The sequence below is a fragment of the Haladaptatus sp. HS23 genome (genome assembly GCF_056892285.1).
Genome location: NZ_JBXGLH010000006.1, coordinates 173,014 through 230,684 on the forward strand (window position 1 = coordinate 173,014; position 57,671 = coordinate 230,684).

Here is a 57,671-nt window from a genome sequence, read left to right on the forward strand (position 1 = left end):
GTCCCCCATACCGCAATTTGAATAGTCAAATATCAACAATCGTTAGTATTAGCTACAAAGGCCGGGAAAGAGAAGTATGGGTGACGGAGAACTCGTTCGGGAAGTCCGCCAGCTTCGCGACGAATTCCGTGATCAGACTCGCGCACTCAAGCGCATCGCTGACGCGACCGAGGAACAGTGAAGGATCAAGACCTCATTTCTTTACTAGCTGCTGTTAATAGTCGTAGAATTTGATTCTATAAAAGGTGTATACTACTCACCCTGGTCCTTATGATATATCTTATATTTCCATTATACGGCAAATATTCTACATTCATGTGGTGAAGAGTACAACTCTAGGTTTCGTCATCTTGATCTGATGGAACTCACGTACGAGTACGTGTAGGCAATTCTCGACGAAGGAGACTTGGATTGACCCACTGCCTAAGATATCGTCAAACCGCTCTATATGTCTAGTACCTTTTCTAGGTTTGGGGAAAATTTTTCTTCTAGTTACTAATTTCAGCTTGCGATTCGTTAGGATTCATTGAGGCGATTCTCAGTTGCATTTCATCTATTTGCTCATCAAGATTCTCGATAAACGAGGACGTCAGATCTGTGTGCATGGCTCCATTTTCTGTTGGGCTGATGAGATTTGCTTCCTCAAGTACGCGGAGAGAATAACGGACTTCATGATGTTCGAGATCTAGTTCGTTTGATACTCTTACAATCCCAATTGGTTCATTGCTAACGACCATCTGTAGTACGTGTAAATGACGGTCAACTATGTCGACCTCTTCTTCAATACTATCGATCATTGGGTGATCTTTCTAGTGTAGAGTGAATTATTCCTTCTTCTCCCGGCAGTGTTTGCATCTTATGATTGACCGAATTTCGCTCCACAAGGATTAGAGTGACCATTACTGGATCATTTTTGGAACTATTTAATCAACAATGGGCAAATTTCATTTAAGACCTGTAATCCGGCATGGGTGTCCGGAGATGATTGTCGTTTATCGCCGATTAGATAATATTATGAACTTTTCAGATTCTGTTTGTTGAGGAGGTGTAAATTAGACATTACTCTTTGAATCGTGTTTTGCTGTACTGATATGTGGAGCTTAAGGCCAACAAGAAAGACTGAATTCAATTCATTTTCCAATTTTAGCCCTTGTATCTTATTTCTTGATCGCTAGCGATAATACGACGAGGTAGGAGCACCGATCAAAATCAATGAAGAGTATTTTTTTAGTTTCTGGTGCTCGCTCACTCAATAGTTGGTAACACGTTATTGTCGAGAGGCGATGCATAGCCCTCAATATATTCGCTTTCGTAGAAGGAAGTAGTGACACAAATCTTCGGTGGGTTACTGCTCGTTGACCCATTTAGCATAATGAACACAATCGGACTAGTCGCATTTGCACTTGTCGGATCATCGAAAGCAATCCGTGAGGAGTTCGATTTGTTCGGAATTACTGTCGTCGGCCTCGCAATGGCCTTTGCCGGTGGGACGACCAGGGATATCCTTGTGAATCGTATTCCGTTGGTACTCCGATCACCGATTGAGATCAGCCTCGGACTTCTTGGTGTAGGTTTGGCAGTCGGATTGAGCACCATCCTTGATTCCCCAGATGACCATCCTGTCGTGCTTCTCTCTGATGCTGTCGGACTCGCTGCGTTTGCGACGACCGGGGCTATTGTCGCAACGGGCACCGGCGTTTCTGCGTTCGGTGTTGTCGCCGTCGCGACGATCAACGCGGCCGGTGGCGGCGCATTTGCGGACGTTCTGCTGGACCGGTCCCCGTTTATTCTCTTCGAGGACTTTTATGCGAGCTGTGCCGCGCTGGGCGGGGGCACATACTGGATCGTGACCACCCTTGACGGGACTGGAGGTACCGCGTCAGCAATGTGTGCAGCAGTGACCGTTGGGATACGACTAGCTGCACTCCACTACAGCTGGGGCCTCCCTAAAGCACGGGTACTAGGACTGGCGCGCGAAAAAGACGACGACAAATAGCCTGACTCACCGACACACCAATTTAGCTACTCGATCTGCTGTTGTGTTTTAACGCGGTAGAGATGTCTGCAAAGTCTTATCGATTTATTACTCCACATATTCAAAATAAGAAACTCGCCTTTAAGCAAGTAGAACCCGAGTAATTCGACGGAGTGTACGAATTGATGACTGATGAGATTCAAAAATCGGCAGAAGAAACGCTCGACGCTCTCGATGGCGTTCTTCCGGAGCTTGAATCATTATACAAGGATGTTCATGCACATCCAGAGCTATCCATGCAGGAGACGAGAACGGCGGAGGTTGCGGCAAATTGGCTGCGCGAAGCTGGTTTCGATGTGACAACAGACATCGGGGAAACTGGTGTCGTCGGAGAACTTTACAACGGCGACGGTCCAGTCGTCATGCTCCGCGCGGACATGGATGCACTGCCAATGGCCGAGACAACTGACTTGCCGTACGCGAGCAAAGAAACCGCCACTGATGCTGAAGGAAATGAAACTCCGGTAGCACACACCTGTGGTCACGATATGCACGTTACCTGGCTGGCAGGAGCAGCCTCTCTACTCGCTGACGCGCGTGATCAGTGGAGCGGTACATTGATGACTGTCTTCCAGCCGGGCGAAGAGATCGCAGCAGGCGCCCAGGCGATGATCGATGACAATCTCTTCGATCGGTTCCCGAAACCCGACGTCGTGTTGGGTCAGCACGTCATGAAAATGCCGGCTGGAACGGTCGCCGGACGCTCGGGCGTCGTCACATCAGCAGCAGACAGCTTGCAGATTCAGCTGTTTGGGCGTGGCGCACATGGTTCGATGCCGGAAGCGAGCATCGATCCGGTCGTAATGGCCGCATCAACCGTTATGCGTCTGCAAACGATTGTTTCTCGCGAAGTCGGCCTGTCCGAATCAGCGGTTCTCACAGTAGGTTCAATCCAGGCGGGCACAAAAGAGAACGTTATTCCCGACAAAGCAACGATTAAGCTAAATGTGCGTACATTCAGTTCCGATGTGCGCAAACGCGTTCTCGACTCCATCGAGCGAGTTGTCAATTCCGAAGCCAAAGCGTCGAATGCGCCAAAACCGCCAGAAATTACGACACTGGACAGCTACGATCGCGTGGAAAATGACTCCGACGCAACCAAAATTGTCGCGAATGCCTTTCGCACACAATTCTCTGACTCACGGGTTCAGAAAACAAGACCAGCCCCCGCAAGTGAAGATTTTGGATGCTTCGGCAGTCAGTGGGGCGTTCCATCCGTGTTCTGGTTTGTAGGCGGAACGGATCAAGAGCAGTATTCTAATGCGGAAGCGAACGGTCGGCTCCAGGAACTCCCGACAAACCACAGTCCCGATTTCGCACCAGTAATCCATCCGACCCTCGAAACAGGCGTCGAAACCCTCGTGACTGGCACGCTGGCGTGGCTTTCGAACTGAGAGCGTATTGCTTGATCCTGTCACACCGTGTGTTCTCCTTGCATTCGATTACCAACAAGACGCATGTCACTTTGTCCCAAGGATTTACATCGGTAGTCAGTGTCTGTGAGTATACCGATGATTTCGAATCGGCAATCACCACTCACACCACTTGCGCAGGACGTACTCGAGACACTCGCAAATGAACTTCCGAGTGAAGGAGAGCTCACCTACGAGCAAGCGTATACGATTCTCAAAGATTGCGAGGAGCTTGAGCAACCCGCTGCCGAAGATATCATCGAACGACTCTATATGCGAGGTCACGTCTACGAGGTTGAAGGAAAGCTTCGGCTGACTGATCACCGACCTGAATAGCGAGGAACGTTCATCCTCGAGATGAGCGCGCTTGTCGTACAGTGCTTCCGTCCCGGACAAGATCATCGCAATAGGGGCACACACGGGGAATGTCGGTTTCTTCTGGGGTAAACACACGAACGTACTGTTGCGTCACAAACGAACCACAGTTACCACATTCAGGCATATCAACTCCTGTTGGACGATATTTATTGAACTTTTTGCTCATCGACACGCTTCGAAAATTGTGCTCTTGCTCTGATCCGACAGTAGGTGGCAGCACACGGCTCAATATCAGCTTTCATAATTTCCTTTGTGGATCATGACTCGATTCAAGCGGAGAATCGTATCCACGCTCTCCCATGTTGTTGTTGTTGAGTATGGTCAGAGTGTGTTGTCGAAACTTTCGAGAACTGAGCCCCTCTCTGTCGCCCGGTCGCCGAATATCTCCAGTATATTGTGTGTCCGCACGCACCCCGTCACATCTGTCTCGATCTCGGCATCCTCAATCGGGTGAACATCGTATCATAATTTAGAAGGCGGTGGGTAGTTGGACCACTCTAGATGGGATTTTAATCCTTTTGCCAAAATCGTTTAGCCACCCTAAGTTCTCGCTACTACACGAGTGCTCGATAGCTTGTCTTTGACCAGTGCAATGGCTGATATCACATCGTAGGACATCAAGCTACTATGCACTCTGGGAAAGAGAAGTGGCGAACTGATAACTCTCCACATTTCTCTCTTTCGCTCCTTTGTTAGCTAGCTCTGCGTTCATTCTCATCACCGGAAATGGGTTTCCGGAGACACCGATCAATTTCGTTCCGACAGCGGGGCGCAGAACCAGGCCCAACGCTTCGACTATCTGGGTGCAAGAGTATCAAGATATCTCTCCCGATCTGTCCTTAGTGAGCTGGATATCTGCTGTACAATGATTTTCGCTGTCTGCTGAACAGTGCCTAATGAGATGTATCACTTGATTAATACTCTCCATGGCAACAAGAACTAAGCCTATGTGTGTTGTAGGTTAGCAATCACCATGATCGATCGAGTCGAGAACGAAGTTGAGATGATGACGCGACACCTCCGAATTATGCAGGTGGTCATTGAAGACGAGCCGATTGGCATCGTAAAAGTCACCCATGAAACTGAGTATCCTCGTCATAAAGTGCGCTATTCATTCCAAACACTTAAAGAAGCTAATTTAATTGAGCCAACTAAACAAGGAGCCATCACTACCGACCAGACCTTCGATTTCGTTGACAACCTCGAAGACAGAGTTGACGATATTGAAGATACTTTAGACGGCATAGAGATCAAGGTATAAGATAATATACTGGGTGTTGCACTGTGTTTTAATCACGATGACAACTTCGGATGAAAGTGGCTAGAATTGTGTTCTGGATCTCAATTACATACGTGAGTCAAGAGAAAGGGTGATTTGGACCACTTTCGTTGCGTTTACATATGCCGCTCAATCCGATCGACAGCGCACGGTGTTCCGAGTGCGATTGTACGATAACGACCGATGATGACGTCGGATTACTACAGACAAGTACGAGTGAGAGAGGCTCTTCGGGGCTGGTTGTATGTCCTCATTGCGAACAGTTGATGGATGGCGTTGCGACGGTTCGTACGATAGCATCCTATTCTAAGTCGAGTTCCTGAACGCCTATCTCTCACAGTACGTAGATAGTTCTTCGGTATGATCGATTATATCCGACACAGTGTGCGTCTCTCTTCGAGATAGATAACCTTCTCTTTGGAGTTTTCTAACAATTTCCTAATCTACATGCTTATTACAAGCTCCATCGACATTTTCGACCCCAATGAGTTATACGACTCTAAACCCGACTTTCTATATTAGGAATGGCCTTTGTCACGATCTATCTCGATATCGAGAAAGAAGAAGCACACGAGATTATCACGAACTCGGTCGGTGGTCTCCGTTCTAAGCAAGTGGATAACTCGATCGAGTATCGAAATTCTTCAGGAATGCTTCTCGCGATCCTATCAACTGCTGACCGTGTGAAAGAAGCGAAATCAAAGCTTCGATATCAAACTGCTGTGATCGCACCATTCCTGGCCCATGGACGTGTGAAGGCAGGCGAAATTAGGCATGCCGTTGATTCTCACCGCATTATTCACTAAGCAACTATGATCTAAAATCAATCTCAGTAAAACACCCCTCTATACGCTATTTGAGGTTCAGTTAATTGTCATCGATAAACAGATCGACAGTTGTGTCCGTATGACCGACTGTTATGATGATTTCTTCGAATTCTCTGTTTCTATTGGTTATGTATGAAATATCCTGGATATCTGTCTTCGACCGAGTGTAAGGGGGGTGGCTGAGCGTACGCTTTTTCGAATTCACTCCTGATCTCTTTATTGCTTGAGTCCGGTGATCGATCGCCATACGTCCCTACTGAAGGGGTAATGATTACGCACTACTGAGCTAGCTGCCGTTATTTTCCAGGGACTCTCGCTACCAGCCCAATTATCTTCATACGTGTTGTCATCCACATAGTATAAGTCAAATATTGTCCATTACCTGGTTCTGGCATTGATTTGTTCAACGGCAAGGTCTGCAAGTCGACGAAAGCTCACAGTTTCTGGTTTGATATCAATTGTGAGTTTTTTGTCTACTACAGCACGTTCTGTCGGTGTACCAATCACACCGATGATCGTATTCGCTATTCCAGATCGTAATGCGGTACTGCTATCCGATTCATCCGCAATCGCAAAAAAGTGGGTTACTGTTCGGGGAGACGTGAATAGTATCGCATCGAGTTGACAATCTACCGCTAACGAAACAGAATGGCCAGCAGTCGGCGGTCTTTCTAGGCTATACAAGTGAGTTTCGTGGACGATCGCACCAGCCGTTTTCAGCCCTTCAACTAATACATCACTTCCATGGGCACTACGCGCGATTTCAACCGTTTGGTTATGTACACTATCAAATAATTCTTCAACAAGACCTGAAGACGTATAGATTTCCGGACAAACTTCGACTGAATACCCTTGGTTCTGTAATGCTGACGCAGTCTGTTGGCCAACCGCACAAACTACCGTCCCCTCTGCAGACCATCCTTGTTTGGCAGCTAGTTCTACACCAGTTTTACTCGTAAAGATAGTATAATCTGCGTATCTCGGCGATTGACCCGTAGGGCAAATAGTTAGCATTGGGTCAGCGATTGGAGACACACCGAGAGACTGAAGATACTGAGTCGCCTCGCGAATCCGATCATCGTCAGGGCGAAAAACAGCAACCAATGGCTTTGCCATTTACAGAAATCCCACCAGAGCAAGATATGCTGTGATCGCACCAATAGTCACTCGTACTGTCGCTGCGCCAAATCCAAAGCCAATCAGACTCATTAAGATCACAAATTCTGCATTTGCATCTTTGATATCTGAAAGCAAGGTAAGAAGCAATAGAGATCCAGACATAGTACAGATGACTACTCCTGCACAGCACCCTAAGAGAATAAAGAACGGATCGGATAAAGTTAAGATGGTATATGTAGGTGTATAGACGCCAATTAGGTAGAGACAGTATCCAATAAGAAGATATCCAGCAAAAGAAAGGCAGATGATTACACTCCCGAGGGTAGCAATCCGTAATAATCGAGCGAATCCTCGTTCAAGTGGGGTTAACGGGTTTCGGGGTCGAACAAACGGACGATGGACCATCACTTAGGGCCACAGCCCCCGTGTCTGATGTGCTTCAGCAATCCGTGAAAGAGCAACAATGTACGCTGCATCTCGCCACGTTACAGCACGAGAATCGACTTCACGACGTACTTCGTTCCATGCGGTTTGCATCTCATGCTCAAGTTCTTTATTCACCTTCTCGAGGGACCAGGCTCGACGGTTAATATCTTGAAGCCACTCGAAATAGCTCACTGTCACACCACCAGCGTTTGCAAGAATGTCCGGAACGACGGGTATCTCTCGTTCTGTGAGAATCGCATCAGCACCGGACGTTGTTGGCCCGTTTGCCCCTTCAACGATGATCTCTGCTTGGATATCGTTTGCATTCGCTTCAGTGATGACGTTCCCAATCGCAGCAGGAATCAATACATCGACGTCGAGAGCGAGTAACTCTTCGTTCGAAAGAACTTCATCAACACCACGAGTGACGGCTTCGGGCTCTTCTTCGTGAGATGGAATCGCTGCTACGTCCAATCCATTTGGCTCGTACACTGCACCGTTCACGTCGCTGATCGCGACGATTGACGCGCCCCATTCATCAAGGAGACGAGCAGCACTTGCGCCAACACTGCCGAAGCCTTGAACAGCAACGGTCGTCTCATCAAGCGGACGGTCGTAGTAGTCACAGACTTCACGGGTGATAATAGCCACACTGCGTCCTGGAGCCTCGTCTCGTCCATAGCTCCCACCGACAACAGGAGGTTTCCCTGTAACAACACCAGGAGATGTTTCACCCGTTTGCATACTATATGCGTCCATAATCCACGCCATCGTCTGGGCGTTCGTTCCCATATCGGGAGCAGGAATATCCCGATTTGGACCAATAACATCCCGAATCTCCTGAGTAAACCGACGGGTGAGTCGTTCTTTTTCAGTCTCGCTCAGTGCTTTCGGATTGACGACGATACCACCCTTTGCACCACCAAAGGGGATATCCATTACCGCACACTTCCAGGTCATCCACATTGAGAGTCCAACGCACTCATCGCGGGTGACTCCAGGGTGATATCTGAGACCGCCTTTGAACGGCCCTCGAACACTGTCGTGTTGTGCCCGATAGCCAGTAAATACCTCGACCGTCCCATCATCTCGCTCAATTGGGACCGTGACTTCGTGGATCTTCGCCGGATGTTTGAGCCGCTCGACGATGTTTGAATCGATATCGAGTTGACTAGCTGCATGAGCCAGTTGTCGACGTGCTGTTTCTAACGCTGATTCGAATTCAATTGGGTCAGTTTTCTTTTCTTGGGGGGAATTTGCTGCCATGAGTCATTCAAGGGGGGTTCTGCGATTTCGTATGGGGCCACCACAGTCGGGACATGTCCCTGGATGTGTCTCGGCCATCAAAACAGTTCCACAGCTAAAGCATTCATACGCTGCTTTGCTTTCGTAATCGTAGTTGACGTCTCTCATCGTCACGTGACAGTACGAACCAGTCGAGAATGATCGTAACTGTTGAATAACAAAGTGAAACTATTGCCACTATGTTTGTTATTGAACCCTGTTTCCCCCATCATCTATCCATCTTCATAACGAGTGGGTGTAGTCTATGTGTTCACCGATAATCCAATAGGAGATGTATCCATAGATCACTAATACAACGCCAATACCACCCATTAGTATGCTACCCGGTTAGTAACTCACAAGACCGAGTAGCGGAAGTATCCCAATTAGAAGTATCCACACAGCAGTTCCAATCTGGATAACCCGGCGGGTCATAGCTCAATTGGACATATTGTCGTGATCACCACAACGTACTGTTACACAGCTAAGTGTGTCTTCAATTCTAGACATGTTATTCAACAGCCGGTGATGCAACTGCAGGGATTCCAATCTCATCGAAAAGTGTCGAGAAGAGCTTTCGCTGGATAGTCCGAGCATGTTGATAAAACGCGGGGGGTGAAATTCCCAAGGTATCTGCAACCTCTTCGCCCGTATTTTCGCGCGGCGTCTCGAAAAACCCACTATAATACGCTGTTTGTAGTACTTCGAGCTGTCGGTCAGTTAACTGGTCGAGGAACTCAGAATATAAATCCTGAGTTGTCGATCGGTCAAGTGTTTGCTTCGATCGAAGTTCAACATCTGCAAATGTGTCGGTCATAAGGTGCTTAATATGGCGAACATCGACACTCTCTGGCACGTCAATCACAAGCGTTGCGGCCGTCGCATTAACTGATACGCTTTGAAGGATAGCCCCGTGATCTGCTAACTCAAGTGCAACAAACGGTTGCGAGATCCGAAGTCGAAGCACACCATCGGTATCACCACCACTAATTCGCTGCACTTCGTCAATGGCGGCAATATCTGCGGCAGCCTGTTCCACTACATCTATTGGGCTACCCGTAGCAGAGACAAACACATAACTTCCGTCACCCGTTTGTTGGACTCCTCCTTGATAGGATATCGTACACTCTCCTTTCTCTGATAACCGCGAAAGAATAAATGTCGGGTCATTTATGTCAAACTTGACTCGGTTCATTGATGTGGTGAGCAGCGCATTTTTTCGTTCAATAGCACTTGTTGCGGACGCTATCGTTTCACCGAGCTCTATGAGCACCTCACGAGAGGTTTCATCGAATGCGGTTTGCGTTTTTGCGTAGACAGTCAAGACACCATAGGTGAACTCATCGTATGCGAGTGGGACACTCAACACTGAAAGATAATCACGTGACAATGCTGCCTTCCGCCAGATTTCCTCTCTAAGTTGGTCAGCAACATTTGGAATCATAGTCACCTCTCGAGTTGCTGCAGTCCGACCAGATGGTTCCGTCCCCGTTTCTTCAACTTCAAAGGATACATTGTCTAGATAACCTTGTTCTTTCCCTGCCCACGCTTGCGGCTCGACTGTCCCTGTACTGGAATCCGATACGCCGATCCAAGCAAACGTGAACCTATCATCATCTGTAAGAAGTTCGCAAACAGTGTGGTCGATTTCCGCACGCGTTTCTGCTTGGACGAGTGCCTGGTCGATCTCTCGTATGATTTCATTAACACGGTTCAGAGCTGTGAGCTGGCTGTTTTGATGTTGGAGTTCACGGTCCTGTTCTCGCAGCCGACTTTCTCGTCTCACTCGATCGAATGCTGCTTCAGCCGTGACTGCGAGTAAATCTGTGAGTTCACGAGTTACTTCATCAAATTGCCCGACTTCGGATGAACCTACTATGAAGACTCCATGATCTCCGAGCGGTATGTATGCAGCACTCCGTATGTCTGTTGCTTGGTTTTCGAGTCGGTCACTGTTGTGAACATCGTCGAAAAAGAGTGCTTCGTCTTCGAGAAAACTGTAGCTTGTAATACTTTCACCATCGGTCTGCACGGTCGGGAGTGGCCCATTCAACCGTTCCATCGCGGTCGTCTGCACAGCGGGATACAATTCATTATTATCGGTGTCAAATAGATAGACTGCAGTCGCATCAAACTCAAGGACTCCTGGAACATCATCAACAACATGATGTGCGATCTCTTGGGATGTTTCTGCATAGAGGAAATCACGGGCTGTTCCCTGTAAGGTCGCTAATGCGTCTTCTCGCTGTTTTCGCTTCGTAATATCACGACAACTGTACAGGCGTGTTCCATCCTGAATCGAGACTTCGCGAATGTTGACTAACAATGTATGTTCACGACCAGCTTTATCTGTAGCAGTACATTCAATATTTTTGAGAACGCCATTGGCTTCAAGGTCGGTGCGGTCAAAGAGTTCATCGCCAAGAAGTTCGCCAATCGTTCCCATCTTCCGGATTTCATCGGCTGTATAGCCGAATATGAAGTGAACGTTGGGACAAATATAGGTATATTCTCCTTCTTCGTTTGTTATGAGCACCGTGTCGGTCATGTTGTTGAGTGTGACCCGGTGGAGTTCCTCAGATTGACGAAGATCCCGTTCGAGGGTTACTCGTTCTGTAATATCGACACCTTCGACGATGATAGAAATAATGCTCCCATCCTCTTTACGAACAGGGCGAGCAGACAGATCAATAACTTGTGTGTTGTCTTCGTCAGGGGTTCGTTTGATTACGGCGTTTCCGAAGTTACCAACGAGGGCTTTCTCGATGATTCGCTGTACATCTGATTGGGTGCCATCTACTTGAGACCACCATGGAAGCATCCAGAACGGTTGTCCAACAAGGTCCTCAATATCCGCCTCAATTACATTCCGAGCAGTTTGATTGGCACGAGCTAAAGAACCATCTGGATCGAGTACCCATGTAGCTGTCCGCGTGTCGTGGAAGATTGCATCAAACTGTCTGGCTCGATCCCGCTGGGTGGTTGTCCGCCGCGCAGAGCGAATGCTTTGTTCGATTCGTTTGATGATTTCAGTATACATCTGTTCGGGCGAATCGGTGATCTTAATATAATCAGTGACACCAGCAGCGATTGCTTCACTGGCGATCGATTCGCTCCCAGAAGAAGCACATAGGATTATTGGGAGCGTTGTAGTTTTGTCACGAATTGAGCGTAATAGTTCAACCCCTGTTGATTTCTGAAGGTCAAGTTCAGAGATAATACAATCGGGAGATTGTTCTTGGAAGGCCTCAATAGCGTCGTCAATCTTTGCAACTGATCGTATAGACGCTTGACTTTGTGTTTCCACCAACTCAGCAACTTTTGAAATCCATTCACTTGTTCCTACGAGAAGGATTTGGGTCGAGGGGAGCATGCTGGATGGAATCGGCATCACTTAATAATAGAACCCCCGAGGGTTCAATATTCCGTATTGTCGTAGTTTCGTACTGGGTAGTCGTATATTGTTGTACGTTGGTTTACGTATCTCGGTGTAGTACACTGTGATGATCGTAAAGTAGCAGTATTATTTATTGAATGGAATTTGCAAAGATGGTTGCCACTCGGCAACACGGTTTGTCTTTTAACCACCATGAAGTAACAACCTTTGCTGTTCAACAGGAGATGGTAACGCTCACGGTTCGTTACTTATTGATCATCTCCATACTGAGCTCGTTCCCACGAAGTCGAGCCTAATCCGAAATACAAGTGATGCCACGGTATCGGGGCATGACCGAAATGAAATTCCGTCGGGCAAGATTGCCACGGTCCGACCAAGGGTATTCGGGTGCAATCCTCGAATATCATCAACCTTGACCGTTCTAGCACGTATTCAATCAAATTTTCATACCGAGAAACTCCTCTGTGTCGAGGTGCCTTCGACAACTACAATTGATACGCTTTCGAACTCTCTATATTCGATGCCCTCCAGCAAATTTCCGCGGAATCCGTTCGGTCGATCGTTCGTAATCGCCGTCGTTGGAACGGTTCTGGCAGGTATTTTCACCGATGTAGTCGCTGCAAGCAATGGGGCTGTGGCGCTTTCAGACGCCTCAAATCGAACACTCGCAGTGCCACAGTGGTTATATTTAGCAACCGGCGGTGCGGCAATCGGTGCATCTGCCATCCTCGCAAGCGTTGTCACTAACCGAGCGTTCGTCCGATCGATTCACGACTGGCGAAAGCTGCTCCCGATGCGCGTTTCACTAAAGAGAGATCTATCTTTTCTCGCCCAACTTATCGGAATTCTTGCTCTCGCTATCATCCTTTATACTGGATTTGTCGGACCACAGATTCCGACTGTTAACGTTGCAGTTATTCTTGTATTCGCGGGTGTCCGTGCTGGGCTAACGATGATGGTCTACACGGTCGGAAACATTTGGCCAGCGATGAACCCATGGCGAACGATTTCACGGCGACTCCCCACTCTCGATCGTGAGTATCCCACTACACTTGACCGGTGGCCCGCTGTCGTCGGACTGTTAACGCTCGTATGGCTTGAGACGGTTACCCCCGTCAATAAGGACCCGACACTGCTCGCAATAGCCATCTGTGTTTATTCGGTGATCACAATCACTGGTGCAGTCGTCTACACTCCGAATTCGTGGTTTTCGAACGTTGATCCGTTGTCTGTTACGTTCCATTTCTACGGTCAGGTTGCACCACTTCGATGGTCAGAGGGAGGCGTGACGCTCCGTCCACCCGGATTCGACCTTCCTGATTCCGACTCTGTCGCAAGTAATGCTGATGTTGCATTCGTGATCGCGCTGATCTGGGAACTCACCTTCAGTGGATTCGTCACGACGACGTCCGGTGTTGCCTTCGTCACTGCTATCGTCGACCTCGGGATACCATCTATTCTCGTCTATGGATTGCTCTTCGTTATCGGATACGCGCTCTTCCTCGGAGCATTTTGGTTCGCAGCATACGTTGCCCGAAATACGGGCAGCACTTACCTCACACCTCGAACGATCGCCCTCCGGTTCGCACCGCCGCTGCTTGCCATTGCTGTCGGCTATCATCTTGCTCACTACTTCGGGTTCTTCGTCTCGCTGCTCCCATCGCTCATTCCTGCGATTACCTCGCCCCTCTCCCCGCCAGCAAATCCGATCGTCTTGACTCTTCCCGGTTGGTTCGGCGGGCTGACCATCGCATTCATTCTGGTCGGCCATCTGCTTGCCGTCTGGCTCGCTCATTCACAGGCCTATGCAACATTCCCGAGCCGTCTTCAAGCGATTCGAAGTCAGTACGCGTTCATTTTTGTTATGATCTGTTACACTATCATCAGCTTATGGCTCATCTCGCTCCCGACCGCCAGTCCAGCCTTCGTGTCGTAATCAGACGGTGAATTCCATTGGCCGCATTTTCATGAATGCTGTCTCGTACCCATCGTGCCGGGCGAGCTGTGGTGGCGAATCGACCACGATTCGAAGCGTATCACCGGATTGTACGTCATTTATCGGAGTGCCATAATGTGTATCGAATACCGGGTCAAGGGTCGGGGTGAGTGTCTCTTCTGCAACGGTCTTTCCATTTCGGGCGAGTTCCATAGAGAGCGACATCCGTGGGAGTACGATCTGATTGTACGGGGTTCGCGGTGAAACCGCGAGATACGAACTTCTATCGTCGGTGAATCGGTTTTGCCCATCGACCATTGCAACGACGAATTCCGCGTCCCCGGATGATTTCGTTCCGACAAGTGAACCCGGCATGGACTTCGGGGACGGGGCTCGGCCTATTGGTGCTTTCATCGCCATCGGCTCGAGAGCGTCACGGTTGCCCCCCTTCTCCTCGAACTCACGGTATTCGACGTCGTAAATCTGGTCAGTGTTAAATTCGAAGTCGATGGTCGTGGACGCCTTGTCCGTTAATTGGGATGCAATCGAACCGGTACGACGGACACTGATCGATCCAACCGTAATCGTCGCGCTGTAGGATCCGTTGCCGTCTAGACTCACATTGTCTCCGTAATGGAACCCCATATTCTGAGAGATCATCGGCCACGGTGCTCGAGAATCAACTGTTCTTCCCCCCTTTTTGATCGTGAGCTGGATATCTGCTGGAATGACTATCCCTGTTTTCGCGTCCCATGTGGTGACCATCATGTGAAGCGTGTCATCCGGCTGAACGACCACCTTATTACTCGATCGTCCGCTAACGTTCCAAAATCGATGTGGATACGAGTACATCAATGCAAATCGATAATCCCCATCTTTACCCATTCCATACATTTCCATCCCCTCCATGTAAGCGGGATAGTAGACTGCAGCAGGACGATTCTTAACAATCGGAGGGTCGCGCCAGGCTGACTGTCGTTGGAACCCCAGTGAATCCAAACAGCCAGTCAACAGTGATCCTCCTGCAAGTGCTGTTCCTGCCTGAAGGAATGTTCGCCGATCCATTGAATGGAGAGTTGCGCCAGTAGTTGAATGAGGGTATTGGTTCAGTAGTCGAATTGACCTTCGTTATCGGCAGTGAACGGAGCGAGCTCGACTTCAACCACAGATATCTGACCACAAACACGGTGGCCAATACAACCTTTTCTCCACCCGCTGGTTTTGAGCCGATAGATGCCGATACAGCTGCCGCACTTACGAGCAGCCGTCCGACGTCTGTCCCGAACTGTAATGGTGAGTTGACGTCCCAGGACGCGATTGCCCTTAGTCGGATGGCACTGTTTGGATAGCATATCCGCTTACTCCATTTTTCAGATCGGGAGTCGATTTTCACGCGACAGGGTGACTCTCTGTAGAATGGATTTGCACAGTTTCTGACCGTGTTGAGACGGCATAGAAACGCGCACAGGCCGACCAATTTGCCTTCGACGTTTTCCCTGGACTCATCAAAGTTTCCAACGAGCGCCATGAGAACCCTGTAGATCACCAGTATACCGTCTCTATTGACGACGGACGCTGGAGGCAATCCTTCGGAATACCACGACCGCTTCACTGCACCCGAATAGTGGCTTGTGTACGAGAATTGTGACGATCAGATTACCCGCTATCGCCCTCTGAATACCACCGCAAACGTACTTCGTGTGCCGTCCCTTCCTCGTCCTCTCGAGTTCCCTCAGTGACAGCAATGGTGTCCCGCGGCGGGTTGCGTTCAGCGACGGTTCCCTCATTCATTGGACGCATCCCTTCAAAGCGGTTAGTAAGATCCTCACGGAGCCGACGAAGATACGTCGCTGCCTCGTCGCGGCTCATGTCTGTGTTCAGTGCCGAGGGCTCGACCTCCTCTTCGACAACCTCGCCAGCACGACCGATGACGACCGCATTAACCACTGCGCCCAACAATAGAATAACACCGCTGAAGTACAGCCAGGTGACTAACAGGAGAATGCTTGCAATGAGATTGCTACCGCCTCCACTCAAAGACACATACACCTGAAACAGCACCTGTAGGACTGCCCAGCCAACAGCCCCGACGATCGTTCCGGGGAGCACATCTCGCGGTGTGACGTCGATATCTGGGAATAAGTAATACATTGGGAAAAAGGCGACAACGAGACCGGCAATGAGCAACAGGGGAACTGCAAATTCGATAAATGGAATGAAAGAGAAATACGCGACGACACTAGTTGCGACAACCATGGCGACAATTCCTAGTGTTAGGGTTACAAGCATGAGTAGACTCTTCTTGATCTGCCCGATGAACGACTCCTTCGCGGTCGTTTCATAAATCTCTGAGAAAGCAGTGTCGAGCCCGCGGAACACCTTGATCGCACCCCAGACGAGTGTTAGTGCCCCGATAACGGAGGCGCCGACGTTTGATCCGGTACTGGCACCATTTTGTTGTTGAATCATCACCTTGATGACTCCACCAACTGATGGGGAGACATTGTTAGTGGTGACCGTAATGATCCGCTGTTGTAGGTCTGGAGCTCCGAACACAGATACTGCGAGGAAAAAGAAGAGAATTAGCGGGACAAGTGAAACAAATGCGCTGTAAGAAATGCTTCCCGCGAGAAAGGTGACGTTCTTTTCGCTAAAAACGGTCTTTGTCATTTTCGCTCGTGACACTATCGACTGGATACGCATAGTTTCACTATCTCATCTGGACAATTTAATTGGAAGGGTTGACGTGATTCTTTTTCCTCGGATGGTGTTGTTTCCCAGCTCTCCACGCAAACTCTCTTAATTGCCGACGAGAACTTCCAGCTCATCGTAGATTGCTGCACTACATGGGAGAATACAAGACTTACCGCAATTCTACCAATGAGAGACAGGCCCCCGCAGACCACCATATGTCGTCACGCTGGACGATGTATCGGACGACGCAACGATCTGCATGTGCCCACACCACGTCCACCGGACGCCTTCAGCAAGCATATGGCTGCCGTCGAAACCGCAACTGGCGACGGCACACTCGATACTTTCCTCTCGGAGGACGAAGACAATGTCAAACCGAAGACCACGACTGTGGCGGCCTCGGTGGCTTCCCGTGTTGGCCATGCGTTCGTGCGGGTGTAAGGAACTGCCGAACTACCCACCGCTCCAGCTCTTTTTCTCCATGCTCACCTCATGACATTCTCGGAGATCACCGACCAGCGAGCGTTCATAGGCGTATATATTCCTGTACGTCAATTTTTGAGTCGTGCCACGCGATACCATTACTCTTATGTTGCCTGCTACGTACTTGCTGCCTGGATACAGTATCTGTCCATTCTTTAGAATGGCGTATCCAACGGATAAAGGTGGGATGGCAGGCGGATATTCGCTTACCCGGTGAATCCGCCTGGATTCCATCGTGCCCAATAGATACCCAAGGCAACTAGTACCCAACCAGTGGTTTCACCACCGGCGAGTACTGTGCCGCCTGCGGTAATGAGCGCGACAGAAGGGCCATATCGTGATGCGCCTTCTGGCATAGTTGCCCGCTTTTTTGCGGGCAGGTAAAATATGATTCCAACACACAAAAATATTTAGTCTACGTAATAAGAGAAAGAGAAAGCAAGCATGGGAGTTTAGAATTAGTATTTCTGAAAGCCGGTACGATTCTCACAGCCCTGCCAATGCTGTACCGTTTTGACGGGAACCGAGGGATCATTACGTTATGCTATCACGATTAATCCTGTGGTCGACAAGTCCCACCGAAATTGACACGGTTCATACATTCTTGACATCTATCCGCCTTCTACTCATATATCTACGACAACTGAAAACAAGAACTTGAACTACGCGAATGTAGTGATCGACGCCATCACCGTATCAGGCTTGCAAGATATACTTGACATTCCGGAAACTTGTCGAAACCTTTCCAGCAGCCGTCAGACACATCTCACCAACTGCTGTCAGAAGAGACGTGCTCTTACTTGGGCTCGGGTGCGCGCAGCGCTAAGAGGACACCGATGAGCGCGACCCCACCAGCGACGAGGAAAGCCGGTCCATAGCCTGCACGGTCGATAATGGTGCCGGCAGCGATGGGTGCAGCAAATGCGCCCAACAGGCCAACGCTCGTCAGTAACGAAACAGCTGTGGTCCGTACCGCCGACGGGACGAGTTCGGTGATGTACGAAAAGAGTAGTCCGGTAACGAGCTGGATAGCGAAGCCGACGACGATTATCGCCCCGCCAACGAGCCCAAGTCGGGAGATAAATGCGAAGGCGACGACTGCGGGTGCGGCGACGACGAACGACGACACGACAACGGGGCGACGTTTCCCACCAAAAACCCGATTGGAGACGATACCACTGCTTGACCGTCCAATCGCTCCAATCGCCGGAAACAGCGCGGTCAGCAGGCCGCTCGCTGCCAGCGAGATGTCGAATTCGTCGACTAGGTAGCTCGGCAACCATGTATTGACAAAGAGATACAGCGAGTAGGCAAGAAAGCAAAGTACACAGACGATCCAGACCGACTGATTGGTAAACAATTTGTGTAGCGCTGTGCGGTCCGGCGCAGACGCATCAACCCCGGGAACGTAGTGACGGGTCGCGAGCAAGAAAATCGTGACACCGACGACACCCACGGCGGCGTACAGTGGGAGGATTGCAGGCCACCCAGCAACAGTTGCGATGAGGGGACTACCGAACTGGCCAAGCGCGAATCCAACGGGTGCGCTTGCAGTAAACACGCCGACAGCGGTTGCTCGATATCGGGGTGTAACAGCACTCCCGACGACGTTCGCACCCGCGTTCCAGAAGATGACGTACGCGATACCGCCGAGCACGCGCGAAACGAGCAGCCAGAGAAACGCGCTGGCGCTGGCCGCGTACCAGCCCCAGACACCTGCGACAACCAGTGCGACGGTACCGAAAATAATCACCCGACGCACCGAAAAGCGGTCGATAGCAATACCAGCAGGGACACTGGTGACGACTGCAGTCGCGTACATAATGCTCACGAGCCACCCTGCTGTACTTGCCTTGAGTTCGAGTGATTCTTGTATCACCGGCAAGACGCTCGCCGGCGCGATCTCGTAGGCTGCAGCCGCTGTCGAAAGCAAGAAAAAACCAATGAGCAGACCTAACGTCTCGCGTCGAGACTCTCCTGTGATTGGTCGGTCACTCACTGTTTGTGTGCTCAGTTCTCGGAGCACTCTCAAACACCTTTCTGTTCTTCGTGAAGACAGAAATTCGAAAGACCATGCGGCAAACTTCGCCTTGTTAATCTGTATTGAGGATGACTTGTACCGCCGCGGCAGGCTTTGGGGTGCTCGCACTGGCTTTGTCACCCCCGCTTCAACGCTTTGGCATTGTCACCGGGTTGAGTATCGTCTACGCGTTCATCGCCTGTGTGACGGTACTTCCGTGTCTGCTCGTAGTCCGGGAGCGCGTACTCACACGAGTGGCCTGAGCATCTCCTTGGGACGCACACGCGTTCGTCCTTCCACACGACGCTGTAGTTTCTCAACCGGGTTGGTCACTTTGCGATCCAGCGAACAATCTGAAGTGTAGTCGATTGTGTACGTCTGCTTACTAGTGTTGCACGAGGAATAATCTAGTCCGTGCTCGTGTCGGAGTTGACGCGAGCACCTATAGATCCCGTCCACAGGGCAAATGTTGGAATATTGGTGGTTTGTAGGAATCCAAACGCGGGATCTGTGCTATTGTTGCTCCCATCCTGGTCGTGGTAACCCGGGAAGCTCGTCTGCTACGTCAAGTAACTCATCCTCAGTCGTCCAGGGGTAACACCGACCGTGTAGTTCGAAGAGACGGAAGTCGTTCAGGTGTACCCAGCTGTACGAAGGAACCTCAATCTCTCGCTCCTGGAGTTTATCAACAAGGGTATCGACAGTGACGTTGATATCAGCTTCTTTAGCGCGTTCGACGAGCGCCCCGAGTTCTGTAGTTTTGGTCTCCTCGTTGATGTCCGTGGCAGCCATGAGTTGTGCAGCCGCAGCGAGTACATCGTGTTCACCTGTGAGATGTGCTTCAGTTTCCCAGTGGTAGGCGCGAGGAAAAGCGTATGCTTTCTCAAAGTACTCAGTTTCACCGATTTTACCGAGTTCGTTGACTTCACCGCCCGCATCCTGTTCGAATACAGCTGCGACGTAGTCACTGAGCGTTGCTGTGATATGGAATTTCACGCGGAATTCCGGGAGTCGTGGGATGTCGATGTCTGTGAGATCGCCAATGAGAAATGCATAGGTTCCATATCGACGGTTCAATCGATCACTGACTGCCCGTACCCGGCGAAGGTACGGGTCACGATAACTTCCGAGGACGAGATATGCGGTCTGATCCCGATCGTAGATCGCGGGTGTCTCATTATTTGCCCATGAGAGGATCTGGACCGCTTCCGTGGATCTAACATCTAATCCTCGTAACGCTCGCTGAACAGCTGCCATAATCTTTCCAGCATTCGGCGGAACGGATGGAGTGCTCATACATCTATATGCAATTAACTGAGTAAAAGACGTTTCTAATTGAGTCAATTGTATTGCGACTCTATTGACTTATTTGACCCAAACCATTATGCGCCCGAGAACACTACTGTGTAGTATGAGCGATACGGCCCCTGAAGGATTCGAGGATCCGTTTGCAGAGCAGCGAAGAATGCGTGAGTTGCTCTCGCAAGAGACTCGTCACCTCATCATTCAACTGATTCTTGGCCACCCAGCTCACCTCATGTCGCTGGCTGAGCTTGACTATATGATTCCGAAGAATGAGGCAGCGATTCTCGACCAACTCGAGACACTACGAGAAGCAGGTATCCTCGACGTCTACGTCCACGAACCGAACGTGTCGACACGGAATTTACCCTCGAAGTTCTGGGGGCCGACTGAACATGGCGTCGAGATTCTCTACGAACATAACTTCCTCCGAGGTGTCCCGGTTGCACGTGCTGTCTACGAGGAAACGCGAAAATCTGAGCGGATAACACGTCATGAGGGCGCACCGCGACCGGCCCTTCCAGAGGCCGTTACGGAAGCCCTCGAGTTTGACGAACCCAAGGTATCTGACGCGCTCTGATAAGACGTTGGACTGGTAATGGAGTCCGAGCTGGTAAATGGGCCATCACTATCATTCCCGAACAGAATTCTGGTGTCTAGAGTTGACCTCTAACGTATCTCCTGTCGATCGTACCAAGGTTCTGGCTCCTTATTCAGGAATCGAGTTTTAAAGACAAGCAGACTCACATGTGACTCGCACTATTTCTTCTGGAGATCGCGACGTCCGGATCGCACACAAGGCCAATACGGAAAGCCACCGAGCCCCTCACAGTCCGCTGGCTGGTTACTAGCGCCGTCGTCTGCATGGGTTTCAGGTTTCGGTTTCAATTTGTGTCTCACCGTCCGCCATGTGGTCGTGGTCTGTCGCCACTTGCAGGAGTGGCGTTCGAATTGCGACGCTGACCCGGTGTTTGCAGGCTCCGTCGTATCGATCATCCGTCAGGCACTCATAGAAATGGGGATCCCATTACGAACGATGACGAGATATTCGTGGTCGGCCGGATTTGCGTGACTCGTATTCCGAACGAGGACACCCCTCGTTGTGAGTGAAAATTCGAGGGCTTCGTACCGGACGCGCTTTGCAACTCGGTTCGTGAACGTCTGGTGGGATAGGACGTGTTTACTGGACATACTCGCTCCACGAAGCACGCAGTGTTCCCCGCACCCCTCGGGGGCAACAAAACATGTTCTCGACGTTGTAGCAAGGGTCGAAAGGAAATTAGGTCGATCAATCGAATCGGTAAATCGCGATTCCGTCATGGTCGCATTCCGGACACTCGCTCGTTTCGACCTCGACCGTGGTTCCCCACTTTCGGCACTCAGCAATGACAGTGCTGTGTGACCGGCCAGTGAGCTGCGTCAGGAAGTCTTTCATGCGAACTCTGGCCTGTGATTGGTCTGTTGGTCGTCGATGACGAGCCCACAGTCCTCACAGACTGTTTCAATCACGTTGGTGACTAGGCCGCCGCATCTGGGGCACTGGTTGGTTAGTTCGCTCGGTACGTCTTCATCGAAGCCAGTCGCATAGCTGTTGCTGAGTCTCATTGAAATCACCTCTCATCGAGACGCTCCTCCCTTTCAGGGGCGAAAAAATTCCCTGCGGTTGACCCTCAACGAGAGCTACTCTGCACCTTGAACCTCAGAATTTTTGTTCGACGCGGTGAGATCCGTTTCGCCCCACGAGAATAGGTCGTAGACTACGAACCCTACTTATCCCAACTCGTGGGAGTCCTCGCGCTTGAGCGCGGGGAGGATGTCGTCAACCTGTCTACTCAGATCATGTTCGATGGGTTGATACGGGTACGGTGACTAGTTTTCTAGGCTGGAATGGCAGAAACAGATATTACACAGGAAAAAACTGACCGACTACGGGAGATTTTTCTCGATGTTGCTGGTGATCACACAGTTACTGAAGATCAACAGGAGACCCCCGGAACACTTGAGAGCAACTCCGTGCCCAGCGAATCCCTGCGTGCCATCATTCAGGAGATGAAGCAAAAGTATGGATTCCGAACATCGCTCGAGACTGATGAGCTCATAACGCTGGTTCGACTGTTTTACCAGGACTACTCGGATACCGCGATCGCACGCGAATTAGGGAACGCAAGCCGCGATAAGACTGTCACACGAGCACGAATCCATCTTCAATTATTTCGCGAGACGGATTTTGACGCTCCGGTCGATCTAGACGAACTTCGAGATCTCCTTGATGCCGAGACATCGACTGCAAAGATCGCCGAGGCACTCGATACAAGCAAGAGCACTATTGGGAGATATCGACGGATACTCGACGCCGAACAGGCTGCTGAAGCAGTCGATCATCGGTATCAACAGCGATTCGAAGAAGCACTTGCTGACCCAGAAACTGATCATTCCATCCGTGAGGCAGTGAAGAGTGGTCTTGACGATGCACTCGACGCATCCCCCGGAAGGAGCTAGCCCCACAGATTCTTGCGATACGGTGGAACGGTACTCTCGTGACTTGCGCTTTTGACAGTCACTGCTGTATCTGCAAAGCGTATCAATAAACTACCCCGCCCTACTCGCTTCCTTCCGCCTTGCGGCGGTCGGTCACTCCTTGAGGATGGGGTTTTACTGCAACGACATTGTGCCCCGCGACCCCATGCATGGACGCGGCCCGGCTTCCTATTACCGTCCACGGGTCGAGCAGTGAGTCGGAGTGTTGCTGCGACTCACTTACCGGACCCGTCCCGTGGATTGTCCCGCCGATTTAATTCCCGGTGTTCTCTCACTCTATCCCAAAATGGGGACAGAGAGGCCAAAAGCGTCACGTTCGCGGTCGTCGTTCCCGAGTGTAGGGGGCGGTACTCCCGCACCATTGGCACCAGTTTACTTATGGCGCCTACTGTCCTGGGCTTGTGCCATGGCAGTAGTGAATTATCACGCGGCTTCGGATGTATTAAGCTTTCTCGAACGGATTTCATTTCTTCCTTACTCACTTCGTTCGTTGAGGAAGGAGGCTCCACCCTACCGCCTGCTGAAATCGGAATTCGCAACTCACGTTGTAGATATAGTTTCAGGGTACTGTTGACAGTATAAATATCGTGGTATAAGATGATATCTCGTACTTTTCGAGTGAGTATTGTTCACAATGGTGAAATGGGATGAAAGATGACTGAGTTCTGTTCTGGCGTTCCATGGTGTTTTCGAGCAACTAATTATTGCTGGTGATCGAAGATATTGTATGGATAGTGCGACCCAGATTGAGGAGTGTGCAGCTTGCGGCGCGGAAACTACTCACCGCATCTCCATTGAGATAATCAAAGAAGGAGATGATGAAAATGGATTTTCACGGGAACCATACCGTATTGCAGAATGTGTAAAATGTGGTACGGAAACACAGCAACGGGTGAACAATATCTGAAAACAGTTACACCGCACAGAATGGAAGGTGACAAACCGCTCGGCTGGCGTATCTGTATGAACAACTTTCGCACAACATCGCGGATATTGATTCCTGCAAGGACGATGAACGGAGGTTGGAGCCGCATTTGGCATTCATCATAAAATGTATGGTTCTTATAGAAGGAACTAACTAATATGTACTTGATTAGCTATCCGATCATAGTCTGTTTGGAATATTGTGTTGATCAGTCAACACTCTTATGGGGACCGCGTTCTAAGAGTAGATGAGAAAATGAGTGTAACAGCTAGTTCACAGTCGCTAGATGGTCTGTGTGCCGATCGAGCAAGTGCTGTCGCTCTTGAGGCATTAGTACAATACGACGAAATCGATCTCGACGAAACGGGCCTTCGACTTTACGATTTAGTTGATCCAGAGGCACTCGATAGCCTGTTTTGCCATCAGGAAGGATCTACCCTTTCTGTAGAGTTCGAGGTCTTAGATGCTACGGTGCATGTATGGCAATCAGAAAATGAGATCCGAGCACGAGTCGGTACTGAATAACTCACTCAGAAGCACAGATGAAGAAAATCGAGGCCATCGGGGATCGTGCGAAGATTTCTACGCAGATAGAGACACGGCTTGTCTAATACATCTGTCATTCTGAGTGAGCAAAGTTTGGTCAGGCATGAACGATTCAGTGTTTTGCGTTTTTTGCTATAACTGACTCAGGATGAATGAGAGAAGGCCGTTTGCTGCGCGATGAAGGCAATGGGAGAGTTACCAGGATTTGCTGGAGATTGCCTTCGGGCAGGTCACGACCATTGACAAACGACTCAGTCCCTTTCGGGACAGATTACGATGCTAATTGTATTGTACTAAATCCTCTGATCTAACAGATTGCCCTGTTCATCTCTTCTCTAACTCGTCTCTCACAGTCTATCGTTGTTTTAGGTTGATGCTTTCCCACATTCGATGATAGCTGTTTGGTTCCTGTTTTCGGGACCGCTCAAGGCTAATGGTCCGAGTTTTCAGCTGATGCTTCCATTGCTTGAATTTTGAGAATCAGGATATTGTTGGTCTCATCCTTATTATCGAGTTGGCCTTCAATAACTAGATTTGAGAGTGGTGTTGGTCCAACCCGGACTGTATCATCAGTATGGAAATCAGTCAGTGATCCCTGAATATGAATCTCGGCACGGCAGAGTTCTGGGTGATGAACACTATTTAGTGAAATCTGCTCGACGGTTGTGTCCTCTACTGGGTCACCATTGCGGAGGAGTGGGACATCGGCTGCCTCGTCGAGGGTTTGTATATCGAGGGCGTTGTACGCAGTTGCAGTTGGCTTGTATCCACCTTTTGGACCCGGAACACCTTCGACGAGTTGGAGTGCTTTCAGCGACTGCATCTGGTTGCGAATCGTCCCTGCATTCCGATCGACTTCGTCTGCAATATCTTCGCCCTTGATTGCGTTTTCGCTCTCTCCGTGGAGGTTGACGAGCGCAGTCAAGATCGTTTTCTGACTTGGGGTCAGCTCTATTGATGACATAGTGTGGTATTCAAGTTACTAAAGGATAAACTCGTCCTTTCTACAAATCATCTCTAATGTTATTTTCTGTTCGCCTGTTTTTATATACTCTCCATAGAGACATTGGATTTCTACCTTAATATAAAGACGAAGCACACTCTTGCTGGGCAGTATTTGTTTCACTTTGTGCCGAGTACAACTGTGCCGAAATCGGCTTATCCTGAGAACGGGTGATCTATGGTATGTCTCAGGTTCAGTCTGTCCTCTTTGATATGGATGGGGTTCTCGTCGATTCGGAATCGTTTTGGCAGCAATTCTGGCGTGATCAAGTTTTCCCCCATGCGGAAACCGGTGATCCTACTCTCGAAGACGTGAATGGCCGTAATTTCCGTGAGAGCCTCGAAGACCTTGCAATGACCTATGGACTTCCGGCTGCTCCCGAGCGGTATGCACGACAATTCGAATTGGCTGCCGAAACAGTGTATGGCGAGCACGTATCGATTACACCCGGCATTCCAGATTTCTTCGCAACGCTTCGTGACCGGGATGTTAACGTTGGAATTGTGTCCTCAGCACCAGCCGACTGGATCAATACAGTTGTTGAGCGCTTTGACTTGGCGCCAATCGACGTCTTGTTGAGTGCTGAACAGATCGATCTGCCTGGCAAGCCAGAACCGTTCATCTATGAGCATGCAGCCGCCGAACTCAATGTCTCTCCCTCTGCCTGTCTTGTTATTGAAGACTCTGTTAACGGTGTCCGAGCAGCAGCCAGAGCAGGCAGTACTGTGATCCGGTTTTGCCATGGCGATTCTGTCCAGGCAACTGACCACACTGACGTTATTGCTGACTCGCCAGCCGAGCTTCGGCGAACCATCCTCGACCTTCTTTCGTAGGACCTTTCAGCATAAATCGCCAATATCAACACGGTTGATCTTATTTCATCGATGTATCTCTATATCAGCCATTCGTCTTTGCAGTAGGATGTGGTGTCTAAAACACTCGGATCGCGATAGCAAAACGTGGGTGAGCGGTGGGTGAATGATCTCCTGATACCCACGCTTGTCGGGTTGTTTCTCTCCCAATCGCTTGTAAACTCACCACCCGACAATAGTATCCACGATATCCACTAAAATTAGTGCTTTGTTCGGTGAGTAGTATGTTGTAGCGGAGCCTATCGTTCGATAGAGAGCTAATCCTGCATCCAATTCGATGGAGTTCGACTGATTTTGGAGTCTCGTTGGCATGTTCGAGTCGTGTGAGTTCCGTATTTTTCTTGTCATACGCTCTGATACTCGATTACTCATATCGGAACGAGAGTGAGTAAGCCGGCCAGTGACTATCTTTATCTATTTCATGCTTGACAACCTCGGCAAACGCAAATCTGAAAGTCACGAACGTAATTTCAACCGTTACACGAGTTTTCAACCACTGGTCGAGAAGATCACGTACCGCCACATCATGGTTCTCTCGATGGTAAGCAAATGCAATATCATCGATTTGCTCGAGTTCCTCGGCTGTGAATTCGATGCTGACCGATCCAAATCGAGAAAACCCTGATTCATTGAGAGATATCTCGGCTGCTGGCCATAAATAAATCCGTCAAACCCCGTTTGGCTAAAAGGGTGACTCCCTATATGGACTCATAGAAGGTGATCGCGTGCGAGATACTGCAAGCACCATCGACGTATCTGGTGCTCGTATTCAATATTCATTTCTATTTTCAACTACAGAACAATCGCTGTTTTTGTGATCATTTCTAACCGTCGGGAGCGTAGAGTTCTGGTGGTGTCTCCGGAATCGTTTTCTGCGTATACCAATACTGGGCAGCAGCTACCATTCCGAATGCAGTCACGATACTAAGCATCGCTACAAACCATGATAGAACAGCTATTGGATAGAAGTGAATCCAGATCCCCGTGAAAAGGAGTAGACTCCCCAATGTGAGTCCACAATAATAGCGATCCCATGGAAGCACCGGTCTGGTGTACACGTTCAGATAGTTATCAAACACACGTATGCGGTTCGTCGGCCGTATTTTCCCGGACTCTGGGTCGTAGTCGATGATTCCAGCATCGGCGAGTGCCGGAATATGAGTCTGGTACAGCGAAACATAGACTCGTTTTCGCTGTTCGCTCAGGAGGTTTGTTGGCGACGTGTTGTATTCCCATGCCGCAACATGGTCGGTCACATCGGCAAAGTCAACAGTGCAATTTTCTCGTCGTAAGTAGTGAACTGCATATCGCCGTCGCATGCTCTGCAACACCTCAAACACTTGATCGCAGGATAGTTCAGTTCGATTCATTGAATCGTTCAGCTGTTCAGTGAATGCCTTCATGTCACTCTCCTCGGTGGGCAGCGATCGGGTCTAATGCTGCAGAAATCATCATTCTACAGTCTACTTTCTCTTCTTCGACCTTTGTTATCTCGACGCTATCTGTGGTTAGCAGACTTATACGGCCGATATCAGGTGGTGTAGAATTATCACTCCTCGTCGAGAGAATGTTTGAACAGTAATTGTAGTACGGTTGCTTACGTTTGTTCCTCGTACTCAATTCATTGGTGAGAGCATTCACCGACTGAAGGGTCTCGGTTCCGCTTCGAAGGAACTCCCTGCTCGAGCTAATGAAGTGTCTACTTCCAATCGGGCACCCGAATTGGTGATGCTGCGGCTATCAGCGACTGGGTCGCCTGATTTTGGAACTATCATTTGCACTCTCGTTTCTAGACTCATCCTATAGAACCGGTAGTGAAGTCACGACGTACTACCTGCCGATTACATCGTTGTAATAGAGGGGGATCGCGTAAGCGACCCCCTCTGTTTCGCAGAAATAGACGCAGAAATAGACACACCACCATCGTACCCAACCGACTACTACCACCATGTGTCACCGGCAAAGCAGTGTGACTCTCGGGTGGTGGCTTAGTTCGAGACGGAGTTCGTCGAACTTCCATAGTAATAACGCTATAATTCGCACCCTCCGTTCGTTGTGTTGGCTTCGAGTGCTCGCATTCATTCCGCGAGGTCAGGATGGTCGTCGCCGTGGCAGGGTGAAGTAAATAATCTCGAAGTATGAATGAAACTTTATGAGCGATATCGAACCCGATCTCTCTGAACTCGTGGCTAATCAAGACCTCCTTGAACGTCTTGCAGTGACTCTCTCGGATAACGAATATGATGGGCTCACTGCGCGGCTTGTTGCTCTCCAACTGAGTGGTGGAGTCAGCAAAGAAACGGATCTTGGTGCACATGATTCCGGCGAACTTCATATCGCAGTCGTTGCAGATTCCACATTGGACTCATCAACGTTTGTCTCTCGAATCTGCGACCTCGTTCCGACAAGTGCTCGGATGAATGGCACTAGTCTGTCCCGTGCAGGTGCAATCGGTTCAATTACCGGACAGACGATCTCGAAGGGACCAGTTCTTGATGAGGAGATCGATCTCGTGTGTATCGAGGGATTTGGTGAGTTGGCTGGGAGCGATCAGAGGGCGTTCGAACAGGTTCTCGACTCAGGGACATTCACGTTCACAGGGGCAAATGTTCACGAAACGATCGACGCACTTGGATCGCTCCTTCTGATTTCGGAACCGATGTACGGAGTGTTTGATGACTATGAGTCGCTGCAAAAGCAGATCGATTTGCAGCCATCGATTTATCACGGTGTCGATGTTGTCGTACCGACGGTGAGTGGTAGTTCTTCGATTGAAGCCGAAAAACTCCCTGTCGATCTCGCTCGTGAGCTTCTGGCCGAGAGTGCTCAGTACTCACCTGTCTTTACCGAGGATGCACGCTCTACCCTTGATTCGAAGATTACCGAGTATATCATTGAACTAGAACGTAAGGATAGTGAGAATTCTGGCAGTGTTACTCGGACAGAAGACACACTCCAAATGCTGGCTGAAGCTCATGCACGGCTTCGGTTGTCAGAGCAAGTACTCTCCTCTGACGTGAAACGCGTTTGGGCACTCTTGACGGAGTGTCTCAGGCGGGCTGGCGTATTGAAATCAGATGATGAGGAATTCGATCGGGAGTTGCTGGAAACAGGTGTGTCAAATGACGAGAGAAAAGATCTTAAAAACATGAAGTCTCTCATCGCACAAATTGCGGATGAACATCATGGTGAATATTCATCTCTGGGAACAACGGTTGGCTATGCGCCAATCGACGAGGTGTTAGAACGTGCCTCGGAAATCGGGTTTGATCGTTCGAAAGCTGCACACGAGATTGACAAGTTAAAACAGAAAGGAGAGGTGTTCGAACCTCAGACGGACCACTTGGCGACGACGTAAGACGGGACGAAATCAACATTCTTTCTCTGATGCCACACGGAACTGCACGTCGACGCCACAGATTGTCGTTTGTACGGGTTTATCGAACGGCTGTTCTTCATCTCGGTCCATGGTTTTGATGAACAGAGAGTAGGGAAGACGCGATATGGTTAGTATTAGCTACTAACACAGACGGGCTCCACTCCTCAGGAGCGGATTTCTTGCGGTGGTACGCGACCGTCTTTTTCTAGACTTGTTCCCATCATACTCGTACTCGGTGAACAGATCTCGCGTTACACTGTCGTAACGCACCCTGAACGTCCAGTGTAACGCACAATGGGCCCTTCTTTCTCCTCGAAAACGTGAGGGGAAAAGACGGATTCGTTACACCCCACAGTGACCAGATAATCGCTTCACATCAGAACGGACGCAATTTACGTCCGTTCCTCATCTCCGCTGGTACTGTGGGGGCGGTGGTGTTACGCCCGTTTGTGGGCGGGCGTTACGACAGCGTAACGCCCGCCGTGTCTGTGGTGTCCTTCGACATCCCGTCTGTGTTGTCCGTTGCTTTCGTGACTGGGGTTGCGTCCCAGAGAGCGTCGTCCTCGGCTGCAATCCAGTCCAATCGATCGTCTTGCTGGGTGCGTTTCTTGTCCTCGAGATGGTTGCTGACTCGACTCATGTACGTTTCCCACTCGTCTTGATCGGAGACGAGCGTGAGCTTCGATCCTCCCGTGGTGAGCGTAATCTGATTGTCCTGGTCGTGTGGATCACGCTTGTTTTGTGGCTTCTCACTCGAGAGTTTCGCGACGAAATTCATGGTTCGGCGCACTGTGTTGCGATTCGTATCGAGGTCGTGTTCATCGAGGATGTTCCGCATCTGCGCCGACGAGAGTTACCACTTGCTCTGTTCTTTCACCGCTCTCGCGTGGAATGCTTGCCACACGAAGGTCATCAAATTAGCCGCATTGAGTCGCCCGAATCCTTGCCGATGATGTCTGCCACTCCGTACACAGAAATCGCATCTGTGTACCCCTGTGCGGCGACAGCATTTTCAATGCCCTTTCTCGCCGGCTTATCGTCTGTGAGCACGATAACACCTGTCGTCGAACGGTCTCTGACGTATTGGATTGCCAACCCAGCGAGGATAGTATCCGTTTTTTCGACCTCGTGTTCGGGTTTGTCGGTTTCGTTTGCAATTGTTCGTCTGGCGATATCGCTCGCCGCGATTGCATCCCCGTCCGTGGGTGCTGGAGCGTCAATGATCTTCGCCCACCCTTCGTCGAGGGCGACTCGGACACGATCTGTACTTGGGCCACCAATTTCACCGATAACACGCTGGGGTAGTTTGAGCATGACACCAGCGGTCTGTACCACTCGGCGGAATCGTTTGTACTGCGGGTTTGTCGGATGTCCAATCGCGATGAATACGTTCGCATCGACGAGGACGTCCATCTCTGCGGACAGCGGTGTGTCTCGATCCATCCGTCGTACTCACTCGTCGTTCGACGGCGGTTGCGTCGGCGTTGTCTCCAGTTCCGCCAGGTCAGGAAGGTCCATCTCGTCATGGATATCTGGGAACAGATATTCGAAGTAGGGATCGTGATCACGGCCGATAGCAAGGGCTGGCACGAGAGCGTACACGATGAGCATCGCTTCTGTATCACGGACACCGATGTCGCTTGCAACCATTCGCTGGGTGGTCTTTCCCGCGAAATGTAGACCAGCACCACGCAGTGCCGCGACGAGCTTGCCGATTCCATACCGATCGACGAAATACTCGATATCCTCGTCGACTTCTTGCAGCGCAAAGGCGTGTAGCACGGTCGGTGTGACAATGATCGGAAGGTGTTGCTCGATGAGGACTATTGGATCAGCGGCCAACTGCTGCGGTCGGTTTGATTCATCGCGATCAACGAGGCCAAGCGCTACCAGTCGATCGACGTATTCGTACGTGGTCGACTTCGAGAGGTCAAGTTCGTCCATAACTTCAGGTGGCGATACTGGTCCCCAGTAGCAGATGTATACGTAGACACGGGTGAGTGCTGGTTGGTTGAAGAGTTCGACGACGGTTTCGAGCCCCGGTGCGTTCTGCGCAAGTGCCTCTGGGGTGAGCGTCTCTTCGTTCAGCACATCAGTTGGTGGCGGGTCTCGAGTGTCGATCCCGCCATCTGTGAGGACGCGAGTGGGATTCGATGTATTAGTCATAGTTGTTTGTTCGAAGTCCATGTACTTCAGACTACTGCTGATCACCGGCTTAAGACGAGTGATATCACAATTAGTCGTCTTCTCGTCGTTCGCGTTTCTCGCACATTTGTCTCGGCACAGGGACGAAACCGACGCATCGAGACGGTGGTCTTTCAACAACACGGGAAAAATCCACGGTAAATAGCAACCAAATAAAATTAACTCGCTTACAGTTGGAGAAAATTTTAAATAGCTATGTACTCTAGAAGTCCGTAGGAGAGCCTTTGTGGTGACGGACGACCCGTGGTCGTCCGGAACGGCGTGGTTTGTCGGTGCGTCGTGTTTTGTCTTGGTTCGTGTGTCTTCGAGTCGCTGTCCACCGTGAGACCCGTCTTCGGTTTCATCGACCGGACGGATTCGGTGGAATCGTGTGGACGAGAAGAAGACCGACAATTGTGATATCACTCTCTTCGAGGGGTGTTTCGTGCATCGAGGATGGGGTATTCTGCAAAATTGGGTTTCGTGGTTGGACGACGATTCGACGAGTGATATCACTCCTATCGAGTTGTTGTTGAGTAGCCTCGGCGTGAGAGCGGACGCTTCATTCGTAGTAGGCTTTCCGTTCGACGACCTCAGCAAAAGCAACGGTGGGTGTGACGTTGTTGATCTCGACGGTGACGCGGTCACGTTGCTCCGTGTCGGGCACGATGATCACGTACCCACGGTTGACACGAGCGATGCCATCGCCTCGCTCGCCGATACCTTCGATTTCGACCGTTCGATGGTCGCTCACTTCGACTAGTGCTGCCGAAGGGCTCGACTATTACTGTGAGTTCTCCTCGTCGTGTATAGTAGTCGATACCGACTCTTGTGCTGTTTCTCCTTCTATGCTCTCGGCTGGTGACGGGTGTTTCAGGATTGCCACGCGGTATGCGGCATCTGGTTGGATGTCGCCATTTACAATTTCTTTGATCGGCACGGTAAGCGTGTATGCCCCATTGTTCGCTTCGATTTTATCACTAAAGGGATAGCGTAGTTCGTCGGAGATCTCCATTTATCCACTTCATTATTCCGAGAATACAAGGATCTGCGTTTGTCCCCACCGATAGAGACGGCAATCTAGACGTGAGACGTGACTCGACAATCTGAGTGAGAGAGCGATGGCTATCGACCGCAGGCGACCACTGCCGGAGCACTCGTTAGTCGAAACGGTCGGCAGTGAGCAATGCGTCGTCGAGTGACTCGGTGACTGTGACTCTCACGTCCGCCGAGAGTTCGTCAAATTGTTCCCGAGCATCATGCAGATTCGAGTGTAATGCGTTGAACGCCGTCATCTCCTCGTCGTCCCCCGTTTGCTCCTCATTCGGTGTCGAACTATCGTACTCACTCGACTGGAGGGCAGCGGCATGCACGCGACCAACATGCTTGGCACGAGCGAGATCTTCCATCCAGTAGACGAGGTCCTCAATCCACATCTGTCGCACTTCCTCGTCGGTTGCGCCATCGAGGTCAGCAGCCACTTCCTCCGTGTCCGTGTTGGCGATCATTTCCTGTCTCGTTTTCCACGCGTCGATATCGGTGATTATGTCGGCGTGGTCACGGACAGTCTGTGCGGTATCCACTTCTGCCTGGAGGCGCTCCTCGAGCCGATTTTTGCTCCGGTAGTACGATTCTGCAGTCGGCGACGGATTCTCGTACAGATGGGAAGTGACGAGCTCCATATATGTCTCGCGGATATGTGCTTTCCCGCGTTCCTGCTCGTCGGTTGTGATGCGATTCGTGAGATGTAGACAGTACTCATCGATAAGCTCCTCGATCACCGGGCGTGGGAGAATTCCGTTCTCAGTCGCTTTCGAGCGAGCCAGCGCTGTGAGGATCCGTGCGGCTGGTTGGTGACTAGCTTTCAGTGTCTCCTCGCCAATCCGACTGTCATGGATTTCGAGGTCGTCGTGCCAATACCCACCATTCTCCGGATTTGTGACGGCATTACGCAACGTCTCCCAGTCGAGCTCGGGACCAGGTTCCGCGAGGTCGTCTGGTGTGACTGTGAGATAGTACGAGTTCGGTTCGTACTCTGTGACCGGCTCGGGTATGTCGGCAGCCAGGTCAAGTTCATCGACGGTGATATCGTTGTTGGCGAGTGCTTGGAGGTCTTCGACAGAGATTCGATCCTGTTCGATGTGCTGCGGATCGAGGTCATCGAATGCTTCGGTGAAGGTCTCCTCAACGAGTGAACGAAGGAGTGCACCCTGCGAACAGTCGTTGAGGGCGGCGAGTGCATCGAGTTGAGCGTCGCCCTGGCTGTCCGTCCAGAATGTTTTCTGGACGTTTTTCGGGGTGGGCTGGGACTGGTGTGGCTGACTGACCGACTCAGTGGTTGCCGCCATCTATCGAACACCTCCCGAAATCGAGTCACCTGTTTCTGGTGGTTTCAGGGTCGTATCCTCGGTGAATTCAGTGGAAATGGTGGTGTCTTCCGTGGCGTGCTTCTTCACTGGAACTGCGGTGTCCTCTGGTGGCGTCGAGAGTCGCGGCAGGTGGGCAATAGTCGTGAGCGAACCGATACAACGAGATGTCGTGTCAGTGGCGGTGTGAGTGTACTCGAGAACAGTCATGGTCGCGTCGGGCTGATTGAGACAGTGAAAGGTGGCTTGTTGCAGTTCGTCCTGTGCCGTCGTCGTGATCGGCGGGGCCGTTAGGACAAGATGTGCTGTGGTCCGTGTTGGTGGGTTCGTTGCTTTGACCGTGAGAATCGTCCGTGGCGACTTCGTGGTCGTGATACGAACGCAATCACCGGGCGAGAGATGCTGGACGAGTGCGTCGGCATCGCGTGGGTTCAACGGCGTTGGAGCAGACTCACTCATGCCTGCTCACCTCTCGTTGGGTTGACGATGGTCTCGATAGTCGCATACGTACGCAACCAGGCATACGAGCCAGAGGGCGTGCGGCCGTACCGATCGAGTTCTGTGTTGGAGTGGTCGTGCTCGTCGTAGTAGCTGTACAGCAGCCGATACAGGTCGTTCGATGGTGTGGCAACGTACAGGACGTGCTCACCGTGCTCGGGTCCACGACAGGAGAGTTGTGGCTCGGAGTGCTCACACTGATAGACGATGCCCGTCAACGTGCGTTTCTCCGTGTGAATTTGGATTGGGTCCGTACGTCCGAGCGCGAGGACTGTACCCTGGTCGGTCATTGGTCTGCCTCCCGATTCTGGCGAATGCGTTCACAGCGCTGGCAGGGGGCTTGGAGTTGCTCGTGTGCCGCTGCTCGTGAGAGGGTGATGAATGCGTCATCAGTGTGGGGCCAACAGAGTGGTTTATTCTCGCTATTGGGTTCGTGGTAGGCATACGCCCTGCTCGTCTGCTGGTCAAGAATGAGCACTGGATCGTCGTCGGGGAAGGGGTTTGCCTCGATACGACGGCGGCATTCTTCCTCATCCGAATGTGGTTGATGTTCTGCTTGAATGCAGGAATGTGTGCCGTTGCACTGAACGATGTACGTACCGCAGTGCGGGCACTGTTGGAACGTTTCCTCGATTTCGTCGTTGGTGATTTCGTCGTCTGGTGACCACGAGTGGTCGGTGTACTGTGCTGGCGTGTGCGGTGGCTCACAATCGTGATGAGCCATTACACTCGCCTCCACTGGTATGGGCGCTCTTCGGGTGTGGGGAGGCCTGTGTGTTCGCTAGGGTTGTGGTGGTTGGGCTGGAGTCGTGGGTTGTAGGGGTTCCGTGGTGTGTGTTTCATAGTCTGGAACCAGGTGTGGTGGATTTGCGGTTGGCTGTCGCTCGTTGGGTACGGTACGTTGTGGCCGTCTCTTCGTCGATAAGGATACGCTCGCTGGCGTTTCAGGCTGTTTTGCCTTGATTGTTCATTTCCTAGAGGGAAGAAATACTTTACGGACATAAGTGCTAATTCTGACAAGAATTTGTGCTGGCTCACAGACGGGTTGTCGTGGGTTTGGGTGCCGATGGCTGTCGCTCTCTGAGAAGGGCGTTCTGTATGGGCCATCTACGCGCACACCTCAGTTGTAGTGGTGTGGGTGGTGGCGTCGATGTCGTAGCACCGTGCGAGGATGTGCTGGTAGTGTGCGCGGGTTTCCGCGTGGGTTTCTTCTGGTGGTGTCGAGGGGAGCTGTGGGTTGCCTGTTTTGGTGGTTGTGACCGAGCGGTAGGTGTCGGTGTCCTCGGGAATCTGGAAGCCCTCCTCGCCGTAGTCGATCGGGAGACGACGTTCGAAGAACCGTTGGCAGTCTGGCGTGGCGTAGATGCAGTACAAGTAGGGCTCTTCGGTGGTGGTCTTGGTTCGGGTTTGGAAGCCCACGCGGAGTTCGACGAGGTACGCGCGGGTGATTGCCTCATAGGTGTCTTCCGGAGTGGGTTGGTCGGGGTCTTGAGTGGCGGTGTCGGGTGTGGGTTCGAGGCGTTTGACCGGGTGGAAGACTTTTTCGCCGAATTGGGCCTCGAGGGAGAGGAGTCCGCCGTTGGGTTTCTCGTCGAAGGACGCCATTAGTGGAGTCCTCCGATGCAGGGTGGTTGGTAGTCGATGCGTTTTTCTACGGAAAGGGTATTGCTAGTCATGCTTCTGTGACCTCAGAAGCGCGGTCGGTGTCCTATCACCGGCCTTTCTGCGAAGGTAATCCGCGCTCCTCAGCTATTACTACGTAATTTGGCCACTTAATTCTTACCAAATATGGTAAGGCTTACTGTATTGGGAAAGACAAAGAGATAGGACAACATATTACCGAATGAAGTATGAACAACTCCACTGAAAAGTCACATATGTCCGAAGGACGGGGACTTCTCACAGAACCCGAACGCAATGCTATCGCTGGAGACGCGTCAGACTCGTATCGGTATAAAACACGCTCATTCCTCAGAAATCGCATTGAAAAACTGGAAAAAGATATTGAAGTACTTGAAGAACACGACCCAGAATTGCTTGATGAACTTCGAGAGGTGGTCTGCGAAAATCAAAATGACGTATAAAGCCGGGAAGCATCTCGACCATTACGTAACCAACTCCTATTGCAATACCTACCATACCAATTATGACATTTGACATTATATTGTAGTAGTGGACGTAAGCCGTTGTTCCGATGCTTTCCTCTGGGAGATATGATCTGTCGATGAAAAAATTGAAGAAAGAATTGGCGTGCGTGGTGTGTCAAACAGATATCTACAAAAACTGAAATCGGATGCTCTTTTTGACTTATCGTCGGTGGCAACGGATTGCTCCTATCTTGTTCGCTTTTTCTGCAAAATTAGACTTGCAGTGAAGAACTCCAAGATTTCGTCGTAAAAAATAATCAAAATGAATGTCCGAAACCAGTCATAAAAGTCATTCATCTCTTTCTGGTAGTCTTCAGCTAATTTTGTAATAACAATCTCTTCATCGAGTGATTCAAGAAATATTTGGACATCTGAATCTCAACCATTCCACTCCAACATTTCTTCTTTATCAAGAAAGAGCTCTAGTTCACCATCTTTGTCCCCCTTCATACTTGTAGAGATATTTGCTGACAATGGAGGGGTCCAGTTCTTCTGAGTGTAGTGTCGAATCTGTTTTAGAAGATTGACTTTCGTCTGAAGATCTCTTGACCTGATTTCCTCGAAATATTCCGATTTTAGTCCAGGCTTGTCGTCTTCGTGTCTATCTAGAAATGTCTAAGTATGTGAAATAAGTGTATGCACAGAAGCTGTATAATTGTGGAGACGTCTCATGTATTCCCTGAAAAAGTCCTGCATCTCTTCGTCTGACTTTTTCATCCAGAATGTCGCGTCATGTGCTACAAACTCATCCCGCTTCTTGGTTAGTAAAGTAAAATTTGTATTTACCATATTCAGCGTACTATAGAGCGATCAGATTTCGTTGAAAATCCTTGAGCCTTCAGAATCTAAACTAGCACTAACGAGCTCCTCACGTGTTCTCTCATCGGATTCGATAATCTCTTCCAATTTTCTGTGATCGAGTTCATCTTCGTTAAAGAAGTCACCTAAATTGTAGTCTGACATCGAATGTCAACATCTGAGTGTTCAGGTATCTTGAGTCTTCTTGACTATTCTAACCAATGTTGAAATGTCTCTCAAACTAGCTGCAATTACATCTATCTCACAGATTTATTGAGCCTTATCTACTGAACGAATCAACTAAGTTTGACTACTATAGGAGCGACAACCATTCGCACTGGGATATCCTCTTATGAATTGGATATCAATTCAGCAGTAAAATGCGTCTTGAACAAGAAACGAAACGCCTCGTAGAACAGTTTGCTTCGGAGCCAGGAGTCGAATCGGAGGAATTGGATTTCAAATCAAAGGAGATCGTTGAGAGTTCCAATGGTCGAAAAAAGCTTGTAAAGGTACTCTCAGCGATGGCCAACCAGAACGGGGGAACGGTAATTATCGGGGTGAGGAATGAGTCGGATGATAGCATTCTCATTCAGGGATTCTCGGTTGATTCCGAGGTTGTACAACATCTCACCCACTCGGCACTTGAATACACAACACCCCCCATTTCCGACTTAGTAGATGTGAACTTCATCGAGTATTCGGGAAAACGGCTCCTTCGTATTGATGTGAACAAAGCTCGAGAGAAGCCTGTTCAATTCAAGGAAAATGGCGATTTCGTTCCATGGATCCGTGTAGGAGATGGTATGGATGAAATGACTAGTGACCAGATGCTCTCGTTTTTCCAAGCTCGTGAACGTGAGGACTATAGCTTGTTCTCCTCCGAAATCGAACATCGCGTCAACATTACAATTGACATCGATTCGCAAGAAAATGTACCCTCTCTTCCCTCTCCACCAAATTGGCTGATCACGACATCGGAAGGGCCCTCAATGTTCGTCTTTGGAGAGCCTGGGCTCTCTCATGACTTCGGCAAGTCTGTTCTTTATCACGTAGAGGAGCGAGTTCACGCGTCATCAGCTGGGGAAATATCGGAGATTTTTGATGTGCTGGAACAAACCACCGGAACTAGCCTGCTCCCTTCACGATTAGGTTACGCGATTAAATTGGGAGACCGTCAAGTGATAGGTCGTGGCCATCGTTGGTTCGTTGAAGATTTGGAAAACATCGACGACACAATAGGGGTGCTAGAATCGTCGCACGAAAAAGATCCGGTTTCTAATCCTCCTGGTGACCCGCGACCCATTGCGGTTGCCTATGTGGATTGTTCTGCAGGCATTTTTTGGATTGAAACTCAATGGCAAGGCGAACAATTTTCGAGAACAAAGTGCGGGTTTGTCTTCACCGATATCCCATTTGACAATCGTGGTTACCAATCGTTTTTTACAGGATTAGGTAAGCAACCCGAAGTGTATGAACAACGTCGAGGTTTACAGATGCTTACCGTAGCTGGAGAATCACAATATCTCGGGAACCCCGAAATCATCAATATTAGCTCTCATCCTGACGCGCCAGAGTATATGGCTGTTGACAACCCTTTCTATCATCGGAAAGACGAACTTCAGAACCAGGTCAAAGTCAATATTCCAGAGTACCTATTGAATCCGCTAGATGGGATCAATCGTATGCCTCTTTCAATCTCTGGAGGCTACTCTGAGGATGAGGAAAGGTCGGTAAAGTTCGATACCCTCTCTATGTTTTCGAAAAACCTCTTAGTGAATACTGTCTTTGTATCTGGTTGGTGTAGACAACAACGAGAATAGCCTCATATATAGGGCTTCTCTGGAAGTCAGTGGTTCTGAAACTCGGTATCTACCCATAAATGATTGTTTGAATAGACTGATAGAAGGTTCCGAGAAGCATGTACCTGGCCAAAGATTTCAAAATCGAGGAACTATTCACTGTGAACGTGCTGGTGACTCAGGTTCAGTTGGTGTCCCAACGGGTGTCGTGCTGCTTGTAGTACTAACCGAGGTTTCACGAACAACGACTGTTCCGGCAACACGATCGCCGAGGCGTTGGCGCTTATCAGTCATCGCCATCGAGATGAACCCAATAAGGTAGTAAAATAACCCATCAATGATCTCAAGGAGGTTGCGAACAGCTGAGGAGCCGAGCGTACACGGAGTCCCGTTCTCTTGGACAACACGGATACCGAATAATCTCTTGCCAACAGTATATCCATCCCAGAGCCCTTCAATTAACAACCAGTAGACGAGGGCAACCAGTATACCGAGCAAAACTCCGAATCCTCCTGTACCATTGATCCCGAGTAGTCCACTGAAAAAGCCGACCACGAATGCAGGTATAAATGCGATAATGAACGTTACAATCGTGTCAATTATTTGTGCGCCAATCCGTGATCCGACGACTTGAGTGTCTTCTCGTGTCGGGGAATTATCCACTGACATAGTAATATCTTATCTCATAAGTATAAATATTTAAGGGATGTGGAGGCCTCTGTTAGTGACTTCTCCTCACCCTAACGGGTACAACACAAGGCTGGTAAGCCGATTCTCTTGAAGAGTATAGACGGACAAATATAGTAGTTCTCTTAGTATTGAGTATATTTTTCCATTCATCGAGCGATCACAACAGGAAACTCTGCTTCTCTCAACCACCCTGAGTCTATTCTCAACTCTAGTATCCGAAACTGCATTTATTCAATACTATTTAGGAATTTCCAGAATGTCTGACATAGATTTATCTGCTCACCAACTAATTCCATGACGCCTATGAAGCAGACACGACGAAGCGTCCTTGGCGCACTCGGAGCCGTGGCAACAGTTGGTATCGGCGCAACCCAGGTAATTGGCGCAGACATGCCGTCAATCAAAATTGAGATCAACGCCGAAGCTGAATACGTTACGCTCACGAATACAGGGGATTCCAAAGCAGACCTCTCGAACTATCTCATCGATCTCGAATACAGCGATCAAACTACTCAAGACCAACCTCTTGAAGACAACACGGTCATTCCATCTGGTGACTCGATTCGCGTCGGAACTGGTTCGACGACCGAAGGTGACGTCGATCAAGATCTTGGCTATGAAACGGAGATGCTCAACAACGAGAATCCGGACGTTGTTGCCTTGCTGAACACGGATGGTGATGTCGTCGCCAAGAGCAGTGACTCTCCAACCAACGAGACGACTACTGAAGAGGAAGATACCACTGACGACTCGACCGAGGAAACCACGACCGAGGAAGGGACGACTACCGAAGACAACTCGGACGAGTCCACGTCAGAGAAAACGACCGACGATTCCGATGACAGCGAGTCGAGTGGTGACTCCTCGGATGATACCCAGTCGGATGATGACACTGAGTCGGATGAGAGCGAAAGCTCGGGAAGCGATGACTCTAAAGACTCCGCTTCGGACGACTCGTCCACTGAAGACGATTCACAAGACGACTGCTGAGACAGCCAGTTGTCCACCCTATTTTCATGACCAACAGATCACGGCGACGGTTTCTCACATCGGCATTGGCCACCACGGGTCTCGGTATGCTTAGTGGGTGTTCGGACATCCTCGGGTCTACCGAAACCAACACGCCAGAAACATCCTCGAAAACACCAGACTCGACGACAGCAGTGACAGAAACGATCGCAACGACCGTTGAAATGGTGACAGCCACAACACAGTCCACCACCAGTGAGTCATCAGAGGGAACTTCGGCAGAATCATCCTCGAAAACGACACAGCAGGACGAAACAACCACATCAGAAGCTTCCTCAACTTCGCACTTACAAGCCACGGAACAGACAACATCGACTGAATCGACAACGTCAACAATCACCGCCGATGTCCCTGTTGAGACACCGACAACAACATCGGAGGATACGATGTCCGTCGAAAGTGCATTGGACTGGTTGATCGACAGCCTCCAGTCAGAAGGAGTCAACGTCTCTAACCCGACTACGTGGCGTGATATTGCGAAAATCACCCATACAACCAAAGAGACAACCCTTCTGGATGGATTGGCTGGAGAAATCGGAACCGTGGCTGGCCATTGGTTACAATTCACCACAAAAGTCGAGAACCCACCATCCGAACTCCGAGTCACCTTCCAAGACGAGGATGGTGACGATATCGGCGGCTATTCGGTGATGACCAAGGATGCAGAAGCCGTGTTGGACGGATTCATGACGACCGATGAGTTCTCTCGCCGAATCGTCTCGACAATTCGGTTTTCACCTGATGTTCCGACGACCATGACGACGCGGGCTCCATCGACCACTATGACCACGACTACCACGACGACAACGCCACCGGACTCAACAACCTCATCTCAAACGACTCCTGACTCCTCAACAACCACGACGAAGAGCCGATACACAACGACAACACGCCGGACATCCTCATCTACAACCACTACTAAGACAGAAACGAGCAGATCGACAAGCAACACCACGACAGAGAATATAGGATACACAACTGAATCATCCAGATAGCGGGTGCTTTTCGTAGCTTCTTGTGAATCTCTCCCTCGTCGCCAAGCCCATTCAAAATCTCATACTCCGTCCGCCATAGCCATCCACTCTCTTGGAATCCCGATCGTTGTCGAAACTCCACCTCTCTTCTTCGATAGTCCGAAGTCCGATTGTCTGACTATGGAGAGAGAATGAGATCATATGAAGTGCAGAAGCTAGTGCATCACCATTCAATCGCACTTCTGATTTCGAAATCTTCCTCCGGAGTCACAAACCGATCTGGCGCAAAGACGTCGGCATCAAACGTGGGTGTGGTCCCAGTGAGCAACTCTGCGATCAGGTGACCAGCAACAGTGCTGTACATGATTCCTTCGCCGTTGAACCCACAGCATACGTAAACTCCATTCGGATGGATTTCTCCGACCAGAGGATGGCGGTCAGGTGTTGCCGAACAAAGCCCTCCCCACTTCCCAGTCATCTGGCTTTCTTGAAGTTGGGCAGAGATCTGTGGTGCTTTCTCTGCAACCTCTTGGATGAACTCTTCACGGGCTGTCGAGCTGAACGTTTCGGGGTCAAGCTCCGTTTTCCCAGTACCCCCTCCGATCAGAATTTCCCCATTCACTTCTGATCGGTAGTACAGCTCAAGATCGGGATCATTGATAAGCGGTAGCTCGACCGTTTGTCCAGGGTCTAACATCGCAATCTGACTGACCCGGGGCTTTAACGGAAGTGAGACATCGATATCGCTCGCCAGCGATTTACTCCATGCTCCTGCTGCCACGACCACCGCTGAAGCGGTATATGATCCCTCGTTCGTCGTCACACGAGTGTTACCCGAAGGGAGGGTGTCAATTGATTCGACCGACTCACTTAGCACGTCTGCACCCCTACACATTGCATCCTCTAGAACGGTGACAGTCGCTGTGTATGGGTCGAGCGAGAACCCATTTTCGAACATAAATCCAGCTTCAATATCATCTGTTATGAGTGCTGGAATCCGATTGCCGATCTCGTCACCGGTTAGGAGTTGGGATTCGATCGTGGTTTCCTCGTGTAATCGTTCTAAATACGCTACTGACGCTGCATCTCGTGCAAGAGTATATGCATCTCCATAGTGCAGTTCGATTTTAGAATCCTGAGCCATCTCTTCCCAGAATTGGATGATGTACTCGTGCTCGTCCGGATGCGTTCCCGTACTCAAGAATTGATCGGGAGTGACAAACCCAGCAGCACGTCCACTTGCTTTGCTTGCTGGCTGGTCTTTTTCGAATACGGCGACGTCCTCAACCCCTGCAGTAGTGAGGTGATAAGCACAGCTGGCGCCAGCCACTCCGCCACCGATGATAATGACTTCAAAATCATTCATAGATGGACCCTCGAAAATTACTCCGATTCCACGTCTACATCGTACACGTCAGCCGCAATCTCTGGGCTAACCATGCCATTACGCACGTCCTCGCGGACTGCATCTAGATCTCGATTGGTTGGATCGCCCCATCCGCCACCGCCTTGGGTCTCGATGGTAAACGATTCACCTGGCTGGAATGGTTCGCTCCCGATCAGACACATTTCCCACTCGTCACCGTCCTTTTTCCAGCCGCCAATCACTTCTTCGTCGTCCATACCATGGTTTTTGATGAGCCGTCCAAGACCACCAGCATGGCCGTCGTTGACGCCGGGACTGCCTTCCTTCGTTCGACTTGTTTCGACACTCAACTCGGCGTACCCGTGGAATTGGAACGTTTCGCGCAGACCTAGTCCACCACGATGTTCACCGTCACCACCAGAGTCAGTGATGAACTCGCGTTCCTCCACAGTCACTGGGAAGAGCAGCTCTGCACGTTCGACAGGCAAGTCCATGCAGTTTCCAAGCGGATCTGCAGTCGTCTCCATCCCATCTCCAGTGGGTGTACCACCCCATCCACCAGGGGGGAGATCTGACCACACGTATCCAGCGTCGGTTTCCGGATCTTCTTGCTGGACGGTAAACCAGTTACACTCTGAGTAGGTTGGGGCAACGATTTTGTCCGGGATGGCATCCGCGAGTGCTTGCCAAATTACGGCACAGATCTTCGAGGCAGCGAACGTTGTACATCCGATCACGGGCCGTGGCCAGTTGGGATTCACCCACGAACCGTCGGGCAGTTCGATATTGATCGGTCTATACATTCCCGCATTGGCTGGTGCCTCGGGGTCAGTGAAGAATTTCAGTGCGTAATAGACCGCCGAATATGTATTTGCTTTCGGCGAATTCACGGATCCAGGCACTGCATCATCGGTTCCTTCGAAGTCCACTGTAATCTCATCACCGTCTATGATGAGTGTCACATCGAGATAGATCGAATCCTTCGTGATTCCGTCACAGTCACCGTAGTCCTGGGCGCTGTATTCGCCGTCTGGAATCTTGCGGATTGCTTCTCGCGTCCGCTCTTCGGTGTAATCTAATACATCATGCATTCCCTGTCGTACCGTGCCAGCACCGTACTTCCGTTCGAGCCGGTGCAGTTCATCTTTGGCGGCTGTCAGCGCAGCACGATGGGCTTGTACGTCTCCTTCGATGTACTGTGGAACACGGGTATTACTTTTCAGCACGCCAAGAAGCGCCTCATTTATTTCTCCATCTTCGACGATCTTCGTGGGTGGGATTCGAAGTCCTTCTTCGGCGAGGTGGGTTCCCCACGACTGACCTCCCGGACCTCCACCACCGAGGTCTGTCCAGTGTCCACGACTGACGCCGAAGCCCAAGAGCTCGTCTGAGTTATCGTAGATTGGTTGTGTCCACGTAACGTCGTTGATGTGCGTTCCCCCATTGTACGGGTCGTTAAGCAAGACGATATCATCTGCATCGAGTTCGTCTTTGCCGAACTCGTCAAGGGAGGCTTCTGCACTGAAATGCATCGCGGCAAGGTGGACTGGACAGTTAGCCGTTTGTCCAACGAGATTCACATCTGGTGTGAAGATTGCGTTCGAAAAGTCCACCATATCATAGATGATCGGTGAGAACGATGTTCGTTGTAGCACCGTACTCATCCGGTCAGCCGTATGTTCGTACGCACTTCGTAGGACTTCGAACGTTACTGTATCGATATTCTTTTTCTGATCTGTTTTTTGGGACATTGTTGACACTCCGTTAGTTACTTGAGCTAATGATGATGTTCTCGTGTTCGTCGACCGATGCGTTCATTCCTGGGTTCAGGGTGATCGTTGAATGGTCATCCTCGACGATGGCAGGACCGTCGAGATTCATGCCGGGCTCGAGATCTCCCCGGTAATAAATCGAAGTCTCTTGCCACTCGCTATTGAAGTATACATCTCGTGTTCCGGAGCCATCATCGTGGCCCCCACTCATCTCTGCATTCCGGAATCCATGATCGACCGTCTGTTTACTTCCTGCCACACGCAAGTTTACGAATGTGACTGGGAACTGGTTAGACGAGATTCCGTACTCTTGCTCGTGTTGCTCGTGGAAAGTTTCAATGAGTTGTTCAATAGTTCCGGCATCGAGTGATTCGTCGGTAACAGGAACGTCAACTTCGTAGGTTTGGCCGACGTACCGCATCTCTGCAGTCCGTTCGAATGAAATCTCTTCTGGTGTGGCCGCTCCTTCGCTGAATCTGGCTAGAATTTCTTGTTCAAGATCTTGAAATTCGTCTTCCAACTCAGACGGATCGACTGCCTCTACTGGCGTATAGAACGTCTTATCATCGTTATACCGGATGTCCATTACTGTTCCTCCAACCGCCGAAAGGACACCAGAAGCACTCGGAATAATGACTGACGAAACATCGAGACTCCTTGCAACCTCTCCAGCGTGCATCGGTCCACAGCCACCGAATCCAACTAGCGAGTAATCGCGGGGATCTTGTCCACGTTCGATTGTCGTCTCACGAACCGCTGCGGCCATGTTTTCGTTTGCGATTTCGAGGATGCCTTCTGCAGCTTCGAGAACATCCATATCCAACTTTTTAGCAAGCTCTGCGATCGAGTCGTGGGCTGCTTCTTCGTTGAGCGTTCGTGTTCCTCCCAAGTACGTTTCGGGGTCTAAGCGGCCGAGTATAAGGTGTGCATCGGTAATCGTGGGCTCGGTACCACCCATATCATAACAGACCGGCCCTGGATCGGCACCAGCACTCTGTGGACCGACACGAAGTGATCCCCCGTCGTCGATCCATGCAATGCTGCCCCCACCAGATCCAATGGTGGTCACATCAAGCATCGGCTTTACCAGGGGAATGTCGAACTTGACCTCGTATTCTGTCGTGACTAGCGGCTCTCCGTCTTCGACCAGTGAGACGTCTGTTGAGGTCCCACCAATATCCATCCCGATGACATCTGACTGGCTAACCGCCTCTCCAATAGCTTGACTACCTCTGACACCGGCTGCTGGTCCAGAGAGAATTGTCGATTCAGCCCGTCGTTTCGTTTGTGCTGTTCCAGCGACACCACCGTCAGACCGAATAACGTAAAATGAACCGCTAAACCCGTTGTCGACAAGCTTCCCGTCCAGATCATCTAAATAGTCCGCCATTATCGGCTCAAGAGCGGCGTTCATGATTGTGCTGTTGAATCGAGCTATCGACCCAAGTTTTCGACTCAACTCCGAAGAGAGTGCCACATAGAGATCATCGACAGTTTCAGTGAGAATTTCTTTGACACGCTGTTCGTGTTCCGGGTTCGCGTATGAATTAACAAAACCAACAGCAACACTTTTTACATCGTTGTGCTGGAGTTCATCGGCGAGTTCACGCACAGCCTGCTCATCGAGTGGTTCCGTCACCTCGCCGGAGTCATCAATACGCTCTGTAACTGTGTATCGATGGCTGCGATCGGTGAGGGGATCTGGTTTCGATTGATACGGATTGTACAGTTCCTCACGATGATAACGCCCAATCTCGATGAGGTCTCGGAATCCTTTCGTCGTAATTAATGGAGTTACTGCGTATTCTCCCTCGATTACGGCGTTCGTTGCGATTGTACTTCCATGCATGAACGTATCAACTTTCGACAGGTCTACGTCCACACTACCAAGCGCATTCATCACTCCGATAGTCGGATCATCGGATGTTGTCGGGACCTTCCCGTGAATCGCTTTCTGTTCATCACTCAGCCATCCATATAGGTCGGTATGTGTGCCACCGACATCCACGGCTATTGTGGACATGCATCAAGATTCATGATATTACTACATATACTGCGAGGATGGTCGAACGCGCCCGCTAACATTCGATACTATAAAAACGTCAAAGCCCACGCTCTCAGACAAATCAGAGAATAGTCTGGAATTCCGATGTCAATACTCGAGGTTGAGTTCAATAGTGTTCGCCGTTTCCACGATTGCCTTTCGCATTTTTTGGTCGTAGTCTTCATCTTGAAATCGTGCCGATGGCCCTGCGATACTCACACCTCCATAGACTGTGCCGTCTTGTTTTATCGGCGCTCCGACAGCGTGAACGCCTTTAACTTCCTCACCGGCATTATATGCGTACCCCTGGTCACTCACCTCTTGTAATTCGTTTAAGAGAACTCTCCGTTCTGTTATCGTATTCTCTGTTTGTTCTGGCAGCCCGTGACGGTCAAGTATCTGACGTACTTCTTCCTCGTCCAAGCTTGCCAAAATACACTTTCCTGCTGCAACAAAGTGGAGAGACGTACGAAGGCCACGTCTGCCATTTGTCTGGACTGCCCGGTCACCTTTTGCACGATCTAAGTATACTGCTCGTCCGTGTTCCTCGACGATGAGCCATACCACTTCTCCTGTCTCTTCCGCCGTTCGTTTCAGGATCGGATGGGCAACCGATGTCAACTTGTTTTTCTGCTTTGAGTACGTCCCATGGTCGAGAAATTTCAAACTTAGGTCGTACGTTTTCCCGTCTTTGACCACGTATTCTTTCTGTTCTAATGTGGCGAGATACGTATGGACCGTGCTTTTCGCCAAGCCGAGATAGTCTGCTAACTCAGTAATCGTGCTTCCATCAAGTTCTTGGAGTGCTGTTACGATTTCAAAGACCGTATCAGCCGTTTTTACCGTCCTGCTAGTGTTAAACTCTGACATGGGTAAGAAATTGGATGGTCCCTTACTTATACCCTAATAAAATTCAATCAAATTAAATATAATTTAAAAATCTAGATTCGGTATTTGTGAATAAGAATTAATATTGGAGATCTAATCTAAGATGGAGAATGTAACTGCTCTAGGGGATAGGTTGTCAATTTTCGACACTTATTTTCTGAAATCAAATTAAATTCTAGTATCTCTGTTCGGTATTTACGAAATCTACTGAAGCCAAGATATCTGGGATTCTCTTTATATTGTCGAGAGTGGCACAACTCTGCTCGGTGGTCGTCGAATCAACAATTGAATTCCGGAACGGAGTAGATTGAGTAATCATTGAACTAATTCTCTTCCGCGATGTCGAAAAAATGGCTATTCCAAGCTAACAAATCTACAAACCGTTTTTACCGCAGCCATCCGTTATAGCAGAGATGACCGAAAACACACCCAAGAACGTCACCGATTCTATCCGTTATCAAGGAAAGGCGATCGATGATCCGGCATGGATACCTGAATTTCTCGCCGACCAGGAAACGGGTGTGCTCGGTCTCATCGATGACGATATCCCTCACCTCGTAACACAACTCTTCGTCTACAATCGTGATGAAGGCGTGATTTACCTCCACGGTGCACAAGCGGGACGTGCTCACGAACTCGTTGAGAGCGGCGACCAGCCGCGTGCTTCCTTTACAACGAGTGAAAAAGGGCGGTATATCCCAGCTGACGAACCGGTAAACTTCACCGTCGAATACTCAAGCGTGGTCGCCTACGGAACCATTGATTTGCTCGCTGATAGAGAGGATAAACGAGCGGTTCTTGAGCAATTCATGGAGAAATTTGCACCCCAGCTGGCTGAAGGCGAGGACTATGAGCGAATAGCACAGGAGTCAATCGATCGGACGGCCGTCTACCGTCTCGACGTCGAATCATGGAGTGGCAAAGAAGGGTGGAAAGATTCCGACCATCCAGGGGCGTACAGTCTCGATTCAACCCAGTAATCATGATCGTTTTCTCCACATTCTCTCCTACTTGTTGAGTCCTGATGCCTCGATGAGCGGATGGCCGCTCAACCCAAACGTGTTCACCACCCACCGAGCGGTCACCGCCGGAAACTCGGACGCACGAATCACCCGAAGAATATCGTCATCATTCGTTTCTTCTGCATACCGGCCATGAATAACGTGTTTTCTTACGTCTTCTACTATAGCCTACAGTTTATCGTCAGAATCCACCTAAGAAGAAAAGTAGTGGAGGGTCGGCGACGATCCATAATCAGCGCTACAAAAATGCAGAACTAGTCCAATTTCTGAGTGATGTTATAGTCTACGAAAGTAAAATTATATGACAACTTATGTCGCTTCGGCTTGTCATTCGAGTTTGCGATGCGAGATGATAACAATCGGCACGACAATGGAGTCTATAGGAGAACAGTTACAAAACTCAGCAGTCTCGGTGTACTCGGTGCGTTAGCTGGAAGAACAGGTGCCAAGAGACAGAAAAACAACAATCAAAATAACGGTTCCAAAAAAACCTCGTCACGAGCAGAGGTTCGAGTTGGGAGTGGAAGACGGGTTTCTCCACGCGATTTTCATGAAGAGAACTATGAGATTACCCATACTTACCGCCGCAATGAAGCGATCAAAGTTTTACTCCGGGATCCAAAGGTAAATGCTATCGCGAGTAAGTGGATGGGGAGTTTCGAGGCATACGAACCACTGACTAACTCCCTGGGATCGATCAGTATCCAGGGTTGTCCCGACTATACTGCCAACGGGAGCTTTGACAAGGGATCGTGGGATATCACGGCGAAAAAACGACAGACAATTTACGGCTTAGTTGATCGTCGACGCAATGAGTTGGTCGCACTCGAAATCACTGATCCAACCGACATCCAGTGGACCGAGAAGTACAAACAGAAAAATATTCGACGGGGGCGAGTGGTCTATGAGCAGCCCAAGGTCAAAAAGTATCTCCAAGGGAAAGACTGGTGGCCCACTGTCAAAGTTGGAGAGAACATTACCTCGTTTGAGGGGAACCCTCATGGTGATGTCTCAATTGTCCTCTTCCCAGCTATCGGTGATAATAACACTGGAGTCGTCTCCGGGTTCGTGGACGTTACAGGAAAGAAACCCAAGTTCGAAGACGTCTATTTCGTCGACGATTTCGTTCGGTACTCAACTCAAGAACGCGCTCGCGAGATCAAACCCGACAAGAAATCTGTTCTGGGAATAGTCCCAGGCGTCCCGAAGACGAAACGGCCGATGAAAACGGCGAACAAAGGATATCATCGATTCGAGACGCTCCCAAACAAGAATTTCTCAGATGCTGGTTGGAATATCCACTGGGAAGAGCCAGAGACAATGGGAGTGAAATTCAAGGGCAAATTCCGGGGACAGCCGGTTTTCAGTGCAATGAATGGTATGGCTCCAACGACTTTTACCGGATATAATCTCCCGCCACGGAAGGGAAGAAACACACTTGATTGGTTCTTCCCAGAACACAAGCCAATATTCAATGGACATCACCTTTTCTGGGACATTCACAGTGTGTCATTTGGTGGGCCAGGTGCCCTTGCGAAAGTTGACTATCCTGAGCGCTGTGGGCATCCAAAAGGCTTCCAATTCCGAACGCACTATCACACCGGTGCAGAAGGAAAATCGAGTATTGATTTCCACTCCGGCGTGCGATTCGGTCCATACAACTACAATATCTCGTATGAATTCTTCAAAGATGGCCGATTCATACCCATCTGGCGTCGTCATGGTCCGGGTTATGTAACCGAGTCCCTCTATGGATATGGCAAAGCCTCGGATTACAAAGGAGAGGAAAACGTCGTCCAACAGTATATTTCGGCACAAGCATTCGAAGTGACCCCGGGAACACGAGATGGTGTTGAAGTCCAGTACTTCGATGGTGATTCCTGGTCAAAACCGACAAAAGAGTTTTACCAAGTCGGTGAACCGGGAACGAAATTACGGTTTACGAATCCAAATGGCTCCGAGACGGTAGACCTTCCAATGGAACGTGGAATGGAGGCTGTTGTCCTCAAGCGTAAATCCGGAGAGATAGGACCCGCCAAGTCGCAAGCAATGCGGGTTAGCGATTTAGACGCCGAGTTGAACTATTATCATCCTGCCCAGTATGTGGACGGCGACAAGATTCAAAACGAACAAGTCGTTCTGTGGTTACTCCTTGAGGCTTCAATGGATGAAGTACCCCATCCAGCTGGCGCGACAGCCTATGCTGCACTGGCAGAACTTCAGTTGAAGGGTTACTGAGTCTCAACAAATTCTATTTTCCGTCATATGTTTTTCTTCGATTAGATCCACGTTCAGCAGAGGAGAAGAGTATCCTTGGGCCTGTGTAGAAACGCACCGGGTGTTAGGACACCCGGTGCGGGTCCCCGGAACCTGAGTGAAACACTATGTCAACGAATCGCCTAGTGAACTTGAAGCTGCTGAGACGGCACAGAAACGCGCAGAGGCCGAACAATTCGCCTTCCACGTCGAAGCCCCGGACTCATCGACGTTACCAACGAGAACCACGAGACCCCTGCAGACCACCAGTACACAGTCTCCATCGATGACGTGACCAACGAACTGATGGCCTGTACGTGCCCGCATCACGTCCACCGCAATGTCTTCTGCAAACACATGGCCGCCGTCGAAAACGCAACCGACGACGGGGCGCTAGAGGCATTCCCATCAGAGAACAACGAGATCGACTCCGAAAACTGTGACTGTGACGGTCTCGGTGACTTCCCGTGCTGGCCGTGCGTGCGAACAGGATCGGACAGAACTGCCGAACTAACCACCGTTTCAGCTCTTTTTTATCCATAACACGCCAATTGACGTTCTCGAAGATTACTGACCAGCGAACGCTGACGAAAAGCGCGAGCACTGTGACCGATGATACCCTCGGGACATCCGCTGGCTTCTGTTTCTGTACGAACTCGCCTCCCTCTTCTCGTCTTCATCAGGTATTGTTTTCCTTGCCGTCGCTCGGTCTCTCTTCTTAGCATGATGGTGATGTCGATATTAGTATAAAATACTAACCTTGGACAATATTGCAAACCCCGACCGCTTCCCTGACTACCCACACCGACAATCGTCCTATCACTCTACCATCCACCAATAACTGGGACTGAGAACTCCCGTTCGCAGTTCTCAGCCGGGGATTGCAGCTCACAGCTGCCAAGTGCAAACTTATAACCGTCTCTACCAAGTAGAGATACATACGAACATGGCGCTGGAAAAGATACTCACGGTCGAACAATTGGCCGAAACAACAGGCCAATCGGAAGAACAACTCCGAAAAGACCGCGAAGCTGCAGAGAAGATGGCTGGCGACGCTGCAGACGAATAGCGCTACACCTTTTCATGACTGGTAGTGGTTCGACGAACACGATAGACCAATTACTCGGTCATACTGATGGTCCATCGAAGCCAATCGCGGACCGTGATCTGACTCGCGTTCGCTCATCTGCATATATTGTCCACGGCAATTTCGCCAGACTTGATGAGATCTGTGATGGCATCACAACGACTGGGCTCATCAGTGCCCGTGAGTCTACAGCAAAGACAGACGTACGAAACGAAGTCTATCGACGCACCCATAATTATCTCTCGTCATTCTATTCCTACAATGAGCAGATTCGAACCATCCTCAACGACCGTCTCAGCGAGAACATCCACAAAGGCTACTTTTTACCAGCCCGCGACAACAAAGGCAGCCCGGAGTACATTCGACGAGGTACGTTTCTTTGGGGACTGAGAAATGACTTCCAGCACGGTGATTATTGGTGCCTATCAATCGAAGAACAGGGCTCAATGGATGGGCAGGACAAATACCACTTACTCTTTAAGAAAGAGCATTTCGAGGCGACTGCAAAAGGAAATCTCGATAGCTCCGGCGATTATCTGGCTCATGCACCCGATTCAGATTTAGAATACCCACTGCCGTACATCGGTGATTTTCATCGAAATCTTTTCAACGAATTCGAAACCGCGTTCGAGAATTGGTGTACTCGGAGTTGAACCTGTATCGGCTTGCTCTACTGTGAAAGTCATTCTGCAGGCGTCACCTCCTGAATTCGGAGCGAATACTGCTCAGGCAAATCCTCAATCTTCACCCGAATCTTTAACACTCGCTCTCGGGTTGCCAATTCCTCCATCACCACGCCCTGTGACCGCTCAAACGACGCGTTGCCGGTTTTGATCTCGCAGTAATACTTCGTCAGCACACGCCCATCCCACCCATTCTTTGCCTGAACGACACAGTCCGGTGTCCATCGTTTTTCCCCGTCCGGATGGTTAACCGAGATCGGTCTGCCTCTGTCGACCTCAAGAGCTAGCCCGGACGCTAACTCACCGTCATCGAGCTCTAGATCTTGTCGAACAAAGTAGTAGAGTGCGTGGGGTTTCGGAGCGGACGTTAGAATTGCCTCCCCAAGTGCCCCGTAGAGATTCGCACCAACATCGAACGTCCATGTCTCACCATCAGTTGCAGCTGGGTCTGAAATCGATGGTGTGTGATCAGCAAGAAGATAGGCATCCACATCACGCGAGTCATTCGTCGGTGCAGCCTGAATCCGTAGTGACCCATCTCCTGCCGACAACTGTTCCGCATACGCTTCTGCATGGTCTCGTGACCCAAAGTCAAGAGTACGCCCATGCACCGTAATGACTTTTGAAAGTGTGGAATTCACCTCGATGGCGTTATCTTTCACTTCAACGGCAAACACCGTTCGATCGCCTGACGTGATTGGATCAGCGATGTATTCGTCACTTGCTGTCTCATCCTTCGATGACCGCTTTATGAGGCTCCCCTTGTCGAATTGTAGTTGCACCGTGTCTGACTCAGGATCGGGCATTGGGTCGATTTTGTCACCTCTTCATCTAAAGAGATTCGTCAATGGTTTCAGAAGCACCCATGCTAGATTGACCCTCATCACGCACCCCGAGACGACACTTGACGGTTAAAGACGAAACCTCCGGGGACAATGATAGTTGGAGATACGTTCAACCTTGCGAACGAGCCCTACCAACTAGGCGACGACGGACAGGTCTACGTCTCAGAGACTGATCCCGATAGCGAACATCACGGGAAAGAAGGCACCGTCACGGATGTCCTGCAGAACAACCTCGGAGACGAGACCGGGCGTGAACTGGACTCCTACAGCTACCACCTTGAAACCGATGGTGAGGAAATCGATGTCTGGTTCAGGCACCGCGACTTGGTACCGGTATCACAGTAACCAAGTACCGATACTCCATTGCAATGGGCAATAACGAACGCAAATCAACGTGGTCACAGATCTGAGATGCACTCGAAGTTAACGAGGATCGCCTACTCAGTGCGTGGCTTACGGGAAGTTTGCACCCGACGAAGGACGTCATCTACGAGAGCGGTGTCGATGTTGTCCTCGCATTCGAGAGCTTCGATGCTACGGACAACTTCGAATATGATGGGCGCTATCCGGAGACGATTGCGGTCGGTGGCATCACCCGAGAGTGATTATGATGGCGAAATCAATCAAATGTGTTCATCTGAATACCTCATTCATTGTCGTACAGGATTCTCTGGCTTAAAATACACAAGATATACCTCATACCTCAGATTTCGTCGCTCACAGGTTCTGAAGTGTTCGAATTGTCCATTATGTGCCTCACTAATCTGCCGTTTGAGGCCTGCAAACGCTGAATTCATCTATAGAAGGCGGAAAGGGATGCGTTCCTCATCCGAGAATCTCATGTCCACTTACGAGACGTCGGTTTCCCCATTAGCACGAAAACCAAAGTTCAAAGAAAGATTCGCTTACTAGTTTTCTCCCCACTACCAATTCGGTGTGACAGCTTACAGTCCCTTATGCCACTGATAGAGACAGAGGAAGCCAGATGCGTTGCCTAGCTGGTGAGATGAACCAGTTACTGCAGTTGAATGAGCTCCGTATCGTCTAGGAGAAACAGAGCGAAGAAACGATCTGTGGCCCCAAGTTCAAGTGTTATCCATGGTCCGTATGTTGGCATTGCCAGCGTTCGTTTTGACACTTTCTCTCCTCGTTTTGCTCCCTGTTTCGCTTGATATCCCTATCTACTATCTACGAATCTGTTTCTGCTCGAGACAACGAGTCGTCAACGCCATTCGCCTGCCTTGTCATGAAGTCTATCGAACGTAACCTTGCAGGATCTCTCTATCCCGCTGAACGCTAATAATGCTGAATTATACTGAAGTATCGATTCACACTCGATCTCTTCTGATGTTCGTCCACCAAATGAACTATAAACTGTGCATTGTAAGATAGTGTGATGGCCCCTGTTAAGCGGTTAGTTATTGACGTACTGAAACCGCACGAACCGTCGACAGTCGAATTCGCTCAACATATCGCCGGGACGAACAACGTCGCCGCTGTCAACGCGACGCTCATCGAACTCGACCAAGAAGTCAAAAACTTGAAACTTACGCTCGAAGGCGATGAGATCAAGTACGACGATGTAAAAGCGTCCGTCACAGACGCCGGCGGGACGATCCACTCGGTCGATCAGGTCGTTTGTGGAGAGCATCTCGTCGAAGATGCACCCACGCCTCAGGACTGATGGGTGCGGAAAACTCGGTGTCTCTCCTGGAACGAATCGATGATAGGATTGGGCCGATCGCGAGACGATACTTCGTCTCGAACGGGTTCGACGGCGCACTGACTGGCGTCGGAGTCACCGTCAGCGCATATCTCTCCGGAGTCTCTGACGGGTTACAAGTCATTGCGATCGGCCTCGGCGGTGCTGTCGGTCTCACGACCTCGGGCATCTGGAGTGTCTGGGAGATCGAGCGTGCCGAGATGCGTGCCGAACTGCACGACCTCGAAGATGCGATGCTTACTGACCTGAGTAATACACAGGTCGAACGAAACAAAACCAGTAATCAGGTAGTTAATGCTCTCATGAGTGGCCTCGGGCCGTTGTGTGGGCTCATCGTACCGCTTATTCCATTTCTCTTCGAGGGGCCAGCACTCTCGCTGCTCCAAGCCACGATACTCTCTGTCGCCATGGCATGCGGCGTTTTGTTCGCCTTCGGAGCGTACATGGCATCGATCTCTCGCCAGCGGTGGTATATTGCCGGAATTCGGATGGGAATCGCCGGTATCGTCGTTGCGCTCATCAACATCTTTCTTCCAGGTTAGCCCTTGGTCCTCACTTTCTGCTGAGGTAGTAGACACGTCGGTGGCGATTACTTACCGAAATTTGATGCAAATCACGTTCGTTGGTTGAGCTAAAATCGTATACTCCGTGGTCAATATATTTCGACGATACATATCGTACGCAGCCCACGCACTGTCAAGACGGCACAGAAACGCACATAGGCCGAACAACTCTCCTCCGACGTCGATGCCCCCAGACTCATCGACGTCACCAACAAGAGCCACAAGAACCTCGCTGCCTTCCAGTACACAGTCTCCATCGACGACGTGACCGAAGAGCTAATGGCCTGCACGTGCCCGCACCACGTCCACGAACTCTCAACGTATGTCTATCGGTGGATAGCGAAAACGATGCAGAGCCAGAAAATTTCAACTGTGACAGCTTCAATGGTTCCCTGTACTGGCTTACGCTTTTGGACGAGCTCATACCTTCTCTTAGTCGAACATAGCACTGTTTTCAGGTCATCCGTTCACACTGATTGCTTCAGCGTTGATAACAAGGTTAGTATATTATGCTAACATCGAACGCCTTCCAAATCCCGATAACTGTATCGCGTATCGGCCCTCACGTGCTTTCCCTGGCAAACGTCCCAATTACTTATCCGTATTGGAGCCTGCGACACTACATAATGAATCAAGCAGATTTCCCGCAATCCCGGTCGGAAATCACTGACGATCTCCCAGCTCTCGATTGTGATGCGTGTCAATCTGCTCTCGATCCCGAGAGCCAGCAGGCTGTGTCATTTCTCCTTTTAGATCATCTCCGCATTCCAGTTCTCAGTTGTGATGACCATCTCGAGCAATTCACTTCGATCTGTGGGCTCACCTCTGACGACACAGCAACGCTCCTCCATCACCAACCCGCTGGTGGTATCTCGTGTCCCGGCTGTCGTTTCGCGTCGTATTCTGCAGCCCAATCCCTGATCCCTGTCCAAGACGGCGCAATTGTACCCATTGCATGTCCAGAACACCAGTCAAAGATTATTCAGCGATTCCAGACAGGGCTGCAGACCCACCAACAGCTAACGTCTGGTCTTGGTACGACCACTGGCTCCTTACTGTGAATTCTAGTGTGCCCCGAG

Annotated in this window: 55 protein-coding genes; 25 read left to right on the top strand and 30 right to left on the bottom strand. The window is 50.1% G+C overall.

Features of this window, described 5'->3' with window-relative positions; genetic code table 11:
* Nucleotides 1-488: 488 nt before the first annotated feature.
* A complete protein-coding gene (locus AC1XDK_RS17255; protein ID WP_483351205.1) occupies nt 489-797 on the bottom strand; it encodes a hypothetical protein in 309 nt (102 codons plus the stop codon).
* A 575-nt stretch (nt 798-1,372) separates the two neighbouring features.
* Here AC1XDK_RS17255 and AC1XDK_RS17260 point away from each other — a divergent pair.
* From AC1XDK_RS17260 to AC1XDK_RS17270, 3 genes are all read left to right on the top strand, one after another.
* Nucleotides 1,373-1,996, top strand: coding sequence for a trimeric intracellular cation channel family protein (locus AC1XDK_RS17260; protein WP_483351365.1), 624 nt, complete (start codon nt 1,373-1,375; stop codon nt 1,994-1,996).
* Between the two features lie 164 nt (nt 1,997-2,160).
* Nucleotides 2,161-3,429: a M20 family metallopeptidase gene (locus AC1XDK_RS17265; RefSeq protein ID WP_483351206.1), complete on the top strand. Its 1,269-nt coding sequence runs from the start codon at nt 2,161-2,163 to the stop codon at nt 3,427-3,429.
* A gap of 117 nt (nt 3,430-3,546) precedes the next feature.
* The gene (locus AC1XDK_RS17270) at nt 3,547-3,783 is read left to right on the top strand and encodes a hypothetical protein (RefSeq protein ID WP_483351207.1); all 237 of its coding nucleotides are present in this window, start codon (nt 3,547-3,549) and stop codon (nt 3,781-3,783) included.
* A 10-nt stretch (nt 3,784-3,793) separates the two neighbouring features.
* Here AC1XDK_RS17270 and AC1XDK_RS17275 read toward each other — a convergent pair whose 3' ends face one another.
* On the bottom strand, nt 3,794-3,949 hold the full coding sequence (locus AC1XDK_RS17275) for a DUF7563 family protein (protein ID WP_483351366.1): 156 nt from the start codon (nt 3,947-3,949) through the stop codon (nt 3,794-3,796).
* A gap of 849 nt (nt 3,950-4,798) precedes the next feature.
* Here AC1XDK_RS17275 and AC1XDK_RS17280 point away from each other — a divergent pair.
* Both AC1XDK_RS17280 and AC1XDK_RS17285 read left to right on the top strand, forming a co-directional pair.
* Nucleotides 4,799-5,086, top strand: coding sequence for a hypothetical protein (locus AC1XDK_RS17280; RefSeq protein WP_483351208.1), 288 nt, complete (start codon nt 4,799-4,801; stop codon nt 5,084-5,086).
* A 542-nt stretch (nt 5,087-5,628) separates the two neighbouring features.
* The gene (locus AC1XDK_RS17285; protein ID WP_483351209.1) at nt 5,629-5,910 is read left to right on the top strand and encodes a hypothetical protein; all 282 of its coding nucleotides are present in this window, start codon (nt 5,629-5,631) and stop codon (nt 5,908-5,910) included.
* Nucleotides 5,911-6,309: 399 nt separating this feature from the next.
* Here AC1XDK_RS17285 and AC1XDK_RS17290 read toward each other — a convergent pair whose 3' ends face one another.
* The 4 genes from AC1XDK_RS17290 to AC1XDK_RS17305 form a co-directional block, all read right to left on the bottom strand.
* On the bottom strand, nt 6,310-7,047 hold the full coding sequence (locus AC1XDK_RS17290; protein WP_483351210.1) for a uroporphyrinogen-III synthase: 738 nt from the start codon (nt 7,045-7,047) through the stop codon (nt 6,310-6,312).
* A 411-nt stretch (nt 7,048-7,458) separates the two neighbouring features.
* Nucleotides 7,459-8,742, bottom strand: coding sequence for a glutamate dehydrogenase GdhB (gene gdhB / locus AC1XDK_RS17295; RefSeq protein ID WP_483351211.1), 1,284 nt, complete (start codon nt 8,740-8,742; stop codon nt 7,459-7,461).
* 3 nt (nt 8,743-8,745) lie between these two features.
* Nucleotides 8,746-8,889, bottom strand: coding sequence for a rubrerythrin-like domain-containing protein (locus tag AC1XDK_RS17300; protein ID WP_483351212.1), 144 nt, complete (start codon nt 8,887-8,889; stop codon nt 8,746-8,748).
* Nucleotides 8,890-9,271: 382 nt separating this feature from the next.
* Nucleotides 9,272-12,151 carry a bacterio-opsin activator domain-containing protein gene (locus tag AC1XDK_RS17305; protein ID WP_483351213.1) on the bottom strand — a complete coding sequence of 960 codons (2,880 nt, stop codon included), beginning with the start codon at nt 12,149-12,151 and terminating at the stop codon, nt 9,272-9,274.
* A 526-nt stretch (nt 12,152-12,677) separates the two neighbouring features.
* On the opposite strand from AC1XDK_RS17305, the gene AC1XDK_RS17310 reads away from it, so the two are divergent.
* A complete protein-coding gene (locus tag AC1XDK_RS17310; RefSeq protein ID WP_483351214.1) occupies nt 12,678-14,093 on the top strand; it encodes an ABC transporter permease family protein in 1,416 nt (471 codons plus the stop codon).
* On the opposite strand, the gene AC1XDK_RS17315 is transcribed toward AC1XDK_RS17310, so the two are convergent.
* Both AC1XDK_RS17315 and AC1XDK_RS17320 read right to left on the bottom strand, forming a co-directional pair.
* Nucleotides 14,094-15,002 (bottom strand): iron transporter, encoded by a 909-nt coding sequence (locus tag AC1XDK_RS17315; protein ID WP_483351215.1) that lies wholly within the window; start codon nt 15,000-15,002, stop codon nt 14,094-14,096.
* A 747-nt stretch (nt 15,003-15,749) separates the two neighbouring features.
* Nucleotides 15,750-16,763 (bottom strand): YihY/virulence factor BrkB family protein, encoded by a 1,014-nt coding sequence (locus AC1XDK_RS17320; RefSeq protein ID WP_483351216.1) that lies wholly within the window; start codon nt 16,761-16,763, stop codon nt 15,750-15,752.
* Between the two features lie 285 nt (nt 16,764-17,048).
* Between AC1XDK_RS17320 and AC1XDK_RS17325 the strand changes: the two genes are divergently transcribed.
* Nucleotides 17,049-17,228: a hypothetical protein gene (locus tag AC1XDK_RS17325; RefSeq protein ID WP_483351217.1), complete on the top strand. Its 180-nt coding sequence runs from the start codon at nt 17,049-17,051 to the stop codon at nt 17,226-17,228.
* An 838-nt stretch (nt 17,229-18,066) separates the two neighbouring features.
* Here the strand turns inward: AC1XDK_RS17325 and AC1XDK_RS17330 are convergent.
* The gene (locus tag AC1XDK_RS17330) at nt 18,067-19,269 is read right to left on the bottom strand and encodes an MFS transporter (RefSeq protein ID WP_483351218.1); all 1,203 of its coding nucleotides are present in this window, start codon (nt 19,267-19,269) and stop codon (nt 18,067-18,069) included.
* A 534-nt stretch (nt 19,270-19,803) separates the two neighbouring features.
* Nucleotides 19,804-20,586 (bottom strand): DUF8170 family protein, encoded by a 783-nt coding sequence (locus AC1XDK_RS17335; protein WP_483351219.1) that lies wholly within the window; start codon nt 20,584-20,586, stop codon nt 19,804-19,806.
* 115 nt (nt 20,587-20,701) lie between these two features.
* On the opposite strand from AC1XDK_RS17335, the gene AC1XDK_RS17340 reads away from it, so the two are divergent.
* A complete protein-coding gene (locus AC1XDK_RS17340; RefSeq protein WP_483351220.1) occupies nt 20,702-21,172 on the top strand; it encodes an ArsR family transcriptional regulator in 471 nt (156 codons plus the stop codon).
* Nucleotides 21,173-22,023: 851 nt separating this feature from the next.
* Here the strand turns inward: AC1XDK_RS17340 and AC1XDK_RS17345 are convergent.
* Nucleotides 22,024-22,197, bottom strand: coding sequence for a TFIIB-type zinc ribbon-containing protein (locus AC1XDK_RS17345; RefSeq protein ID WP_483351221.1), 174 nt, complete (start codon nt 22,195-22,197; stop codon nt 22,024-22,026).
* Between the two features lie 282 nt (nt 22,198-22,479).
* Here AC1XDK_RS17345 and AC1XDK_RS17350 point away from each other — a divergent pair, with 282 nt between their 5' ends.
* The 3 genes from AC1XDK_RS17350 (at nt 22,480) to AC1XDK_RS17360 (ending at nt 24,580) form a co-directional block, all read left to right on the top strand.
* Nucleotides 22,480-23,091: a response regulator receiver protein gene (locus tag AC1XDK_RS17350; protein ID WP_483351222.1), complete on the top strand. Its 612-nt coding sequence runs from the start codon at nt 22,480-22,482 to the stop codon at nt 23,089-23,091.
* Nucleotides 23,092-23,857: 766 nt separating this feature from the next.
* A complete protein-coding gene (locus AC1XDK_RS17355) occupies nt 23,858-24,037 on the top strand; it encodes a DUF7835 family putative zinc beta-ribbon protein (protein ID WP_483351223.1) in 180 nt (59 codons plus the stop codon).
* Nucleotides 24,038-24,310: 273 nt separating this feature from the next.
* A complete protein-coding gene (locus AC1XDK_RS17360) occupies nt 24,311-24,580 on the top strand; it encodes a HalOD1 output domain-containing protein (protein WP_483351224.1) in 270 nt (89 codons plus the stop codon).
* A gap of 451 nt (nt 24,581-25,031) precedes the next feature.
* On the opposite strand, the gene AC1XDK_RS17365 is transcribed toward AC1XDK_RS17360, so the two are convergent.
* On the bottom strand, nt 25,032-25,565 hold the full coding sequence (locus AC1XDK_RS17365; RefSeq protein ID WP_483351225.1) for a TrmB family transcriptional regulator: 534 nt from the start codon (nt 25,563-25,565) through the stop codon (nt 25,032-25,034).
* 221 nt (nt 25,566-25,786) lie between these two features.
* Between AC1XDK_RS17365 and AC1XDK_RS17370 the strand changes: the two genes are divergently transcribed.
* A complete protein-coding gene (locus AC1XDK_RS17370; protein WP_483351226.1) occupies nt 25,787-26,437 on the top strand; it encodes an HAD family hydrolase in 651 nt (216 codons plus the stop codon).
* An 863-nt stretch (nt 26,438-27,300) separates the two neighbouring features.
* On the opposite strand, the gene AC1XDK_RS17375 is transcribed toward AC1XDK_RS17370, so the two are convergent.
* A complete protein-coding gene (locus tag AC1XDK_RS17375; protein ID WP_483351227.1) occupies nt 27,301-27,879 on the bottom strand; it encodes a DUF7344 domain-containing protein in 579 nt (192 codons plus the stop codon).
* A gap of 749 nt (nt 27,880-28,628) precedes the next feature.
* Here AC1XDK_RS17375 and AC1XDK_RS17380 point away from each other — a divergent pair.
* On the top strand, nt 28,629-29,834 hold the full coding sequence (locus AC1XDK_RS17380; protein WP_483351228.1) for a minichromosome maintenance protein MCM: 1,206 nt from the start codon (nt 28,629-28,631) through the stop codon (nt 29,832-29,834).
* A 481-nt stretch (nt 29,835-30,315) separates the two neighbouring features.
* On the opposite strand, the gene AC1XDK_RS17385 is transcribed toward AC1XDK_RS17380, so the two are convergent.
* The 10 genes from AC1XDK_RS17385 to AC1XDK_RS17430 form a co-directional block, all read right to left on the bottom strand.
* Nucleotides 30,316-30,693, bottom strand: a complete 378-nt coding sequence (locus AC1XDK_RS17385) for a hypothetical protein (RefSeq protein WP_483351229.1) — start codon at nt 30,691-30,693, stop codon at nt 30,316-30,318.
* 74 nt (nt 30,694-30,767) lie between these two features.
* Nucleotides 30,768-31,298, bottom strand: coding sequence for a PIN domain-containing protein (locus AC1XDK_RS17390; RefSeq protein ID WP_483351230.1), 531 nt, complete (start codon nt 31,296-31,298; stop codon nt 30,768-30,770).
* Between the two features lie 9 nt (nt 31,299-31,307).
* Complete coding sequence (locus AC1XDK_RS17395) at nt 31,308-32,042, bottom strand: DUF7437 domain-containing protein (RefSeq protein ID WP_483351231.1); 735 nt, start codon at nt 32,040-32,042, stop codon at nt 31,308-31,310.
* Between the two features lie 559 nt (nt 32,043-32,601).
* Nucleotides 32,602-32,793 (bottom strand): TRAM domain-containing protein, encoded by a 192-nt coding sequence (locus AC1XDK_RS17400; RefSeq protein ID WP_483351232.1) that lies wholly within the window; start codon nt 32,791-32,793, stop codon nt 32,602-32,604.
* A gap of 30 nt (nt 32,794-32,823) precedes the next feature.
* On the bottom strand, nt 32,824-33,054 hold the full coding sequence (locus AC1XDK_RS17405; RefSeq protein ID WP_483351233.1) for a hypothetical protein: 231 nt from the start codon (nt 33,052-33,054) through the stop codon (nt 32,824-32,826).
* 145 nt (nt 33,055-33,199) lie between these two features.
* Nucleotides 33,200-34,387, bottom strand: a complete 1,188-nt coding sequence (locus tag AC1XDK_RS17410; RefSeq protein ID WP_483351234.1) for a hypothetical protein — start codon at nt 34,385-34,387, stop codon at nt 33,200-33,202.
* Nucleotides 34,388-34,864 (bottom strand): hypothetical protein, encoded by a 477-nt coding sequence (locus AC1XDK_RS17415; RefSeq protein ID WP_483351235.1) that lies wholly within the window; start codon nt 34,862-34,864, stop codon nt 34,388-34,390.
* Nucleotides 34,861-35,193, bottom strand: coding sequence for a hypothetical protein (locus tag AC1XDK_RS17420; protein WP_483351236.1), 333 nt, complete (start codon nt 35,191-35,193; stop codon nt 34,861-34,863). Before AC1XDK_RS17420 ends, AC1XDK_RS17415 begins: the two co-directional genes overlap by 4 nt.
* A complete protein-coding gene (locus tag AC1XDK_RS17425; RefSeq protein WP_483351237.1) occupies nt 35,190-35,627 on the bottom strand; it encodes a hypothetical protein in 438 nt (145 codons plus the stop codon). The genes AC1XDK_RS17420 and AC1XDK_RS17425 overlap by 4 nt, the downstream gene beginning before the upstream one ends.
* A 383-nt stretch (nt 35,628-36,010) precedes the next feature.
* Complete coding sequence (locus AC1XDK_RS17430; protein WP_483351238.1) at nt 36,011-36,508, bottom strand: hypothetical protein; 498 nt, start codon at nt 36,506-36,508, stop codon at nt 36,011-36,013.
* 245 nt (nt 36,509-36,753) lie between these two features.
* Here AC1XDK_RS17430 and AC1XDK_RS17435 point away from each other — a divergent pair, with 245 nt between their 5' ends.
* A complete protein-coding gene (locus AC1XDK_RS17435) occupies nt 36,754-36,987 on the top strand; it encodes a hypothetical protein (RefSeq protein ID WP_483351239.1) in 234 nt (77 codons plus the stop codon).
* Nucleotides 36,988-37,860: 873 nt separating this feature from the next.
* Here the strand turns inward: AC1XDK_RS17435 and AC1XDK_RS17440 are convergent.
* On the bottom strand, nt 37,861-38,013 hold the full coding sequence (locus AC1XDK_RS17440) for a hypothetical protein (RefSeq protein ID WP_483351240.1): 153 nt from the start codon (nt 38,011-38,013) through the stop codon (nt 37,861-37,863).
* Between the two features lie 215 nt (nt 38,014-38,228).
* Between AC1XDK_RS17440 and AC1XDK_RS17445 the strand changes: the two genes are divergently transcribed.
* Nucleotides 38,229-39,671, top strand: a complete 1,443-nt coding sequence (locus AC1XDK_RS17445) for an AlbA family DNA-binding domain-containing protein (protein WP_483351241.1) — start codon at nt 38,229-38,231, stop codon at nt 39,669-39,671.
* Nucleotides 39,672-39,806: 135 nt separating this feature from the next.
* On the opposite strand, the gene AC1XDK_RS17450 is transcribed toward AC1XDK_RS17445, so the two are convergent.
* Nucleotides 39,807-40,319: an RDD family protein gene (locus tag AC1XDK_RS17450; protein ID WP_483351242.1), complete on the bottom strand. Its 513-nt coding sequence runs from the start codon at nt 40,317-40,319 to the stop codon at nt 39,807-39,809.
* A gap of 324 nt (nt 40,320-40,643) precedes the next feature.
* Here AC1XDK_RS17450 and AC1XDK_RS17455 point away from each other — a divergent pair, with 324 nt between their 5' ends.
* Complete coding sequence (locus AC1XDK_RS17455; RefSeq protein ID WP_483351243.1) at nt 40,644-41,330, top strand: lamin tail domain-containing protein; 687 nt, start codon at nt 40,644-40,646, stop codon at nt 41,328-41,330.
* A 173-nt stretch (nt 41,331-41,503) separates the two neighbouring features.
* Nucleotides 41,504-42,364: a DUF8159 domain-containing protein gene (locus tag AC1XDK_RS17460; RefSeq protein WP_483351244.1), complete on the top strand. Its 861-nt coding sequence runs from the start codon at nt 41,504-41,506 to the stop codon at nt 42,362-42,364.
* A gap of 202 nt (nt 42,365-42,566) precedes the next feature.
* Here the strand turns inward: AC1XDK_RS17460 and AC1XDK_RS17465 are convergent, their stop codons facing one another.
* The 4 genes from AC1XDK_RS17465 to AC1XDK_RS17480 form a co-directional block, all read right to left on the bottom strand.
* Nucleotides 42,567-43,709 carry an NAD(P)/FAD-dependent oxidoreductase gene (locus tag AC1XDK_RS17465; RefSeq protein ID WP_483351245.1) on the bottom strand — a complete coding sequence of 381 codons (1,143 nt, stop codon included), beginning with the start codon at nt 43,707-43,709 and terminating at the stop codon, nt 42,567-42,569.
* A gap of 17 nt (nt 43,710-43,726) precedes the next feature.
* On the bottom strand, nt 43,727-45,460 hold the full coding sequence (locus AC1XDK_RS17470) for a hydantoinase B/oxoprolinase family protein (RefSeq protein ID WP_483351246.1): 1,734 nt from the start codon (nt 45,458-45,460) through the stop codon (nt 43,727-43,729).
* A gap of 13 nt (nt 45,461-45,473) precedes the next feature.
* Nucleotides 45,474-47,504, bottom strand: coding sequence for a hydantoinase/oxoprolinase family protein (locus AC1XDK_RS17475; protein ID WP_483351247.1), 2,031 nt, complete (start codon nt 47,502-47,504; stop codon nt 45,474-45,476).
* 129 nt (nt 47,505-47,633) lie between these two features.
* Nucleotides 47,634-48,395: an IclR family transcriptional regulator gene (locus AC1XDK_RS17480; RefSeq protein ID WP_483351248.1), complete on the bottom strand. Its 762-nt coding sequence runs from the start codon at nt 48,393-48,395 to the stop codon at nt 47,634-47,636.
* Nucleotides 48,396-48,826: 431 nt separating this feature from the next.
* Here AC1XDK_RS17480 and AC1XDK_RS17485 point away from each other — a divergent pair, with 431 nt between their 5' ends.
* The 4 genes from AC1XDK_RS17485 (at nt 48,827) to AC1XDK_RS17500 (ending at nt 53,431) form a co-directional block, all read left to right on the top strand.
* Nucleotides 48,827-49,393, top strand: coding sequence for a pyridoxamine 5'-phosphate oxidase family protein (locus AC1XDK_RS17485; RefSeq protein WP_483351249.1), 567 nt, complete (start codon nt 48,827-48,829; stop codon nt 49,391-49,393).
* A 384-nt stretch (nt 49,394-49,777) separates the two neighbouring features.
* On the top strand, nt 49,778-51,673 hold the full coding sequence (locus AC1XDK_RS17490) for a hypothetical protein (RefSeq protein WP_483351250.1): 1,896 nt from the start codon (nt 49,778-49,780) through the stop codon (nt 51,671-51,673).
* 964 nt (nt 51,674-52,637) lie between these two features.
* Entirely contained in the window at nt 52,638-52,760 is a 123-nt protein-coding gene (locus AC1XDK_RS17495; protein ID WP_483351251.1) for a hypothetical protein, read from the top strand.
* A gap of 14 nt (nt 52,761-52,774) precedes the next feature.
* Complete coding sequence (locus AC1XDK_RS17500; protein WP_483351252.1) at nt 52,775-53,431, top strand: hypothetical protein; 657 nt, start codon at nt 52,775-52,777, stop codon at nt 53,429-53,431.
* A 29-nt stretch (nt 53,432-53,460) separates the two neighbouring features.
* On the opposite strand, the gene AC1XDK_RS17505 is transcribed toward AC1XDK_RS17500, so the two are convergent.
* Nucleotides 53,461-54,267, bottom strand: a complete 807-nt coding sequence (locus tag AC1XDK_RS17505) for a DUF8081 domain-containing protein (protein WP_483351253.1) — start codon at nt 54,265-54,267, stop codon at nt 53,461-53,463.
* 129 nt (nt 54,268-54,396) lie between these two features.
* Here AC1XDK_RS17505 and AC1XDK_RS17510 point away from each other — a divergent pair, with 129 nt between their 5' ends.
* The 4 genes from AC1XDK_RS17510 (at nt 54,397) to AC1XDK_RS17525 (ending at nt 56,571) form a co-directional block, all read left to right on the top strand.
* Nucleotides 54,397-54,651: a DUF8139 family protein gene (locus AC1XDK_RS17510; RefSeq protein WP_483351254.1), complete on the top strand. Its 255-nt coding sequence runs from the start codon at nt 54,397-54,399 to the stop codon at nt 54,649-54,651.
* 119 nt (nt 54,652-54,770) lie between these two features.
* Nucleotides 54,771-54,911: a hypothetical protein gene (locus tag AC1XDK_RS17515; RefSeq protein ID WP_483351255.1), complete on the top strand. Its 141-nt coding sequence runs from the start codon at nt 54,771-54,773 to the stop codon at nt 54,909-54,911.
* Between the two features lie 791 nt (nt 54,912-55,702).
* On the top strand, nt 55,703-55,990 hold the full coding sequence (locus AC1XDK_RS17520) for a DUF211 domain-containing protein (protein WP_483351256.1): 288 nt from the start codon (nt 55,703-55,705) through the stop codon (nt 55,988-55,990).
* On the top strand, nt 55,990-56,571 hold the full coding sequence (locus AC1XDK_RS17525; protein WP_483351257.1) for a VIT1/CCC1 transporter family protein: 582 nt from the start codon (nt 55,990-55,992) through the stop codon (nt 56,569-56,571). The genes AC1XDK_RS17520 and AC1XDK_RS17525 overlap by 1 nt, the downstream gene beginning before the upstream one ends.
* Nucleotides 56,572-57,671: the final 1,100 nt, after the last annotated feature.

Coding starts and splice junctions, on each gene's coding strand:
- AC1XDK_RS17255 (WP_483351205.1), bottom strand. CDS start 797: ATGATCGATAGTATTGAAGAAGAGGTCGACATAGTTGACCGTCATTTA.
- AC1XDK_RS17260 (WP_483351365.1), top strand. CDS start 1,373: ATGAACACAATCGGACTAGTCGCATTTGCACTTGTCGGATCATCGAAA.
- AC1XDK_RS17265 (WP_483351206.1), top strand. CDS start 2,161: ATGACTGATGAGATTCAAAAATCGGCAGAAGAAACGCTCGACGCTCTC.
- AC1XDK_RS17270 (WP_483351207.1), top strand. CDS start 3,547: ATGATTTCGAATCGGCAATCACCACTCACACCACTTGCGCAGGACGTA.
- AC1XDK_RS17275 (WP_483351366.1), bottom strand. CDS start 3,949: ATGCCTGAATGTGGTAACTGTGGTTCGTTTGTGACGCAACAGTACGTT.
- AC1XDK_RS17280 (WP_483351208.1), top strand. CDS start 4,799: ATGATCGATCGAGTCGAGAACGAAGTTGAGATGATGACGCGACACCTC.
- AC1XDK_RS17285 (WP_483351209.1), top strand. CDS start 5,629: ATGGCCTTTGTCACGATCTATCTCGATATCGAGAAAGAAGAAGCACAC.
- AC1XDK_RS17290 (WP_483351210.1), bottom strand. CDS start 7,047: ATGGCAAAGCCATTGGTTGCTGTTTTTCGCCCTGACGATGATCGGATT.
- gdhB (WP_483351211.1), bottom strand. CDS start 8,742: ATGGCAGCAAATTCCCCCCAAGAAAAGAAAACTGACCCAATTGAATTC.
- AC1XDK_RS17300 (WP_483351212.1), bottom strand. CDS start 8,889: ATGAGAGACGTCAACTACGATTACGAAAGCAAAGCAGCGTATGAATGC.
- AC1XDK_RS17305 (WP_483351213.1), bottom strand. CDS start 12,151: ATGCCGATTCCATCCAGCATGCTCCCCTCGACCCAAATCCTTCTCGTA.
- AC1XDK_RS17310 (WP_483351214.1), top strand. CDS start 12,678: ATGCCCTCCAGCAAATTTCCGCGGAATCCGTTCGGTCGATCGTTCGTA.
- AC1XDK_RS17315 (WP_483351215.1), bottom strand. CDS start 15,002: ATGGAGGGGATGGAAATGTATGGAATGGGTAAAGATGGGGATTATCGA.
- AC1XDK_RS17320 (WP_483351216.1), bottom strand. CDS start 16,763: ATGACAAAGACCGTTTTTAGCGAAAAGAACGTCACCTTTCTCGCGGGA.
- AC1XDK_RS17335 (WP_483351219.1), bottom strand. CDS start 20,586: ATGAGCACTCCATCCGTTCCGCCGAATGCTGGAAAGATTATGGCAGCT.
- AC1XDK_RS17340 (WP_483351220.1), top strand. CDS start 20,702: ATGAGCGATACGGCCCCTGAAGGATTCGAGGATCCGTTTGCAGAGCAG.
- AC1XDK_RS17345 (WP_483351221.1), bottom strand. CDS start 22,197: ATGAGACTCAGCAACAGCTATGCGACTGGCTTCGATGAAGACGTACCG.
- AC1XDK_RS17350 (WP_483351222.1), top strand. CDS start 22,480: ATGGCAGAAACAGATATTACACAGGAAAAAACTGACCGACTACGGGAG.
- AC1XDK_RS17355 (WP_483351223.1), top strand. CDS start 23,858: ATGGATAGTGCGACCCAGATTGAGGAGTGTGCAGCTTGCGGCGCGGAA.
- AC1XDK_RS17360 (WP_483351224.1), top strand. CDS start 24,311: ATGAGTGTAACAGCTAGTTCACAGTCGCTAGATGGTCTGTGTGCCGAT.
- AC1XDK_RS17365 (WP_483351225.1), bottom strand. CDS start 25,565: ATGTCATCAATAGAGCTGACCCCAAGTCAGAAAACGATCTTGACTGCG.
- AC1XDK_RS17370 (WP_483351226.1), top strand. CDS start 25,787: ATGTCTCAGGTTCAGTCTGTCCTCTTTGATATGGATGGGGTTCTCGTC.
- AC1XDK_RS17375 (WP_483351227.1), bottom strand. CDS start 27,879: ATGAAGGCATTCACTGAACAGCTGAACGATTCAATGAATCGAACTGAA.
- AC1XDK_RS17380 (WP_483351228.1), top strand. CDS start 28,629: ATGAGCGATATCGAACCCGATCTCTCTGAACTCGTGGCTAATCAAGAC.
- AC1XDK_RS17385 (WP_483351229.1), bottom strand. CDS start 30,693: ATGCGGAACATCCTCGATGAACACGACCTCGATACGAATCGCAACACA.
- AC1XDK_RS17390 (WP_483351230.1), bottom strand. CDS start 31,298: ATGGATCGAGACACACCGCTGTCCGCAGAGATGGACGTCCTCGTCGAT.
- AC1XDK_RS17395 (WP_483351231.1), bottom strand. CDS start 32,042: ATGGACTTCGAACAAACAACTATGACTAATACATCGAATCCCACTCGC.
- AC1XDK_RS17405 (WP_483351233.1), bottom strand. CDS start 33,054: ATGGAGATCTCCGACGAACTACGCTATCCCTTTAGTGATAAAATCGAA.
- AC1XDK_RS17410 (WP_483351234.1), bottom strand. CDS start 34,387: ATGGCGGCAACCACTGAGTCGGTCAGTCAGCCACACCAGTCCCAGCCC.
- AC1XDK_RS17415 (WP_483351235.1), bottom strand. CDS start 34,864: ATGAGTGAGTCTGCTCCAACGCCGTTGAACCCACGCGATGCCGACGCA.
- AC1XDK_RS17420 (WP_483351236.1), bottom strand. CDS start 35,193: ATGACCGACCAGGGTACAGTCCTCGCGCTCGGACGTACGGACCCAATC.
- AC1XDK_RS17425 (WP_483351237.1), bottom strand. CDS start 35,627: ATGGCTCATCACGATTGTGAGCCACCGCACACGCCAGCACAGTACACC.
- AC1XDK_RS17430 (WP_483351238.1), bottom strand. CDS start 36,508: ATGGCGTCCTTCGACGAGAAACCCAACGGCGGACTCCTCTCCCTCGAG.
- AC1XDK_RS17435 (WP_483351239.1), top strand. CDS start 36,754: ATGAACAACTCCACTGAAAAGTCACATATGTCCGAAGGACGGGGACTT.
- AC1XDK_RS17440 (WP_483351240.1), bottom strand. CDS start 38,013: ATGTCAGACTACAATTTAGGTGACTTCTTTAACGAAGATGAACTCGAT.
- AC1XDK_RS17445 (WP_483351241.1), top strand. CDS start 38,229: ATGCGTCTTGAACAAGAAACGAAACGCCTCGTAGAACAGTTTGCTTCG.
- AC1XDK_RS17450 (WP_483351242.1), bottom strand. CDS start 40,319: ATGTCAGTGGATAATTCCCCGACACGAGAAGACACTCAAGTCGTCGGA.
- AC1XDK_RS17455 (WP_483351243.1), top strand. CDS start 40,644: ATGAAGCAGACACGACGAAGCGTCCTTGGCGCACTCGGAGCCGTGGCA.
- AC1XDK_RS17465 (WP_483351245.1), bottom strand. CDS start 43,709: ATGAATGATTTTGAAGTCATTATCATCGGTGGCGGAGTGGCTGGCGCC.
- AC1XDK_RS17470 (WP_483351246.1), bottom strand. CDS start 45,460: ATGTCCCAAAAAACAGATCAGAAAAAGAATATCGATACAGTAACGTTC.
- AC1XDK_RS17475 (WP_483351247.1), bottom strand. CDS start 47,504: ATGTCCACAATAGCCGTGGATGTCGGTGGCACACATACCGACCTATAT.
- AC1XDK_RS17480 (WP_483351248.1), bottom strand. CDS start 48,395: ATGTCAGAGTTTAACACTAGCAGGACGGTAAAAACGGCTGATACGGTC.
- AC1XDK_RS17485 (WP_483351249.1), top strand. CDS start 48,827: ATGACCGAAAACACACCCAAGAACGTCACCGATTCTATCCGTTATCAA.
- AC1XDK_RS17490 (WP_483351250.1), top strand. CDS start 49,778: ATGCGAGATGATAACAATCGGCACGACAATGGAGTCTATAGGAGAACA.
- AC1XDK_RS17495 (WP_483351251.1), top strand. CDS start 52,638: ATGGCGCTGGAAAAGATACTCACGGTCGAACAATTGGCCGAAACAACA.
- AC1XDK_RS17500 (WP_483351252.1), top strand. CDS start 52,775: ATGACTGGTAGTGGTTCGACGAACACGATAGACCAATTACTCGGTCAT.
- AC1XDK_RS17505 (WP_483351253.1), bottom strand. CDS start 54,267: ATGCCCGATCCTGAGTCAGACACGGTGCAACTACAATTCGACAAGGGG.
- AC1XDK_RS17510 (WP_483351254.1), top strand. CDS start 54,397: ATGATAGTTGGAGATACGTTCAACCTTGCGAACGAGCCCTACCAACTA.
- AC1XDK_RS17520 (WP_483351256.1), top strand. CDS start 55,703: ATGGCCCCTGTTAAGCGGTTAGTTATTGACGTACTGAAACCGCACGAA.
- AC1XDK_RS17525 (WP_483351257.1), top strand. CDS start 55,990: ATGGGTGCGGAAAACTCGGTGTCTCTCCTGGAACGAATCGATGATAGG.